The 54971-nt window shown below is 70.7% G+C and carries 49 protein-coding genes, 7 tRNA genes and 3 pseudogenes (1 of these 59 cut by a window edge); 32 read left to right on the top strand and 27 right to left on the bottom strand.

Annotation, left to right across the window (positions count from 1 at the left end):
• The 4 genes from cobT to ACGFSA_RS06570 all read left to right on the top strand — a co-directional run.
• Positions 1-1825, top strand: the 3' portion of a protein-coding gene (gene cobT, locus ACGFSA_RS06555; protein ID WP_393300547.1) for a nicotinate-nucleotide--dimethylbenzimidazole phosphoribosyltransferase. It extends 1493 nt beyond the left edge of the window; 1825 of the gene's 3318 nt are visible here — the last part of the coding sequence; its start codon lies off the left edge, out of view; it ends in the stop codon at positions 1823-1825.
• A 238-nt stretch (positions 1826-2063) separates the two neighbouring features.
• Positions 2064-3320 carry a uroporphyrinogen-III C-methyltransferase gene (gene cobA / locus ACGFSA_RS06560; RefSeq protein ID WP_393300549.1) on the top strand — a complete coding sequence of 419 codons (1257 nt, stop codon included), beginning with the start codon at positions 2064-2066 and terminating at the stop codon, positions 3318-3320.
• Positions 3321-3384: 64 nt separating this feature from the next.
• Positions 3385-4281 carry a TrmH family RNA methyltransferase gene (locus ACGFSA_RS06565; protein ID WP_393300551.1) on the top strand — a complete coding sequence of 299 codons (897 nt, stop codon included), beginning with the start codon at positions 3385-3387 and terminating at the stop codon, positions 4279-4281.
• A 73-nt stretch (positions 4282-4354) separates the two neighbouring features.
• A complete protein-coding gene (locus ACGFSA_RS06570) occupies positions 4355-4543 on the top strand; it encodes a TrmH family RNA methyltransferase (RefSeq protein WP_393300554.1) in 189 nt (62 codons plus the stop codon).
• An 18-nt stretch (positions 4544-4561) separates the two neighbouring features.
• Here the strand turns inward: ACGFSA_RS06570 and ACGFSA_RS06575 are convergent, their stop codons facing one another.
• Entirely contained in the window at positions 4562-5890 is a 1329-nt protein-coding gene (locus ACGFSA_RS06575; protein ID WP_393300557.1) for a serine/threonine-protein kinase, read from the bottom strand.
• Between the two features lie 206 nt (positions 5891-6096).
• Here ACGFSA_RS06575 and ACGFSA_RS06580 point away from each other — a divergent pair, with 206 nt between their 5' ends.
• The 4 genes from ACGFSA_RS06580 (at position 6097) to ACGFSA_RS06595 (ending at position 8300) form a co-directional block, all read left to right on the top strand.
• Positions 6097-6354, top strand: coding sequence for a hypothetical protein (locus ACGFSA_RS06580; protein WP_393300560.1), 258 nt, complete (start codon positions 6097-6099; stop codon positions 6352-6354).
• A 190-nt stretch (positions 6355-6544) separates the two neighbouring features.
• Positions 6545-6754 (top strand): hypothetical protein, encoded by a 210-nt coding sequence (locus tag ACGFSA_RS06585; protein ID WP_366132935.1) that lies wholly within the window; start codon positions 6545-6547, stop codon positions 6752-6754.
• 245 nt (positions 6755-6999) lie between these two features.
• A complete protein-coding gene (locus tag ACGFSA_RS06590; RefSeq protein WP_393300564.1) occupies positions 7000-7959 on the top strand; it encodes a phosphotransferase family protein in 960 nt (319 codons plus the stop codon).
• A gap of 68 nt (positions 7960-8027) precedes the next feature.
• The gene (locus ACGFSA_RS06595) at positions 8028-8300 is read left to right on the top strand and encodes a zf-TFIIB domain-containing protein (RefSeq protein ID WP_393300567.1); all 273 of its coding nucleotides are present in this window, start codon (positions 8028-8030) and stop codon (positions 8298-8300) included.
• Positions 8301-8695: 395 nt separating this feature from the next.
• On the opposite strand, the gene ACGFSA_RS06600 is transcribed toward ACGFSA_RS06595, so the two are convergent.
• The 5 genes from ACGFSA_RS06600 to ACGFSA_RS06620 form a co-directional block, all read right to left on the bottom strand.
• A tRNA-Val gene (locus ACGFSA_RS06600) sits at positions 8696-8770 on the bottom strand.
• Positions 8771-8793: 23 nt separating this feature from the next.
• Positions 8794-8865, bottom strand: a tRNA-Val gene (locus ACGFSA_RS06605).
• A 21-nt stretch (positions 8866-8886) separates the two neighbouring features.
• A tRNA-Val gene (locus ACGFSA_RS06610) sits at positions 8887-8958 on the bottom strand.
• Between the two features lies 1 nt (position 8959).
• Positions 8960-9033: transfer RNA gene (locus ACGFSA_RS06615), tRNA-Cys, on the bottom strand.
• A gap of 37 nt (positions 9034-9070) precedes the next feature.
• Positions 9071-9143, bottom strand: a tRNA-Gly gene (locus ACGFSA_RS06620).
• A gap of 163 nt (positions 9144-9306) precedes the next feature.
• Here ACGFSA_RS06620 and ACGFSA_RS06625 point away from each other — a divergent pair.
• From ACGFSA_RS06625 to ACGFSA_RS06635, 3 genes are all read left to right on the top strand, one after another.
• Positions 9307-10335 (top strand): chorismate-binding protein, encoded by a 1029-nt coding sequence (locus ACGFSA_RS06625; protein ID WP_393300921.1) that lies wholly within the window; start codon positions 9307-9309, stop codon positions 10333-10335.
• 99 nt (positions 10336-10434) lie between these two features.
• The gene (locus ACGFSA_RS06630; protein WP_393300924.1) at positions 10435-11256 is read left to right on the top strand and encodes an aminotransferase class IV; all 822 of its coding nucleotides are present in this window, start codon (positions 10435-10437) and stop codon (positions 11254-11256) included.
• A 127-nt stretch (positions 11257-11383) separates the two neighbouring features.
• A complete protein-coding gene (locus ACGFSA_RS06635) occupies positions 11384-12223 on the top strand; it encodes a GNAT family N-acetyltransferase (protein WP_393300570.1) in 840 nt (279 codons plus the stop codon).
• 31 nt (positions 12224-12254) lie between these two features.
• On the opposite strand, the gene ACGFSA_RS06640 is transcribed toward ACGFSA_RS06635, so the two are convergent.
• The gene (locus ACGFSA_RS06640; RefSeq protein WP_393300573.1) at positions 12255-12770 is read right to left on the bottom strand and encodes a DsbA family protein; all 516 of its coding nucleotides are present in this window, start codon (positions 12768-12770) and stop codon (positions 12255-12257) included.
• Positions 12771-12985: 215 nt separating this feature from the next.
• On the opposite strand from ACGFSA_RS06640, the gene ACGFSA_RS06645 reads away from it, so the two are divergent.
• From ACGFSA_RS06645 to ACGFSA_RS06660, 4 genes are all read left to right on the top strand, one after another.
• Positions 12986-13441 (top strand): hypothetical protein, encoded by a 456-nt coding sequence (locus ACGFSA_RS06645; protein ID WP_393300576.1) that lies wholly within the window; start codon positions 12986-12988, stop codon positions 13439-13441.
• A gap of 202 nt (positions 13442-13643) precedes the next feature.
• Positions 13644-13775 (top strand): acetylxylan esterase, encoded by a 132-nt coding sequence (locus ACGFSA_RS06650; RefSeq protein ID WP_393300579.1) that lies wholly within the window; start codon positions 13644-13646, stop codon positions 13773-13775.
• A gap of 11 nt (positions 13776-13786) precedes the next feature.
• Complete coding sequence (locus ACGFSA_RS06655) at positions 13787-14092, top strand: hypothetical protein (protein WP_393300927.1); 306 nt, start codon at positions 13787-13789, stop codon at positions 14090-14092.
• A 39-nt stretch (positions 14093-14131) separates the two neighbouring features.
• A complete protein-coding gene (locus tag ACGFSA_RS06660; RefSeq protein ID WP_266987865.1) occupies positions 14132-14287 on the top strand; it encodes a hypothetical protein in 156 nt (51 codons plus the stop codon).
• A gap of 27 nt (positions 14288-14314) precedes the next feature.
• Here the strand turns inward: ACGFSA_RS06660 and ACGFSA_RS06665 are convergent, their stop codons facing one another.
• Complete coding sequence (locus ACGFSA_RS06665) at positions 14315-14887, bottom strand: CGNR zinc finger domain-containing protein (RefSeq protein WP_393300582.1); 573 nt, start codon at positions 14885-14887, stop codon at positions 14315-14317.
• A gap of 362 nt (positions 14888-15249) precedes the next feature.
• Entirely contained in the window at positions 15250-15663 is a 414-nt protein-coding gene (locus ACGFSA_RS06670) for an SsgA family sporulation/cell division regulator (protein WP_003959770.1), read from the bottom strand.
• 189 nt (positions 15664-15852) lie between these two features.
• Here ACGFSA_RS06670 and ACGFSA_RS06675 point away from each other — a divergent pair, with 189 nt between their 5' ends.
• From ACGFSA_RS06675 to ACGFSA_RS06685, 3 genes are all read left to right on the top strand, one after another.
• Positions 15853-16344, top strand: a complete 492-nt coding sequence (locus ACGFSA_RS06675) for a TIGR02611 family protein (protein ID WP_393300585.1) — start codon at positions 15853-15855, stop codon at positions 16342-16344.
• A 54-nt stretch (positions 16345-16398) separates the two neighbouring features.
• A tRNA-Val gene (locus ACGFSA_RS06680) sits at positions 16399-16470 on the top strand.
• Between the two features lie 485 nt (positions 16471-16955).
• Positions 16956-17312, top strand: coding sequence for an extracellular solute-binding protein (locus ACGFSA_RS06685; RefSeq protein ID WP_393300930.1), 357 nt, complete (start codon positions 16956-16958; stop codon positions 17310-17312).
• 46 nt (positions 17313-17358) lie between these two features.
• On the opposite strand, the gene ACGFSA_RS06690 is transcribed toward ACGFSA_RS06685, so the two are convergent.
• Positions 17359-19866, bottom strand: a complete 2508-nt coding sequence (locus ACGFSA_RS06690) for an SCO7613 C-terminal domain-containing membrane protein (protein ID WP_393300588.1) — start codon at positions 19864-19866, stop codon at positions 17359-17361.
• An 84-nt stretch (positions 19867-19950) separates the two neighbouring features.
• On the opposite strand from ACGFSA_RS06690, the gene ACGFSA_RS06695 reads away from it, so the two are divergent.
• On the top strand, positions 19951-20397 hold the full coding sequence (locus ACGFSA_RS06695; protein WP_393300591.1) for an SRPBCC family protein: 447 nt from the start codon (positions 19951-19953) through the stop codon (positions 20395-20397).
• 39 nt (positions 20398-20436) lie between these two features.
• Positions 20437-20508: transfer RNA gene (locus ACGFSA_RS06700), tRNA-Val, on the top strand.
• A 79-nt stretch (positions 20509-20587) separates the two neighbouring features.
• Here ACGFSA_RS06700 and ACGFSA_RS06705 read toward each other — a convergent pair.
• A complete protein-coding gene (locus ACGFSA_RS06705; protein ID WP_393300594.1) occupies positions 20588-21313 on the bottom strand; it encodes a 3'-5' exonuclease in 726 nt (241 codons plus the stop codon).
• 194 nt (positions 21314-21507) lie between these two features.
• Here ACGFSA_RS06705 and ACGFSA_RS06710 point away from each other — a divergent pair, with 194 nt between their 5' ends.
• From ACGFSA_RS06710 to thrS, 3 genes are all read left to right on the top strand, one after another.
• Entirely contained in the window at positions 21508-22074 is a 567-nt protein-coding gene (locus ACGFSA_RS06710) for a DUF4365 domain-containing protein (protein WP_266987877.1), read from the top strand.
• Positions 22074-23354, top strand: a complete 1281-nt coding sequence (locus ACGFSA_RS06715; protein ID WP_393300597.1) for a hypothetical protein — start codon at positions 22074-22076, stop codon at positions 23352-23354. Before ACGFSA_RS06710 ends, ACGFSA_RS06715 begins: the two co-directional genes overlap by 1 nt.
• Before the next feature lie 138 nt (positions 23355-23492).
• Positions 23493-25469, top strand: coding sequence for a threonine--tRNA ligase (thrS, locus tag ACGFSA_RS06720; RefSeq protein WP_393300600.1), 1977 nt, complete (start codon positions 23493-23495; stop codon positions 25467-25469).
• 99 nt (positions 25470-25568) lie between these two features.
• On the opposite strand, the gene ACGFSA_RS06725 is transcribed toward thrS, so the two are convergent.
• Entirely contained in the window at positions 25569-26249 is a 681-nt protein-coding gene (locus tag ACGFSA_RS06725; protein ID WP_393300603.1) for a potassium channel family protein, read from the bottom strand.
• Between the two features lie 66 nt (positions 26250-26315).
• On the opposite strand from ACGFSA_RS06725, the gene ACGFSA_RS06730 reads away from it, so the two are divergent.
• Complete coding sequence (locus ACGFSA_RS06730; RefSeq protein ID WP_393300606.1) at positions 26316-26876, top strand: HIT family protein; 561 nt, start codon at positions 26316-26318, stop codon at positions 26874-26876.
• Between the two features lie 223 nt (positions 26877-27099).
• On the opposite strand, the gene ACGFSA_RS06735 is transcribed toward ACGFSA_RS06730, so the two are convergent.
• Together ACGFSA_RS06735 and ACGFSA_RS06740 are read right to left on the bottom strand one after the other, a co-directional pair.
• A complete protein-coding gene (locus tag ACGFSA_RS06735; RefSeq protein WP_393300609.1) occupies positions 27100-28770 on the bottom strand; it encodes a hypothetical protein in 1671 nt (556 codons plus the stop codon).
• A 147-nt stretch (positions 28771-28917) separates the two neighbouring features.
• Positions 28918-31143, bottom strand: a complete 2226-nt coding sequence (locus ACGFSA_RS06740; protein WP_393300612.1) for an elongation factor G-like protein EF-G2 — start codon at positions 31141-31143, stop codon at positions 28918-28920.
• A gap of 268 nt (positions 31144-31411) precedes the next feature.
• Here ACGFSA_RS06740 and pgsA point away from each other — a divergent pair, with 268 nt between their 5' ends.
• From pgsA to ACGFSA_RS06760, 4 genes are all read left to right on the top strand, one after another.
• A complete protein-coding gene (gene pgsA / locus ACGFSA_RS06745; protein ID WP_393300614.1) occupies positions 31412-32080 on the top strand; it encodes a phosphatidylinositol phosphate synthase in 669 nt (222 codons plus the stop codon).
• Positions 32077-33012 carry a phosphatidylinositol mannoside acyltransferase gene (locus ACGFSA_RS06750; protein ID WP_393300617.1) on the top strand — a complete coding sequence of 312 codons (936 nt, stop codon included), beginning with the start codon at positions 32077-32079 and terminating at the stop codon, positions 33010-33012. Before pgsA ends, ACGFSA_RS06750 begins: the two co-directional genes overlap by 4 nt.
• The gene (locus ACGFSA_RS06755; RefSeq protein WP_393300620.1) at positions 33009-34217 is read left to right on the top strand and encodes a glycosyltransferase family 4 protein; all 1209 of its coding nucleotides are present in this window, start codon (positions 33009-33011) and stop codon (positions 34215-34217) included. The genes ACGFSA_RS06750 and ACGFSA_RS06755 overlap by 4 nt, the downstream gene beginning before the upstream one ends.
• Positions 34218-34748: 531 nt before the next feature.
• The gene (locus ACGFSA_RS06760; RefSeq protein ID WP_393300623.1) at positions 34749-35420 is read left to right on the top strand and encodes a FadR/GntR family transcriptional regulator; all 672 of its coding nucleotides are present in this window, start codon (positions 34749-34751) and stop codon (positions 35418-35420) included.
• A gap of 57 nt (positions 35421-35477) precedes the next feature.
• On the opposite strand, the gene ACGFSA_RS06765 is transcribed toward ACGFSA_RS06760, so the two are convergent.
• The 5 genes and pseudogenes from ACGFSA_RS06765 to ACGFSA_RS06785 form a co-directional block, all read right to left on the bottom strand.
• Positions 35478-36530 (bottom strand): ABC transporter permease, encoded by a 1053-nt coding sequence (locus ACGFSA_RS06765; protein ID WP_393300626.1) that lies wholly within the window; start codon positions 36528-36530, stop codon positions 35478-35480.
• Positions 36527-37018, bottom strand: a pseudogene (locus tag ACGFSA_RS06770) (ATP-binding cassette domain-containing protein); the annotation flags it as partial. The gene ACGFSA_RS06765 and the pseudogene ACGFSA_RS06770, both read right to left, overlap by 4 nt.
• Positions 36967-37440: pseudogene (locus ACGFSA_RS06775) on the bottom strand (SDR family NAD(P)-dependent oxidoreductase); the annotation flags it as partial. The pseudogenes ACGFSA_RS06775 and ACGFSA_RS06770, both read right to left, overlap by 52 nt.
• Before the next feature lie 166 nt (positions 37441-37606).
• A pseudogene (locus tag ACGFSA_RS06780) lies at positions 37607-37747 on the bottom strand (SDR family NAD(P)-dependent oxidoreductase); the annotation flags it as partial.
• Positions 37747-39090 (bottom strand): L-fuconate dehydratase, encoded by a 1344-nt coding sequence (locus ACGFSA_RS06785; RefSeq protein WP_393300629.1) that lies wholly within the window; start codon positions 39088-39090, stop codon positions 37747-37749. The gene ACGFSA_RS06785 and the pseudogene ACGFSA_RS06780, both read right to left, overlap by 1 nt.
• A 419-nt stretch (positions 39091-39509) precedes the next feature.
• Between ACGFSA_RS06785 and ACGFSA_RS06790 the strand changes: the two genes are divergently transcribed.
• Entirely contained in the window at positions 39510-40559 is a 1050-nt protein-coding gene (locus ACGFSA_RS06790; protein WP_393300632.1) for a PAC2 family protein, read from the top strand.
• 58 nt (positions 40560-40617) lie between these two features.
• Here ACGFSA_RS06790 and ACGFSA_RS06795 read toward each other — a convergent pair whose 3' ends face one another.
• From ACGFSA_RS06795 to ACGFSA_RS06815, 5 genes are all read right to left on the bottom strand, one after another.
• A complete protein-coding gene (locus ACGFSA_RS06795; RefSeq protein ID WP_393300635.1) occupies positions 40618-43662 on the bottom strand; it encodes an NPCBM/NEW2 domain-containing protein in 3045 nt (1014 codons plus the stop codon).
• 105 nt (positions 43663-43767) lie between these two features.
• Complete coding sequence (mshC, locus tag ACGFSA_RS06800; protein ID WP_393300638.1) at positions 43768-44997, bottom strand: cysteine--1-D-myo-inosityl 2-amino-2-deoxy-alpha-D-glucopyranoside ligase; 1230 nt, start codon at positions 44995-44997, stop codon at positions 43768-43770.
• A gap of 299 nt (positions 44998-45296) precedes the next feature.
• Positions 45297-46142, bottom strand: coding sequence for an SCO1664 family protein (locus ACGFSA_RS06805; protein WP_393300641.1), 846 nt, complete (start codon positions 46140-46142; stop codon positions 45297-45299).
• Positions 46106-46696, bottom strand: a complete 591-nt coding sequence (locus tag ACGFSA_RS06810; RefSeq protein ID WP_030918365.1) for a DUF3090 domain-containing protein — start codon at positions 46694-46696, stop codon at positions 46106-46108. Before ACGFSA_RS06810 ends, ACGFSA_RS06805 begins: the two co-directional genes overlap by 37 nt.
• A 106-nt stretch (positions 46697-46802) precedes the next feature.
• Positions 46803-47513, bottom strand: a complete 711-nt coding sequence (locus ACGFSA_RS06815) for a histidine phosphatase family protein (protein ID WP_393300644.1) — start codon at positions 47511-47513, stop codon at positions 46803-46805.
• A 59-nt stretch (positions 47514-47572) separates the two neighbouring features.
• On the opposite strand from ACGFSA_RS06815, the gene corA reads away from it, so the two are divergent.
• The gene (gene corA / locus ACGFSA_RS06820) at positions 47573-48568 is read left to right on the top strand and encodes a magnesium/cobalt transporter CorA (protein WP_393300647.1); all 996 of its coding nucleotides are present in this window, start codon (positions 47573-47575) and stop codon (positions 48566-48568) included.
• A gap of 193 nt (positions 48569-48761) precedes the next feature.
• Here the strand turns inward: corA and ACGFSA_RS06825 are convergent, their stop codons facing one another.
• On the bottom strand, positions 48762-49550 hold the full coding sequence (locus ACGFSA_RS06825; RefSeq protein WP_393300650.1) for a ferritin-like domain-containing protein: 789 nt from the start codon (positions 49548-49550) through the stop codon (positions 48762-48764).
• 204 nt (positions 49551-49754) lie between these two features.
• Positions 49755-50804, bottom strand: a complete 1050-nt coding sequence (locus ACGFSA_RS06830) for an LLM class F420-dependent oxidoreductase (RefSeq protein ID WP_393300652.1) — start codon at positions 50802-50804, stop codon at positions 49755-49757.
• Between the two features lie 140 nt (positions 50805-50944).
• Between ACGFSA_RS06830 and ACGFSA_RS06835 the strand changes: the two genes are divergently transcribed.
• Together ACGFSA_RS06835 and ACGFSA_RS06840 are read left to right on the top strand one after the other, a co-directional pair.
• On the top strand, positions 50945-51928 hold the full coding sequence (locus tag ACGFSA_RS06835; protein ID WP_393300655.1) for an aldo/keto reductase: 984 nt from the start codon (positions 50945-50947) through the stop codon (positions 51926-51928).
• Positions 51925-54171 carry an ATP-dependent RecD-like DNA helicase gene (locus ACGFSA_RS06840; protein WP_393300658.1) on the top strand — a complete coding sequence of 749 codons (2247 nt, stop codon included), beginning with the start codon at positions 51925-51927 and terminating at the stop codon, positions 54169-54171. The genes ACGFSA_RS06835 and ACGFSA_RS06840 overlap by 4 nt, the downstream gene beginning before the upstream one ends.
• Positions 54172-54267: 96 nt before the next feature.
• On the opposite strand, the gene ACGFSA_RS06845 is transcribed toward ACGFSA_RS06840, so the two are convergent.
• The gene (locus tag ACGFSA_RS06845; RefSeq protein WP_393300661.1) at positions 54268-54927 is read right to left on the bottom strand and encodes a hypothetical protein; all 660 of its coding nucleotides are present in this window, start codon (positions 54925-54927) and stop codon (positions 54268-54270) included.
• Positions 54928-54971: the final 44 nt, after the last annotated feature.

A 54971-nucleotide genomic window follows, 5' to 3' on the forward strand; every position in this document is an offset into this window, starting at 1 on the left:
TGCGGACGAGCAGCCCGTCGAACCGGTCCAGGCCACTGCCGCGGAGGAGACCGAGGCCGCGGAGGCCGCGGCGGAGACCGAGGCTCCCGCCTCCGCACCCGCCCCCGGCTACGACGACGCCGAGCGCGAAGCCGTGCTCCGGGTGATGCGCGAACGCCGCGACATCCGCAACGGCTTCCGCAGCGACCCCATCCCGCACGAGGTCCTGCTCCGCGTCCTCGAAGCCGCGCACACGGCGCCCAGCGTCGGCCACTCGCAGCCCTGGGACTTCGTCGTCATCCGCTCGGCGGAGACCCGCCGCTCCATGCACGAACTGGCGCAGCGTCAGCGCGACGCCTACGCGAAGTCGCTGCCCAAGGGCCGGGCCAAGCAGTTCAAGGAACTGAAGATCGAGGCCATCCTCGAGACCCCGGTCAACATCGTCGTCACCGCCGACCCCACCCGCGGCGGCCGCCACACGCTCGGCCGGCACACCCAGCCGCAGATGGCCCCGTACTCCTCGGCGCTCGCCGTCGAGAACCTGTGGCTCGCCGCTCGCGCGGAGGGCCTCGGCGTCGGCTGGGTCAGCTTCTTCGACGAGCGTGAGATGGTCCGCGCCCTGGGCCTGCCCGAACACCTCGAAGTCGTCGCATACCTCTGTGTCGGTTACGTCGACGAGTTCCCCGAGGAGCCCGAACTGATGCAGGCGGGCTGGTCCAAGCGCCGCCCGCTGTCCTGGGTCGTCCACGAGGAGACGTACGGCCGCCGCGCCCTGCCCGGCGCGGAACCGCACGACCTGCTGCAGGAGACCATCTCCAACATTCGCCCGCTGGACGCCAAGGCACTCGGCGAGGCGTGGGAACGCCAGAAGCGGATGACCAAGCCGGCCGGTGCGCTCGGCATGCTGGAGATCATCTCCGCACAGCTCTCGGGCCTTTCCCGGATGTGCCCGCCCCCCATCCCGGAGCCCGCGGCCGTCGCGATCTTCGCCGGGGACCACGGGGTGCACGCCCAGGGCGTCACCGCGTGGCCGCAGGAGGTCACCGGCCAGATGGTCGCCAACTTCCTCGGCGGCGGCGCGGTCTGCAACGCGTTCGCGTCCCAGGTCGGTGCCGAGGTGTGCGTGGTCGACGTCGGCGTCGCCACGGAGCTGCCCGCGACACCCGGCCTGCTGCCCCGCAAGGTGCGCGCCGGCACGGCCGACTTCACCACCGGCCCCGCCCTCACCCGCGAGGAGGTCCTCTCGGCCATCGAGGTCGGCATCGAGACCGCCCGCGACCTGGTCGCGGCGGGCAACAAGGGCCTGCTCACCGGTGAGATGGGCATCGCCAACACCACGGCGTCCGCCGCACTGATCTGCGTGTACACCGGCATGGACCCGGCCGAGGTGACCGGTCGCGGCACCGGCATCAACGACGAGATGCACGCCCGCAAGGTCGACGTGGTCCGCCGGGCCCTCGAACTGCACCAGCCCGACCCTGCCGACCCGATCGGTGTACTCGCCGCGGTCGGCGGCCTGGAGCACGCCGCGATGGCAGGCTTCCTGCTCGGCGGCGCCTCGCTCCGTACGCCCGTCATCCTGGACGGCGTCAGTGCGGGCGCCGCGGCCCTGGTCGCCCGGGCGATCGCTCCCGAGGCCCTCGCCGCATGCATCGCCGGCCACCGCAGCGCCGAGCCCGGCCACGTAGCCGCGCTCAACAAGCTGGGTCTGCGCCCGCTGGTCGACCTCGACCTCCGCCTCGGCGAAGGAACGGGCGCGCTGCTGGCGCTCCCGATCGTGCAGAGCGCGGCGCGGGCGATGCACGAGGTGGCGACGTTCGACTCGGCAGGCGTCACCGAGAAGTAGCGCTCGGCCGTGCTCGGCCCGGCCGGCGCCCGAGGCGCTCGGCCGGGCCGAGCCAAGGTTTCGGGCAGGGACGGGCAAGGGACAGCTCCGTGCAGCGGTCCTCCAGCCGCCCCACCGGCCCGCCCCGCGCCCCGACGCACCCCGTATCGTGGACCCACGCCCCACAAAACCGCACGTCACAGCCGCTCCACCGCCGCAGCGGCCCGCACCCCGCATTGCCCGAGGAGCCCGCACCGCCATGGCCGAGCACGCCGATCACCCCGCGTACCCCGTCGGACTGCGCCTGAGCGGGCGCCGCGTCGTCGTCGTCGGCGGCGGCCAGGTCGCGCAGCGCCGCCTCCCCGCACTCATCGCGGCGGGTGCCGACATCACCCTCGTATCGCCGTCCGCGACTCCGTCGGTCGAGGCGATGGCCGACGCCGGTGAGATCCGCTGGGAGCGCCGCCGGTACGAGGACGGGGACCTGACCGACACCTGGTACGCACTCATCGCCTCCGACGACGCCGCCGCGAACGACGCCGCGTCCGCCGAGGCCGAGCGCACCCGCACCTGGTGCGTGCGCAGCGACAACGCCGACGTGGCCACCGCCTGGACCCCGGCCACCGGTCGCAGCGAGGGCGTGACCGTCGCCGTCCTCTCCACCGACGCCCAGGGCCGCGACCCGCGCCACTCCGCCGCCGTCCGCGACGCCATCGTCGAGGGCCTGCGCGACGGCACGCTCGCCGCCCCGCACCACCGCACCCGCCCCGCCCCCGGTGTCTCCCTGGTCGGCGGCGGCCCCGGCGACCCCGACCTGATCACCGTGCGCGGCCGTCGCCTCCTCGCCGAGGCCGATGTCGTCATCGCCGACCGGCTCGGCCCGCGCGACCTGCTCGACGAACTGCCGCCGCACGTCGAGGTGATCGACGCGGCGAAGATCCCGTACGGCCGTTTCATGGCGCAGGAGGCGATCAACCAGGCGCTGATCGAGCACGCCAGGGCGGGCAAGGCCGTCGTCCGGCTCAAGGGCGGCGACCCGTTCGTCTTCGGTCGGGGCATGGAGGAGGCGCAGGCGCTCGCCGCCGAAGGCATCCCGTGCACCGTCGTCCCCGGCATCTCCAGCTCGATCTCCGTACCCGGAGCAGCCGGGATCCCCGTCACCCACCGCGGGGTGGCGCACGAGTTCACCGTTGTCAGCGGTCATGTCGCCCCCGACGACGAGCGTTCGCTGGTCGACTGGGCGGCGCTCGCGCAGCTGCGCGGCACCCTCGTGCTGCTGATGGCCGTCGACAAGATCGGCGTCATCGCGAAGGCCCTCATCGCCCACGGCAAGTCCCCGGACACCCCGGTCGCCCTGGTCCAGGAGGGCACCACGGCATCCCAGCGCCGCGTCGACGCGACCCTCGCGACCGCCGGTGAACGGGCCGTCGCCGAAGAGGTGCGGCCCCCGGCCGTGATCGTCATCGGCGATGTCGTCGCGGTCGGTACGGACACCGCCCCGCACCCCGCCGAGTAACCAGCGGTAACGGATCTTTTTCCAAGCCGTTGGCACCACACACCGGACAAGGCAGTATCAACCTGTGGCAGATCTCATCACCGTCGACGACCCCGACGATCCTCGCCTGCGCGACTACACGGGCCTGACCGACGTCGAACTCCGGCGCAGGCGGGAGCCGGCCGAAGGACTCTTCATCGCCGAGGGCGAGAAGGTGATCAGACGCGCCCGGCACGCCGGGTACGAGATGCGCTCGATGCTGCTCTCCGCGAAGTGGGTCGATGTGATGCGCGACGTCATCGACGAGGTTCCGGCCCCGGTGTACGCGGTCAGCCCGGAGCTCGCCGAACGCGTCACCGGCTACCACGTGCACCGCGGCGCGCTCGCCTCCATGCAGCGCAAACCGCTGCCGACGGCCGACGAACTGCTGACGAAGACCCGCCGGGTCGTCGTCATGGAGTCGGTCAACGACCACACCAACATCGGCACGATGTTCGCTTCAGATCTACAAAAGACTACAAGTCAGCGCATTGCGGTGTTCGAAGATATCGTCGATCACGCCAATCTCGGGGCCGCCTTCCGTAGCGCGGCAGCCCTCGGAGTCGACGCAATCCTCCTCACTCCGCGATGCGCAGATCCCCTGTACAGGCGGGCCGTGAAGGTCTCGATGGGGGCAGTCTTCCAGGTCCCGTGGACCCGGCTGGAGTCGTGGCCGAAAGATGTTGCGCTCCTCCGGGAGGCTGGCTACATAACGGCCGCGTTCTGCCTCAGCGAGCAGTCGATCACCCTCGACGAGCTCGCCTCGCGGGACTACGAGAAGCTGGCGCTCATCTTCGGGACCGAAGGGGATGGGCTGACCACCGAAGCGCTCCTTTCTGCAGACGAACACGTCCGCATCCCGATGGAAGCCGGAGTCGACTCGTTGAACGTCGCGGCGGCCTCAGCGGTGGCCTTCTACGCCACACGGCCGAGGTCTGCCTGACCTCGGAAAGATCGCGGGGTGTTCGTGTGCCGACCCGCCCCGCGAGACCCTGAGCATGGCACGGGGGAGCCGGATGCCGGGGGTATCTCGCGAGGGTGGGGGATCAGGGAACGCCGAGGGCGACGGACTGTCCACGCAGGCCCTGGTCGCTGCCGACGAATGGGTACGCATCCCGATGGCGCACGGCGTCGACTCGCTGAACGTGGGCGCGGCCGCCGCAGTCGCGTTCTATGCGGTGGCGACGGGCCGCCCGCAGGACTGACCGGCTGCTTGCCGGCGTCTACTGCAGGGTCAGCAGGCGCTGCCCCTGGTGCTGTTCCTGCACTTCGTGCTGTTCCTGCTGTCCCGGGGCCTGTGTGGCGCCCAGCCCACGGGCCGGTCCCTGGCAACCCTGCGCCGCCGCGATCCCCAGCGCCACCAGCAGCGTCACCACGACGAAGACGACCAGACGCTGCCGCAGCAGCCGCGGGTTGGCCGGACGCCGGCCCGTCGATGTCGTACGGGTCCCGGGCCGGGTCCCCGGACGCCCCTTCGTGCCGTTCGTCCCGTTGGTGGCCTGGGGGCGCTTGCCGGAGCGCGTGGTGTTGCGCGGCGGCTGCGGCCGCGAGCCCCCCGTACGGGGCGACGTCGTGCGCGAGGGCGCCGTCTGCCGGGTCTGCGGACGGGGCGGCGGCGGGCCCGCCGCACGCCGGGTCTGCTGTTCGGTGTACGGGCCGTCGAGCCGGCCGGTCGGCCGGTCCAGCTCCTGCGCCGAGCGCTGGGCGGCCGGCCGGCTCTCATGCAGGCCCTGTGCCTCACGGGCCGCGATCTCCTTGAGGCGCATGGAGAGTTGAAGCGTGCTCGGCCGCTCCTCCGGATCCTTCGCCAGACAGGCGCTCACCAGTGGCGCCAGCGCGTCGTGCACGTCGTACAACTGCGGTTCCTCGTGCACCACGCGGTAGAGCATCACCTCGGAACTGCCGTGCCCGAAAGGCGAGTCGGCCATCGCCGCGTACGCCAGTGTGGCACCGAGCGAGAAGACGTCCGTCGCCGGTGTCACCGCCGCGCCCCGCACCTGCTCGGGCGCAAGGAATCCCGGTGAGCCCACCGCCGTGCCGACATGCGTGAGCGTGCTCGCCCCGGTCGCCCAGGCGATCCCGAAGTCGATGATCCGGGGTCCCTTGGGGGAGAGGAGGATGTTCGACGGCTTCAGGTCGCGATGGACGACACCCGCCTCGTGCACCGCCACGAGCCCCTCGGAGAGCGCCGCCCCGATCGACGCCACCTCGGCCGCCGACAGCGGACCTTCCTCGGCCACCTTGTCGTGCAGCGAGGGCCCGGGGACGTACTGTGTCGCGAACCACGGGCGGTCCGCCTCCAGATCGGCGGCCACCAGACGCGCCGTACAGCCGCCGCGGATCCGCCGCGCCGCCGACACCTCGCGCGCGAAACGCGAACGGAACTCCTGGTCCTCGGCGAGATCCGGGCGGATCACCTTGAGCGCCACCCGCTGGCCGCGCCGGTCCGAACCGAGATAGACGACACCCATGCCGCCCGCCCCGAGTCGCCGGTGCAGCCTGAACGAGCCGACGACACGCGGGTCCTCGCGCCGGAGCCGCATCATCGCCATCGTCTGCCCATCCCCGCTGCCTGGTCCGCCTGACGTGGCACAGCTTACGTACCCGTGGCCCGGCGCGCTCAGAGGCCGCGCCCTCGCCCGCCGATCGATTGTCAGTGCCGGGTGGGAAACTTGAGGAGTGGTCAGGGAGCCGCGGATCCACGCTCCCGGGCCCGTGCGAGATCTCAAAGGTCCGTCGCAGAAGGGGGATTGGATCAGTGAAGGGCGATCGTGTGGAGATAGTCGTGGACGCGGGAGACACGACGCGTACGTACGAGGTGGTGGCCACCGGAGCAGGCCGCCGGGTGGAGACAGCTGTCCGCCGAGGGGTGGTCGAAGTGAGTGAAGTCACTCGCAGCGGCACCGTCGTCCGTACCGCCCGCTTCATGGCGACCAGGGTGCTCGCCCTGGTCGAACAACCGGTCCCGAGGCAGGACGCGTCCGAGCGTCCCCTCCGGGATGACCCCAAGGCGTAGCGCAGGATCTCCACCCAGGGGAGTACACCGACCACCCACGGCTCATCCTCCGGGAGGCCCGGCATTCGGTACGCGGGCATGACGACCCAGCCTCCTCGCGTCCCTAGTGTTGAACTCAAGCGGCGGGCGTTGCACTCGTCCCCCGAGGTCAAACGCCCGCTGCTCCAACAATCAGGTCAGGAGAGGAACCATGGCGGACACGGCGACGCGGACGATGATCCGCACGCAGGGACGCAGGGCTCATGCCGCGTTCGGCGGCCGCCCGTCGTCCGGTACGCGCCACCCGCTGGTGGCGACGGCCATGGTTCTTCCTCTGGCGGCCCTGCTCGTAGTCGTCTTCGGCGGCTGGGACGCGGTGGTCACACAGGCGTCGTCCGTGGGCGTGATGCTGGGGCGCTGAGCGGCGCCCCGGGTCCGGAAGAGCGGTCCGGACCGGGACATCCGGCCAACAACCCCGTGGGGACGGGGGTGCGGCGGACGGCAGCGTTTGTCCGGTCAGCTGGGGAGCTGACCGGACATCGCGCTGTCCGGGGGCGATGCGCGGCGGCGCACCACACCGTCGCCACGCGGCTGGCGCGGCAGCGCGTACGCTCGTCGGCGTGCCCGGGGCGGACCGGGCCGCACCTGTTGCCACCGGGGGAGACCGTGACCACCGCAGTTGTCCGCGCGCTGGGCGCCCTCGCCCACGACACGGCCCACCCGCACCCGCGCACCGAGGCCCCTTGTCCTTCCTGCCCGGCACCGGCGGTGCTCGCGGACCGCGCCGACGGTACGGTCGTCCGCTCCGGCTCCGTGGTCGCGAAGGCCCACGCCCCGGACACCGACACCGCCGCCCTGGCCGCCCGCACGGCCCTGGCCTCGGCCCTCAGCGGCATCCTCCTGCCACCGGTACCCCAGCCTGCTGTCCCCGTGGTCGACGGCCGTCCGGTGACCCTGTGGCCCCACGGTGAGCCGGTCGACCCCGCGGACCCCGACGCCGCGCCCTGGGAAGAGGCCGGCGTCCTCCTGGCCCGGCTCCACCGCACCGCGCCCCCGCCCGCCCTTCCTCCCATGCGCGGACCCGCAAAAGCCGCTCTCGCCGTGGCCCGGATGTGCGCCGCCCGGCCCGGTGACCCGGCCACCGCCCCCGTACGCGAAGCATGGCGGCGCCTGCCGGCCTGGGCCCGTGACGAAGCCCCCGCACCCCCGCACCGCTCGGACTTCATCTGCCACGGCGATCTCCACCTCGGCCAGCTCGTCCGCCACCCCGCGGCGCACGGCCGCTGGCTGCTGATCGACGTCGACGACGTGGGGCTCGGTGACCCCGCGTGGGACCTCGCCCGCCCCGCCGCCTGGTACGCCGCAGGACTGCTGCCCCCCGAGGTCTGGCTGCGCTTCCTGGACGCCTACCGGGCAGCGGGCGGGCCCGCTGTGCGGGCCGACGGCGATCCCTGGCCCGAACTCGACGTCCCGGCCCGCGCCCTGACGGTTCAGGCCGCGGCACTGGCGTTCGCCAAGTCCGCGGCGGAGGGGCGAAGTCCGGATGAGGTGGAACAGACGATGATCGATGCCTGTGCCCGAATTGCGTCCCTCCTGGTCGAGTTGGCGACCGAGCACTCGTCGTAGGGTGAACCGATCGTCTCCGGGCATGCATTCCGGCGACGGCGAACCGACGGCGAGGAGCTGAGCCGACCATGCAGTGTCCCAAGTGCCACGCACAGATGCAGACCTACAACCGCAATGGCATCCAGATCGAGCAGTGCAGCGGCTGCCACGGGATATTCCTCGACTACGGCGAGCTGGAGACCCTGACCCGCATCGAGGCACAGTGGACCCAGCAGGCCCCGCCCGCGCCGCCGGCCCCCCAGGCCTACCCCGCCGCGCCGGCCCCCGTGTGGGGCGCCCCGCAGCACCACGGCGGTCACTACCGGCACAAGAGCTTCGGCCACATGCTTTTCTCGTCCTGACCCGGCCGACACCACGCCGCGGGCCCGGACGCACTGCGTCCGGGCCCGCGGCGCGTCCGGTGCACGCGCTCCATACGGTCCGGGCCCGCACGAAGTAGCCCTGCTCCGGAATGCATACCGTCGGCAACTTCCGTCAGTCGTTGAGGCGGCGGCATGGTTGGTCCTTGAAGTTCCGGCCCCTGACGTTCCTCGTCAGCCGGAAGGAAAGCCCGTGCACACCAGCGGTCGTAGGACACTCGCCGCCGTGGTCAGGCTCCGGGGCGCCGTGCCGTTCGCCCACGGCCTGTACGAACTGATCCGCAAGGCCACGCAGCTCTTCACCGGCTGACCCGGGCGGACTCGATCCGCACCGCAACCACGACAAAGCCCCGGTCGTCGAGACGACCGGGGCCTGCTGGTGCGCGATACTGGGATTGAACCAGTGACCTCTTCCGTGTCAGGGAAGCGCTCTCCCGCTGAGCTAATCGCGCAGGGTGAACCTGCGTGTACTGCGTGCGCGATACTGGGATTGAACCAGTGACCTCTTCCGTGTCAGGGAAGCGCTCTCCCGCTGAGCTAATCGCGCGGGGGGATCCTTGCGGACCAGTGGACGATACTGGGATTGAACCAGTGACCTCTTCCGTGTCAGGGAAGCGCTCTCCCGCTGAGCTAATCGTCCTTGGAGGTGGAGACGGGATTTGAACCCGTGTAGACGGCTTTGCAGGCCGTTGCCTCGCCTCTCGGCCACTCCACCAGGAGTGCAGGGGTTCGGGAAAAGATCCCCCACTTCGAGCGGACGACGAGATTCGAACTCGCGACCCTCACCTTGGCAAGGTGATGCTCTACCAACTGAGCCACGTCCGCTTGTCGTTTCCGTTTCACTTGCGTGTCCCGGCGACGTGTTGAACTCTAGCGGATTCCTGGGCCAGTACAAAAACGCGTTTGTGCAGCGTGCTGAGGTGCGCTCGCCCCGGCGCAGGTCGCCGTGCGCCGTCCTAGACTCACCCACGTGCTCGACCTCGCTCCAATGGCCCGCTTCGGCGGCCTCGTCGCGTCCGATCTGCGGGATGTGACCAGTGACCCCTCAGCCCTCGACTCGTCCGGCTTCTGGGCGGTATGCGCCGATTTCGAGGGCCGTCTCGTCTGCGCCCGCTTCGGAACCGTACGGACCGAACCGGTGCCCGCACCCGTCCCCGGAGCCTGGCGTGGGCCCGGAGTCGGCGACTGGGTCTCGTCCCTGGACCGTGCCGCGTACACCGCGGGCGTACGCCGGATCCGCGAGCACATCGCGGCGGGCGAGGTCTACCAGGCCAACCTCTGCCGGGTGGTGACCGCGGAGCTGCCGGACCCGGCCGCCGCCGACGTCGACGCCCTCACCGCGTTGCTCGCACGCGGCAACCCCGCCCCGTACGCAGGAACGATTCGGCTGCCCGCGCACGGCGTGGAGATCGCCACCGCGTCCCCCGAACTCTTCCTGAGCCGGGACGGACGGACCATCGAGTCCGGACCGATCAAGGGCACCGGCCGCACCGAGGCGGATCTGCTGGAGAAGGACCACGCCGAGAACGTGATGATCGTCGACCTGGTCCGCAACGACCTGGGCCGGGTCTGCGCCACCGGATCGGTCACCGTCCCCGACCTCTGCGTGGTGGAGAAGCACCCCGGGCTCGTCCACCTCGTCTCCACCGTGCGCGGCCGCCTCGCCGACGGCGCCGGCTGGCCCGAGCTGCTCGCCGCCGCGTTCCCGCCCGGCTCCGTCACCGGTGCACCCAAATCCAGCGCACTCCGCATCATCGAGTCCCTGGAGACCGCACCCCGGGGTCCGTACTGCGGCGGCATCGGCTGGGTCGACGCCGACCGGGCCACCGCCGGTCTCGCCGTCGGCATACGGACTTTCTGGATCGACCGGACCGGAGTGGCCCCGGTCCTCAGGTTCGGCACCGGCGCCGGGATCACCTGGGGCTCCGATCCGGAGCGCGAATGGGACGAGACCGAGCTCAAGGCCGCCCGGCTGCTCGCTGTAGCGTCGGGCGCCCACCAAGAAACTGGCCGGTGACGCCTTGTGACTGGGTCATGCCGCTGTGGCGGCATCCCTGGGTGTCCCGATCTTACGAATGACCGCGATCAACCCACGAAGAAAGGTATGGACCGCATGATGTGGATGTGGGTCAACGGCGAACTGTGTGACGCCGCCGACGCCCGGGTGTCCGTACTCGACCACGGACTGACCGTCGGGGACGGGATCTTCGAGACCGTCAGGACCACCGAGGGCCGCCCCTTCGCCCTCACCAGGCACCTCGACCGGCTGACCCGATCGGCCCACGGGCTCGGGTTGCCCGACCCCGACCTCGACGAGGTGCGCCGGGCCTGCGCCGCCGTCATCGAGGCCAACCCGATGGAACTCGGCCGGCTCCGCATCACGTACACCGGCGGCCTCTCCCCGCTCGGCTCCGACCGCGGCAACGACGGGCCGAGCCTGGTCGTCGCGCTCGGGGAGGTCGAGCGCCGCCCCGACACCACCGCCGTGATCACCGTCCCGTGGACCCGCAACGAACGCGGCGCACTGGCCGGGCTCAAGACCACCTCGTACGCCGAGAACGTCGTCGCCCTCGCCCGCGCCCATGAGCAGGGCGCATCCGAGGCGCTCTTCGCCAACACCGTCGGACAGCTCTGCGAAGGCACCGGGTCGAATGTCTTCGTCGTCCTCGACGGACAGCTCCACACCCCGCCGGTCGCCTCCGGCTGCCTCGCCGGGATTACCCGCGCTCTGGCCGTCGAATGGTCCGGGGCGCTGGAGACCGAGCTGCCCCTGGACGTCCTGGAGCATGCCGAGGAGATCTTCCTGACCTCCACCCTCCGGGACGTCCAGGCCGTCCACCGGGTCGACGGTCGCGAGCTGCCCGGCGGACCCGGGCCGGTGACGGCCAAGGCCATGCGGGTCTTCGAGGAGCGTGCCGCGAACGACCTCGACCCGTGAGCCGGCCCCATGACCCGGCCCGGGCCGTACAACGGTCCCGAGCCGCGGACACCGTCCCGGGCCGTGGAACGGAACAGGTCCGCAAAACCGGGTGACGGGCGGCGGCGCAGCGGATAGAACACCGGTGATGACCACGACCCTCCGGCCGACCGGGCCGATCCAGCAAGGCGCCGACGGCGCGAGGAAGCGCGCGTACGACGTGTGCGACAACGGGCGGCCCGTCGGGGCCGTCGAGATCGGCACCGAGCCCGGGTCCGGGGGGACGACAGGGACCGTCCGCGGCCTGCGGATCGACGAACCGAACCGCAGGCGCGGCCGCGGCACCATCGCCGGGCTCGCCGCCGAGGAAGTGCTGCGCGGCTGGGGCTGTTCCCGGCTGACTGTGGAGGTCGAGCCGGACAACACGGCCGGACTGCGCCTGGCTGCTGCGCTCGGCTACACCGAGCGCAGCAGGAACATGGTCAAGGACCTGCCGCGGACCCCGCTCGTCCTGCCGGACGGGGTCGCCGGACGTCCGATGACCGAGGACGAGTTCGCGCGGTGGGAGAGCACGGCCGTCGCCGGGTACGCGGAAACCTTTGTCGCGCGCGGCGTTCCGGCGGACGAGGCTCTGCGCACAGCCGAGACCTCCCACCGGACACATCTGCCGGACGGTCTCGCCACGGAGGGCACGTACATTCATGTCCTCGTCGATGGCGACGGCCGGACCGTGGGGCATGTCTGGGTGGCACGGTACGAGATGCACCCGGGAACGGTGGTCGGGTACGTCTTCGACGTCGAGGTGCTCGAAGAGTTCCGCGGCCGGGGGTACGGTCGCGCGCTGATGCTGGAGGCCGAACGCATCGCCCTGGCCGCCGGCGACGAACGGATGGGGCTGCACGTCCTCTCGGACAACACCCCGGCGGCCCGGCTCTACGAGTCGCTCGGCTACGAAACGACTCGGCACAACCTCGTCAAGCCGTTGTGACGGGCGTAGGGGCGAGCCGGGTACGCCGCGGTCAGCCCTGCGCCGCGAGGAGCCGGTCGGCGATCTCCTCGATCCGCTCGCGCAGCCCGTCCTGACTCCTGCCGCCGTCCAGCCGCTCGCCGCCGATCACATAGGTGGGGGTGCCGGTCACACCGATGGCCTTCCCCTCCGCCTGGTCGGCGTCGACGATCAGCATGTGCCGGCCGTCGATCAGAGCGGTGTCGAATTCCTCTGCATCCAGGCCGAGTTCACGCGCCACCTCGATCAGAAGCGGCTCACCGGTGCGGCCGAGCTCGTCGGTCCTGGCGAGCACGGCCTCGATGTACGGCCAGTCCTTGCCCTGCTCCGCGGCCTCCTCGGCGGCCTGGGCCGCGGCGTACGCGTGCTTGTGTTTCTCCAGCGGGAAATGCCGCAGCCGCACCTCGAGCCGGTCGCCGTACCGGGCCCGCAGGGCGTGCACATCGGTGAGGGCCCGGTGGCAGTCGGGGCACTGGAGCTCGCACCAGACGTCGAGGACGACCGGGGCTGCAGGGGTGGATTCGTTCATGGAACCAGTCTCTCAGGGCCCACGCGCGCATCCCAGTCGGCACCGGCACGGGACCCGCGCACCGCAGACCCGGTTCCGCTCGGCATCGTTCGGATCGGCACCTGGGGAGGACCCGGGCCCTGAAATGTCCCTGATGTGGACGGGGATCATGGCCGCCGCCCCGGTGGGCGGTGCAGGATGGAAGGGACGTTTCCCCGTTGCGCCTGGAGGCCCCGATGCTTGCCGAGACCATTTGCTCCGCGGTGTCCGCGGCAGGCTTGGGCATTGCCGCCGTGACCGCCTACCGGAAGCGTTTCCTCACCGCGACCCGGATTGCCGCCTACTCGCTGGTCCCGATCGGGCTGGTGCTGACCGGTGTCGTCGAGTGGGTCTCCAATATCGCCTTCAAGCCGAGCGTCTGGCTCGGCTTCGGGGTGCTCGGGGTGGCCTGGCTGCTCTTCATGATCACGCGTGCGGTCGAACACCGCGGCGTCGGCACCCGCAAGGAACGCAGGGCCGCCGCGCGGGCGGCGCACTCCGATGCCGTCGCGCCGGCGGCGTCGGTGCCCTCCCTGGGAGCCGGCGCACCGGCGGTTCAGCCACGTGCGAAGGCGAAGCCCGCTCAGCGGGCCGCCGCCCCGGGCGATGACTTCAGTGACATCGAGGCCATCCTGAAGAAGCACGGAATCTGAAACCGGACCGTCGGCAGCCATCGGCGATGAATCGATTCATGCCTGATTCTTGACGCTGTACCGGGATGGGGCCGACGTCCCGATCGGATTGAAACAATTCAGTCCACGGTGGGTGATCCATGGCGGGCGCCCCGCGCCGCGGCCCGGCACACGAGGATGTTCGGCCCGGGACCACGGAGTGCCTCGCGACGCCGTCCGTACGATGGGGCGACTTCGCGACTATCGCCCGGAGTCCGGTGAACCCGCCGACTTCGACGCCTTCCGGAAGCGCACCCTCGACGAGTCGGCCGCATACTCGCTCGACCTTCAACTCCCGTCGTACGACGCCGCTTGAGCGCCGTCGAGGTGGCCCGCGCCCACCCGTCCGTCGACCCCGACCGGATCGTCGTGCACGGCGGCAGCCAGGGCGGCGGCATTTCTCCCTCGCTCACGAGGGAGAGCACATCAGCCCTGGAACGGTCACGAGGGCGGCTCTTCGGTCCACCGGGCCGCCCAGCTGCGGATGTTGCGCGATCTCGGCTGATCCGGCCGGGGCGGGGGAGGCGCTGGAGAACCGGCCGTGAGCCCGAATATGTGACAGCGGACCGGACGCCGGAGCGAATCCCTCCGGCCCCGACGGGAGTGAACTCCCGTCACAAAGAGGCGTGTTGATCGCCAACGGGGTCCGGTCTGCGTCATGATCGTCCCGAGATGGTGGACACCTCCCCGGGCGATGCCCCCGCACCCCCTGCCGAAGAGCCGCGTGGCTGCCTCTTCGCGCTGTCCCAGCCCCCTTTGATGATCTTCCTCACGGTGGTCGGCGGCCTGCTGCTGATGGCCGCGTTGCACGATCTCTTCCTCCTGTGAGCGGGCGATGAAACGGGCGGCGAGCGGTCAGCCGGCCGCTTCCCTGCGGCGTGCCCGGTACGCGGCGACATGCAGCCGATTGCCGCAGGTGCGGCTGGAGCAGTACCTGCGGGAGCGGTTGCGGGACAGGTCCACGAACGCGTCCCGGCAGTCCGGTGCCTCGCAGCGCCGCAGTCGTTCCTGTTCGCCCGCCACCACGATGAAGGCGAGCGCCATGCCGCAGTCGGCCGCGAGGTGGTCGGCGATCGATGCGTCCGGCGCGAAGTAGTGCACATGCCACTCGTAGCCGTCGTGGTTGCTCAGCTGCGGCGTGGTGCCCGCTGAGGCCACGAGGTTGTTGACGAGACCGGCGGCGGTCTCGGCGTCCGGCGCCGCGAAGATCTCGGCGAACCGGCTCCGTACGTCGTGTACGGCCCGAAGATCCTTTTCGCCGAGTTCGGCCACGCCGCTGATGCGGTGGCGCCGGGCGAATCGGTAAAGCGCTTCGATGCCGGCGAGACCGTCGCTCGGTCCGCCGTCCGGCTGATCGGTCGCCGGTGCGGTGTTCACCAGCTCGACCACGATGTCGAGGGCGATCCGGGTGTCGTGGGGGATCAGCACGCTTTCGCTCCCTGGCCTCCGGCGGGCGGGCGCCCGCCGATGCCGGCTGACTCTACTGGCTCGGCGAGGACGCACAGTGGCCCGAGAGGGCCCCTGGGGCGGGCGAGGAGCGCATACCGGCCGACCAGGGGCCAGAGGGGGCACTCGGGGGCACTGAGGGCGCACAGGGCCCGCCCAGCGCATACGGGAGGGCTGGGGGCGCGCCCGTCATGCCCCCGGTGAAACACGCGCCGACTGAAACACGCGCCGACGCCGTCACCACAGTGGATTCCGTGATGACGGCGCTGGTGTCTGCCCTATGTGGTTGTCCGCGCGGCGCCGTCGCCCCGAGTCGGACGGCGCCGTGCAGCTCTCGACCTGGCTCAGCTCTCGGCCAGGATGTGTGAGAGCTCCGTATCGAGGTCGAAGTGGCGATGCTCGGTGCCGGGTGGAACCGCGGCGTCGGTCCGCTTCAGGAACGACTCCAGGGCCCTGGCCGGGGCCTCGAGCAGGGCTTCGCCCTCTGGGGAGCTCAGTGCGATGCAGACGACGCCCTGGCCGTGACTACGGGATGGCCAGACGCGGACGTCTCCGGTGCCGGTGGGCCTGTGCAGCCCCTCGGCAAGGAGGTCGCGGGCGAATACCCATTCGACCGTCTCCTCCGCTCCGGTGTGGAAGGTGGCGTGCACGGCATACGGATCGGCCGTGTCATACCGCAGGCCCGCGGGTACAGGCAGTGAGGACTCGCTCGACACAACGAGGCGCAGGTGCAGCTCGCAGCTGACCGTGGTGTTCATAAGCGCCAGGGCCTTTCGCTCAGTGTGCGCTCGGGGATTCGCACGTCGGCGAAATCGACATGCCACCTACGGTGGCGTTGTAAACCCCTCTGACCCTTTTGTGGTCCTTCGGGTCGCTCGCGCGGCGGTGTGTAACTTTGGGTTATGCGGCCATTCCGGTGACAAAGCCCGTTCCGGTAGGTTGGGCCCATGAATGCGGAGAGTGACGCGCGGGACGGGATCGGCGGAGCGGTGGCCCCGGCGCCCGCCGCGAGGGACATGGCGGGGAACGTGGCGCCGGACGTCACCGAGGGGGTGGTCAAGGAGAAGCGGGCGCTCGGCTCCCGGGCGCCCGGGTTCGTCAAGGCGTCCAGGACTCTGCATCTGAGCTGGCAGGTCGGCGTCTTCGTGGTCGGCCTCGCCGTGGTCGTGGGGGGCATCATCATGCTGCCCCTGCCCGGGCCCGGCTGGCTGGTGATCTTCGGCGGCATGGCGATCTGGGCGACCGAGTTCGTCTGGGCGCAGCTGGTGCTGCACTGGACGCGCCGGAAGGTCACCGAGGCCGCCCAGAAGGCGCTCGATCCGAAGGTTCGGCGGCGGAACATCATCCTCACCGTGATCGGACTCGTGATCATCGCCGTGCTGGGCGGGATCTATGTCTGGAAGTTCGGAATCACGATGCCGTGGAAGATCCACGAGTGACCCGGGGGTGGTCGGAGAGCGCCGCTGACATGGGGTAATGTTTGCGATGTGCCCGGGCGATTAGCTCAGTGGGAGAGCGCTTCGTTCACACCGAAGAGGTCACTGGTTCGAAACCAGTATCGCCCACCGGGACAGAGGGCCCGTGAGACTGCAGAGTCTCACGGGCCCTCTGCGTATCCCGCACCGACCGGGCGCCCTCCCGCCGGATTCCGCGGCGTTACGAGGCCCGTCCGTACGCCCTCGCCGGCCCACCCACCGCGGGCCCTCTGCCCCGCGACGTGAGGTTTGAGCGCTTCGACGGATTCCGTCCCAACCGTTGACGTTGCCCCTTCGATGCCTGTCCAGCAAGCGCTTTCTCAAACGATTCGATCGACCGTGGCGGCGGGTGCTGTCTGCCCGGGAGGGGTGTGTCATGAGGACTTGGCGGGGTGTCCAGGGGCTGCGTGCGGCCGGCGTCGGTGTGGCGGTTCCGGGGCTGATGGCCTCCGGCTGCGGCGGGGACGGCGGGGGAGCGGGAGCTGACGGAAAGGTCAAGATCCGCTACTTGTGGTGGGGCGGTCGGGAGCGGGCCACGCTGATCGACAAGACGATCGCGCTGTTCGACAAGAAGCATCCGAACATCAAAGGTCAAGACGGACTTCCAGGACTATGGGAATTTCTGGAAGAAGTTCAACGCCCAGGCCTCCGCGGGCAATGTGCCCGATGTCTTCCAGAACTCCGTCGCATTCCTGCGCACGTACGACGACAAGCGGGTTCTGCTCGCTCTCGATTCCCAGGCGAAGGCCGGAAATCTCAGAATGGAGAACTTCCGGGCCGGACTGGAGAAGGCGGGTGACGTCAACGGGAAACTGCTCGGTGTCCCGGTCGGCGGCAACACCTTCGCCCTTGTCCACACCAACGACACCGCGCTGTACGGACTCGCCGCCATCGAGAACCTGGCACTCGTCGGCGACCGGATGCCGGCCTGAGGCAGGTGAAGCACGCCCCGGGCCGGCCCGCCGATCATGTGTTCCCTCAGCGCATCCGGCCCAGGGCGTCCTTCAGCCGCCGCGCATCCCGCAGCCGCTGCTCGTACGTCGCCCCGACCACCAGCAGCAGCACACCCGCGAGCGCAGGCGGCAGCCAGCGCGGCAGCGCACCGACCACCTGAACCACATAGGGCGCCAGTTCGTGCAGGGCGTCCAACGCCAGCACCGCGCCGCCTAGCAGCAGCAGCGCCTGCAACCGCAGCCGGGCCCCGGCGAGCGTGAGCACCAGCGCCACCACGCCGAGCAGCAGCGGCCGCACCCACGACGGGTCGGTCCAGGCCGCGACGAGACTCGGCACCAGCGTCGCCGCAAGACCCGCCCCGTACGCCGTCCACGAGGACGCCGCCGGATCGCGGCGCCGCCGCATCACACCGGCCACCAGCGCGGGCACCGTCACCGGCAGGGAGTACGCCTCCGGAACCGACACCCCGGAAGCCGACAACCGCACCCACGTCGCCAGGACGAACAGGACCGCCGCCACGTACCCGGCCGCCGGCCGCCGCTCCGCACGCACGGCCGTACCCGCCGCCAGCACCCCGCACAGCGCGAGCACCAGCGCCAGGTACGGCCTGTCCGGCGCGGCCATCCCGACCGCCACCGCACCCGCCACGGCGCCGGTCAGCTCGACCGGCAGCGCCGACGGGCCGCCCCGCAGCCGCGCCCCGAGCAGCACCGTCAGCGTGGGGACGACCAACATGATCGGCGCGGCCCGGTACGTCGTGAGCTCCAGCGACACCCCTACGGCTCCGGCGAGCACCATCCCGCACACCACCGCCGCACACGCCAGAACTCCCTGCACCCCCCGGGCCGTCGGTGACGCCTCGGCACGCGTCCCCGCCGCGGCCGCTGCGAACAGCACCAGCAGCGTGCCGAAGACCGCATAGGTGGCGGGCTCCGCGGCCAGTGACAGCGCTCCCGCGCTCACCGCCCCGACCGCACCACACACCAGCGCCGCCGGCGCGACCGGGCCCGCCCCACGACGCAACACCCGTACCGCCCCGGCGAGAAGCGCCGCGATCAGCACCAACTGCACCACCACCGCGGCCGCGTACGGAGCGTCCAGCGCAACCGGCACCAACAGCAGCCCCGCCCACCCGGTCACCAGCGCACCGGCCCCCGCCGCACCCCGCCACGATTCGCCCGGGGAGATCACCGCACCGGCCACCCGCACCCACTGGGGCCACCAGTGGCGCGCCGCCCCCAGCAGACCGGCCACCACCAGCAGAATCACCGGCGCCGTGTACAGCTGCGACCACTGGGCGCCCTCCAGCCCCAGCGCACCGCGCGCACTGCCGTCCGGCGCACCCGACCACACCGGGGCCCGCCGCGATACCGGACCAGCCAGCGTCATGGCGGCCGCCGGCGCAGCCGTCAGCACCGCGCCCGAGACCACCGCGGCCGACGCCCACAGCACGCCCTGCCCGGCCGGACGGGGCAGCGGAGCCCGTACCGCCGCACACAGCACCAGACCGCACAGCAGATACACCGGAACCGACCAGTCCTCGGCGACCCCCGCGCGCAGCACACCACCCACAGCCGCGACCGCCGTCAGCCCGGCCACCACTCCACCGGCCACCGCGATCTCCTTCGGCGCCCGCCACACCGCGAACAGCGCGACCGCCGCCCCAGCCAGCAACAGTGCCCCCGGGGCAACGGCGGAGAGGGGCGAACCAGCCGTCACCGACTGCGCCAGCGCCACCAGCGCCCCGTAGAGCCCCGTCACGCATCCGCAGACGGACGCGGTCACCCGGACCCCAACGCCCTTGCCCCACCGGGCGATCGCAGAGTCCAGCATCGCCGTCAGCACCAGCGCCCAACCGAAGACCGAGGCCGACGCATCCGCCGACCACGCCCACAGCACCAACGTGAACTGCGCACTCACCACGGCCACCGGCAGCGGCAGACGAAGCTTGCCGAGTGCCAGACCGTACGTCGTCCACACCACGGCGAGCACTGCCGACGCGACCGCGGTGAACCCGAGACCGTCCGTGTCCGGCGCCGCCACCGCGTGCAGCGCGTACGCATCCAGCATCATCAGCACCAGAGCCAGCGCACCGAGCGACTCGGCCGTCGACGACAGACCGCGGCGCAGCAGCAGGGCGGGCGCGGCCGACGCCGCGACCGTCACCAGGGCGAGCACCGCCGAGCGGCCGCCAATCCCCAGATGACCCCAGCTGACCAGGGTGAACGCGATCGCCGCGATCGTCAGCAGCAGTCCGCCGAGACTCAGCAGCACATTCTGGGCGTTGCGTGGCGGGACCGGCGCACCGGGAGAGCCGAACGGGGCCGCGGGCCACTGCGGATACGGCTGCGCCGGTCCGGAAGGTGCCGCGGACGCCGGTCCCGGAGAAGCGGCGGGCGGCGTGGCCGCCGGCTGCAGCACACTCACCAGCCAGGCACGACGGGTCAGCAGTTGCGTCCGGCGGGCGTCCAGCCGGACCAGTTCGCGGTCGAGGAGCGCCAATTCCTCGGCGGGCGGCGGCACATGTTCCATAGCCGGGAGTGTGGCGCGGCCCACAGATCCGGACATGCGCTCGGCTACTCAGGTACGGGACTGAGTACGCGCAGACTGGAACCCATGGACTGGAGCCGCTACCGCTTTGTGAGCATCTGGGACGTATCCGCCCCGCCCGATGCCGTGTACGGAATCCTGGAACGCGCCGAGGAGTACCCGCAGTGGTGGCCGCAGGTTCGCGAGGTCACCTCGGTCGACGACACCACCGGAACCATGCGCATCCGTTCCGCCCTTCCGTACGACCTGGTCATGACCGTCCGCGCGAGCCGCCACGACCCGGCGGCCGGGATCCTCGAAGTGACCCTCGACGGCGACCTCGACGGCTGGGCCCGCTGGACCGTCACCGCGCACGGCACCGGCAGCCGTGCCACGTACGAGCAGGAGGTCGAGGTGCGGCGGCGGATCATGCGGCTGCTCGCGGTGCCCGGACGTGCGGTGTTCCGGGCGAACCACGCCCTGATGATGCGGGCGGGACGCCGCGGACTGGCGGCCCGACTCGAAGCAGTTTGAACCACCCCCACCGAGACCTGTATGGTTCAGTCCGTTCCCGGGCGATTAGCTCAGCGGGAGAGCGCTTCGTTCACACCGAAGAGGTCACTGGTTCGAAACCAGTATCGCCCACCCCGGGAGAGGCCGGTCCGTCAGCACCATCGACGGACCGGCCTCTGCGCGTCCGGAACCACTCCGGGGGCGTCCGGGATCACGCGGCGGCGGGCAGCTCAGGACACAGCGGCCAGGCCGGATCCACCGCCTCCGGCGTCCCGCTCTTCGCGAACCACGCCTGCAGACCGCGCGCCTGCGCCGCATGCCACACCGCCTGCAGCGCGTGCAGCTCCGCCGGGGACAGCCGCTCCAGCCGCGACGAAAAGCGCCGCCCCACCGCTCGTACCAGCTCCAGCGACGCCGCCGCATCGGCCGCCGCGTCATGAGCGCCGTCCAGCACCACCTCGTACAGCGCACAGAGATCGGTGAGCGTGCGCCGCCCCTTGCGGTAGCGGTCCAGGTGCTTGTCCAGAACCCGGGGATCCAGCACGCACAGCGGCGTGTTCCCCAGATAGCCGGCCAGTGACGACGCCCGGTGCCGTTTCAGCTCCCGGTCGAGCAGCGTCAGATCGAACGGTGCGTTCATCACGACGAGCGGGCGTCCCGCCGCACACTGCTCGGCCAGTGCCCGGGCTATCTCCTCCACCACGGGCGCGGGCCACCGGCCGTTGCGCTGCAGATGGTCATCGGTCAGACCGTGGATCTCGGTCGCCCCCACGGGCACCGGAACCCCCGGATTCACCAGCCAGCGGGTGACGCGCATGCGCCCGCCCGCCGCGTCCTGGACGACCAGGGCGGCCGAAACGATCCGGTCCTCCTCGACGTCCACTCCCGTTGTCTCGGTGTCAAAAGCGGCCAGCGGCCCCTCGTACCAGTGAGTCATCCCCGAACTCCTCGTGCCTGACCGGCAGATGGCGTGATTCCCCTGCCCGATTCGGTGATACCCGCGCCCTTTGCCTGATACGCCGTTTGCGGACCGCTCGCTGCGGTGACAACACAGAGGACAGGCACGGAAGTTGCCTGAGGACGCACCGACCGAACCAACCGATCGGCACAGCCCGGAAGGCATACGGAGCCATGGCGCTCGCGCAGCCCGACCCGAGCGGGCTGTTGCCCCAGCGGATCGCTCCGCTGCGCGGCACACTCGCCACCACCGCCTGCATGGAGACCCTTCAGGTGGGCTACCTGCACGCGGTCGCGGCCGCGGCGGGGTGCTCCCTGTCGCAGCCCTTTCCCGACAACGGCATCGACTGGCATGTCAGCCACGGCGCCCCCGGTCACACCGTCGACGACGAGGTGACCATCAAGGTGCAGCTCAAATGCACCTACCAGATACCGCCGCACCCACCCGGACCGACGTTCGCCTTCACGCTGGACAACGCCCACCTCGTGAAACTCGCCCGGACGCCCGTGTCGGTGCACAAGATCCTGGTCGTGATGCTCGTGCCGCGCAGCCAGGACGACTGGCTGCGCGCCGGGCACGAACGGCTCGACCTGCGGCACTGCTGCTACTGGACCAACCTGGCCGGCCACGCGGTGACAGGCCGGCACAGGACCACTGTGCGGATCCCGACCACGCGCATATTCGACGACCGCGCGCTCTGCGAGATCATGACGCGGGTCGGGGCGGGAGGGAGACCCTGATGCACCGGCCGATGGACGAGCCCGCCGACAGCACGATCCCGTCGGGCACGCGACCACACCCCAGTGAGACCGTGACCCACTGGCCCACCGCCCTGCCGCCCTCCGGGGACATCCCCGACCCCGCCCGCGTCGACCCCGCGGTCCTCGGCGCCCTGCTCGACCGGCACGGCTGGCACCGCCGCGGCGGTGCGGCCGGACGGTACAGCCGGTGGACCCCACCGGCGGCCGCGGCGCCCTCCGGCGGCACGAGCCTCCTCGTACCCGACACCACCGCTTTCCCCGACAGCGAGGACCTGCTCGGCGAAGCACTCACGGCGCTCGCCCGCAGCGCCGCTCCTTCCGCCCGCGACGTGCTGGTCTCCCTCGCCGTGCCCAGCGACGAGATCCGCTGGTGGCGCGATGTCCCCGACGGCGCCGCCGGTCCCGCGGGCGTCGCCGGAGCGGCCGGCTGGACCGCCGCGGAGCAGTTGCGCGCCGCGGCTCGGCAGATCCTGCTCGCCGGAGCGCTCGCCGTACGGGCCCGTACCGGGTTCCACGGCGCACGCCACCGCCGAAGGGCCCTTGCCGCGCTCGAAGGCATCCTCGTCGGACCCGCGCCGGGCGGCCGAGACCTCACCGCCTGTCTCCCCGTCGAAACCGGCCGGGCCGTCGCCGTACGGCTCTGCCACGCCCTGCACGCCACCCGCGAAGCCATCGACTTCCAGCGCGCCACCGGAGGCATGGAAGCCTTCGACAGCGCCGTCGAGGCGGGCGTCAGCCGGGAGCTGACCGAGGCCGTGATCGCGCTGGTCCGCGGCTCGGAGGGAACCAGGATCTCTCTCGCCTGGGCACCCGCCGCGGGAACCCCCGAAGGCTGCCCCGCCCGGCCCGAACCGGTGGAGTTCTCGCCGGGCGACCTGCCTGCCCTGCGCCGGGCGGGAGCCCGCTACCAGCAGGACGAACCCGCCGTCGCGGTCCGGATCACCGGTGCGGTCGTCCGGCTGCGCCGCTCGGGACCGCGCGGCGCGGGAATCGTGCGGCTGCGGGTGCTGGCGGGCGCCGAGGTGCCGCACGTGCGGCTGGAGCTCGACGAGGAGGCGTACCGGATCGCGGGCCACGCCCACCTCGTCGGACTGCCCATCCGGGTGGAGGGGCGACTGGAGAGCCGGGGCGGCTTCCGGCGGCTGACCCGGGCCTCGCAGGTGGTGCCCGTACAGGTCGACGAGGCGGAACGGGACCGGCTGATGAAATCGCTCCAGGAGAACGTCGACTACTTCGAGGAGGCCTGCACGGGCGAATAGCCGGAGAGAGGGGCCCGGCACGGTGACCGCAGACTGCCGGAACGAACCCTTTCGCGAAGGGGGCCGTCGGCTCGGTACGATTCTTCTTGCGTGCGCAGTGGAATATGGCGCGCACCCCCCTTCAGTCAGGAGAGACCGGTGTCAGACGTCCGTGTGATCATCCAACGCGATTCCGAGCGGGAAGAGCGCGTGGTGACGACGGGCACTACGGCTGCCGAGCTCTTCCCCGGCGAGCGCACCGTCGTCGCCGCCCGGGTTGCCGGTGAGCTGAAGGACCTCGCGTACGTCGTCGCCGACGGCGAGGTCGTCGAGCCCGTCGAGATCTCCTCCGAGGACGGCCTGAACATCCTCCGGCACTCCACCGCGCACGTCATGGCGCAGGCGGTGCAGGAGCTCTTCCCGGAGGCCAAGCTCGGCATCGGCCCGCCGGTCAAGGACGGCTTCTACTACGACTTCGACGTCGAGAAGCCGTTCACGCCCGAGGACCTCAAGGCCATCGAGAAGAAGATGCAGGAGATCCAGAAGCGGGGGCAGCGGTTCTCCCGCCGGGTCGTCACCGACGAGGCCGCCCGCGAGGAGCTGGCCGACGAGCCGTACAAGCTGGAGCTCATCGGTATCAAGGGCTCGGCCTCCTCGGAGGACGGCGCGGATGTCGAGGTGGGCGGCGGCGAGCTGACCATCTACGACAACCTCGACCCGAAGACCGGCGACCTGTGCTGGAAGGACCTCTGCCGCGGTCCGCACCTGCCGACCACCCGGAACATCCCGGCGTTCAAGCTGATGCGGAACGCCGCGGCGTACTGGCGGGGCAGCGAGAAGAACCCGATGCTCCAGCGCATCTACGGCACCGCGTGGCCCACCAAGGACGAGCTCAAGGCGCACCTGGAGTTCCTGGAGGAGGCCGCCAAGCGGGACCACCGCAAGCTAGGCAACGAGCTGGACCTCTTCTCCTTCCCCGACGAGATCGGCCCCGGCCTCGCGGTCTTCCACCCCAAGGGCGGCATCATCCGCCGGGCCATGGAGGACTACTCGCGCAGGCGGCACGAGGAGGAGGGCTACGAGTTCGTCTACTCCCCGCACGCCACCAAGGGCAAGCTCTTCGAGAAGTCCGGTCACCTGGACTGGTACGCCGAGGGCATGTACCCGCCCATGCAGCTCGACGACGGGGTGGACTACTACCTCAAGCCGATGAACTGCCCGATGCACAACCTGATCTTCGACGCGCGCGGCCGTTCGTATCGTGAACTGCCGCTGCGTCTCTTCGAGTTCGGCACGGTGTACCGGTACGAGAAGTCGGGTGTGGTGCACGGCCTGACCCGCTCGCGCGGCTTCACGCAGGACGACGCGCACATCTACTGCACCAAGGAGCAGATGGCGGAGGAGCTGGACAGGACGCTCACCTTCGTCCTGAACCTGCTGCGCGACTACGGTCTGACCGACTTCTACCTGGAGCTGTCCACCAAGGACCCGGAGAAGTTCGTCGGATCCGACGAGATCTGGGAAGAAGCGACCGAGACGCTGCGCCAGGTCGCCGAGAAGCAGGGACTGCCCCTGGTCCCGGACCCGGGTGGCGCCGCCTTCTACGGCCCGAAGATCTCGGTTCAGTGCCGGGATGCGATCGGCCGTACCTGGCAGATGTCGACCGTGCAGCTCGACTTCAACCTGCCCGAGCGCTTCGACCTGGAGTACACCGGTCCGGACGGCACCAAGCAGCGCCCGGTCATGATCCACCGCGCCCTGTTCGGTTCCATCGAGCGCTTCTTCGCGGTGCTGCTGGAGCACTACGCGGGTGCGTTCCCGGTCTGGCTGGCCCCGGTCCAGGCGGTCGGCATCCCGATCGGCGACGCGCACATCCCGTACCTGCAGGAGTTTGCGGCCGAGGCGCGGAAGAAGGGCCTGCGGGTCGAGGTGGACGCCTCCTCGGACCGGATGCAGAAGAAGATCCGCAATGCTCAGAAGGCGAAGACGCCGTTCATGCTCATTGTCGGTGACGAGGACATGAGTGCCGGAACGGTCTCGTTCCGCTACCGCGACGGGTCGCAGGAGAACGGCGTGCCGCGTGACCAGGCGCTGGCCAAGCTCGTTGATGTGGTGGAGCGTCGCGTCCAGGCGTGAGGTGTTCCCCGCCGATGCGGGGGCGATCCGGACGCGATCGGTCGGACATGGCACATGTCGACCTGCTCCCCGCGCATGCGGGGCCCGGCCCCCGGAGCACTAACCGCGCTCCGGGGGCCTCTTCTCGTCCTCCCGGGTGAACACCTGCACCAGCCACGACGAGAACGAACCCGTCACGGCCCCCAGCAGCGCCAGACCGCAGACCATCAGCCCCACCGCGACGGTCCTGCCGCCCGGCGTGACCGGCGCGACGTCCCCGTATCCGACCGTGGTGAGCGTCGCGCACGCCCACCACGCCGCGTCGCCGAACGTCCGGATCGTGGCGCCCGGAGCCACGCGCTCCTGGTCGTACACGGCGAGCGCGGCCGAGAATCCGAGCAGCAGGGCGGTCATACCGGCGTAGCTGATCACCCGGGCGTACAGGCTCAGCCGCGGCTGCTCCCGCTGCCGCTGGACCGCTGTGTAGACCCGGATCAGACGCAACGGCCTCAGCAGCGGGAGCACCAGCACCACCGTGTCCAGCCAGTGGGTACGCAGGAAGCGGAGACCCTGGCCGCTGAGCCGGATCCGTACGGCGTAGTCCGCCGCGAAGAGGAGCCAGGTGGCGACGACCAGGGGCGTGCCGAGGTCACGCCACGGCTGGGTGCGGTCGGGAACGAGGATGCGGACCGCGTACCCGAGGAGGAAGAACAGCGACGCGACGAAGAGCGGCACCTCCGTGCGCTGCTCCCAGCGCCTGAACCGGGGAGGGGTGGAGGGGTCCGAGGGCTGGTCGCTCATGGCCTCAGGATCGTCGCCCGGCGTTGGGGGCGGCCCCGGCGACACGCTCCGCAGGAGTGAAGCAATATGCTGATCTGCATGACGACTGAGCCGGAGCAGCAGATCGGAGTGGGAACGCCCGATGCGTTCCAGCGCCTGTGGACGCCCCACCGGATGGCGTACATCCAGGGTGAGAACAAGCCGACCGGCCCCGAGGCCGGCGACGGCTGTCCGTTCTGTGCGATCCCGGCGAAGTCGGACGAGGACGGGCTCGTCGTGGCGCGCGGCCAGAAAGTCTATGCCGTGCTGAACCTGTATCCGTACAACGGCGGACATCTGATGGTGGTGCCGTACCGGCATGTCGCCGACTACACGGAGCTGGACGGTCAGGAGACGCTGGAGCTGGCCGACTTCACCAAGCGGGCGATGACGGCGCTGCGGGCGGCCTCGGGGGCGCACGGTTTCAATATCGGGATGAATCAGGGAACGGTGGCGGGCGCCGGCATTGCCGCGCATCTGCATCAGCACCTGGTGCCGCGCTGGGGCGGTGACACCAACTTCATGCCGGTCGTCGGCCACACGAAGGTGCTGCCGCAGTTGCTCGCCGATACCCGGAAGATGCTGGCCGACGCCTGGCCCGCGGTCTGAGAGCCTGTCGGGTGACCTTCGATCGGAAAGCGGACGCGGTCTGGTGCGTGCGATTCCAAGGCGCTGGAAGGTCCTCGTAGCGGAGCTACTAGGGCATTTCGGCAACGCGGGAAGCGTGCGTGCCAGGGCGTGGCCGCCCGATCAGAGGTCACCCGACAGGCTCTGAGCCGAGCGGTACGAGCACGAGGCGCCCGGGATGTCCCGGGCGCCTCTTCCGTCTGCCCTACGCGTCGTACAGGTCGGCCTTCTTGGGGATCGGGTCCTGCACCAGTCCGCTGAGGATCATGGACCGGTTGTCGAAGCGCTCCGTGTCGACACCGTTCTCGTCCAGGACACGCATGGCCGCGCTGTGCACGGCACGCAGGACGGGGGTGGCGGCGCGCATCGCGTCGTCCGCCATGAAGCGGTGGCGCCACGGCTTCTCCGCCCAGGCGTGGCGCAGGCCGAACGGCTCCGGGAGGGTGATCTTGCCGCCCAGGTAGTCGAGGAGCGGCGGGTACCAGGTGAAGGGGGCGCGCAGGGCCAGGCGGACGACCTCCTTGGACTCCACCAGCGGGAGAGTGATCTTGCGGGTCTCCCAGAATCTGACGGTCTTGTTGACCGTCTTCGTCTTGGCCTCGGGCTTGCTCGTGAAGAGCGAGTGGACGGGGCCGAGGGCGTGTCCGGTGACCTCGATCCGGAGCGTCTCGTGGAGCACCGTGACGGTGATCATCATGGTGATGACCAGCTGGCCGTCCCAGAGGGTGAACTGGACACCCAGGTAGTGGCGGTCGCCGCTGCCGAACTGCTGGTGGTTGCAGATGCGCTGTATCTCGTGCGGCTTGATCTGGAAGGTGGAGACGTCCTCGCCCTCCGGACGGGAGACCGAGTCGGCGTTCTCACCGACGGGCGAGACGATCCAGTGGGTGACCGAGGGCGTGGTGAATCCGCCGGTGTGCAGCGGTCCGCGTTCCAGCTGCTTGAGCTGGTCGTGGATGACGCGTATCAGGTCCCAGCTGCGGAACTGGTGGAACTCCTTGCCGGGTTCCTTGGAGACGAGCTCCTCGGCGAGCTGCCAGCTGCCCCAGCGGGTGCCCATGCCGAGGATGCCCTTGGGGCCGGCATAGAAGACGGAGTTGGACTGCTGTTCGGCGGACAGCTTCTCCAGGCCCTGGCGCAGCGCCTCGCGGGCGGTCTCGTTGGGATTCTTCGGTACGGCCTCGGGGATCTTGGCGATGACCCCGCCGCCGGAGAGCAGCCCCTCCCAGCGGGCGCGCATGTCCTTGGCGGAGGTCTCGGCGATCCGTTTGGCGATCAGCCAGCCGATGACGGGGGCGACGATCATCGCGCGCAGGTACAGCGCGAGGAGACCGCCGACCGGCAGTTTGATCAGGAAGATCAGGGCCACGATGCCGATGACGGGGAGCAGGGCGATGCCGAGGGCGCCGAGGGCCTTGTCCTTGGTGGAGCCCAGGCCGTCGCGGAGGCGGAACGCGAGGACCCACAGGAGCAGTCCGGGCAGGAAGAGGAAGCCGAAGAGCGTGGTCACCAGGGTCAGTTTGGTGTCCCGTGCCTTGCGGAGCCGGGTCGCGGACAGGCAGTGCTCGACGACGGTCTGCGGATCGGTGCCGAAGGACTGGATGAGGGCCTTGCGGGCGCCGCCCAGCATGCGCTCCTGGACGGCGCGTGAGTATGCCTCGCCGAGATTGGGAGTGAAGTACTTGCTCTTGAAGAGCTTGGACCGGCCCTCCTCGACCTTGGACTTGTGCCACTCGCTGTCGGCCTTGAGGATTTCTTCCACCGGGCTGTCGCGGTATGCGGCGGAGGCGAGGGCGTTCGTCGCCACCGCCTGTCCGGATGCCCCCTGGAGCGGGATCTGCGCTCCGGGAGAGAAATCGAATCCGTTGTTGGCCACTGTCGCCCCCACTTGCCGCCAAGGAACCGCTCCTGCGGCTGTTTCCCAACTGCCGTGCCCGGCACACCTTCTGAGCTGGGACCACAGCGTATCGTCCGGATCGGAGCCCTGCCCGCCCTTGTGGACAAGGACGGGCAGAGCCCCCGACTACGCACTGTTTGTGGTGTTTTCCTGCTGTTCGCGGAGGCGATCGGCGAGCTGCGGGGGCATCGGTTCGTGCCGGGCGTACGACCGGTCGAATCGGCCGGTACCGTGCGACAGGGAGCGCAGGTCGATCGCGTACCGGCCGATCTCCAGCTCAGGCACCTCGGCCCGCACGAGCGTGCGCCCCGCCCCTGACTGCTCGGTGCCGACCACCCGGCCGCGCCGCCCCGACAGATCGCTCATGACCGGTCCCACGTAGTCGTCGGGGACGAGGACCTGGACCTCGGAGACAGGTTCGAGGAGCTGGATCCGGGTCTCCGCGGCCGCTTCCCGAAGGGCCAGCGCGCCCGCCGCCTGGAACGCCGCGTCGGACGAGTCCACGGAGTGGGCCTTTCCGTCCCGCAGGGTGATCCTCACGTCGACGAGGGGGTGGCCGGCCGCCACTCCGCGGGCGGCCTGGGCGCGTATCCCCTTCTCCACGGACGGGATGAACTGGCGGGGTACGGCTCCGCCGACCACCTTGTCGACGAATTCGATGCCCGAACCGGGTGGCAGCGGCTCCACCTCGATCTCGCAGATGGCGTACTGGCCGTGGCCGCCGGACTGTTTGACGTGCCGTCCGCGGCCGCTCGACGGGCCGGCGAACGTCTCGCGCAGGGAGACCTTGTGGGAGACGGCGTCGACCTGTACCCCGTACCGGTTACGCAGCCGGTCCAGTGCCACGTCCTGATGGGCCTCGCCGAGGCACCACAGAACCACCTGATGGGTGTCCTGGTTCTGTTCGAGGCGCATCGTCGGGTCCTCGGCGACGAGCCGCGCGAGCCCCTGCGAGAGCTTGTCCTCGTCCGCTTTGCTGTGGGCCTCGATGGCGAGCGGCAGCAGCGGGTCGGGCATGGACCACGGCTCCACCAGCAGTGGATCCTCCGGAGCCGAGAGGGTGTCCCCGGTCTCGGCGCCGCCCAGTTTGGCGACGCAGGCCAGGTCCCCGGCGATGCAGCTGGTCAGGGCGCGCTGCTGCTTGCCGAACGGGGCGGACAGCGCGCCGACGCGGACCTCTGCCTCGTGGAAGGGGCGGGGGTCGTGGCCGGGGTCGGTGAGTCCGTGGCCGAGGACGTGGACCGTTTCGTCGGGCCGCAGCGTGCCGGAGAAGACGCGGACCAGGGAGACACGGCCGACGTACGGGTCGGAGGCCGTCTTGACGACTTCGGCGACCAGCGGTCCGTCGGGGTCGCAGGTCGGGGCGGGGCGGAGGCCGCCGCTCGGCGTGGTGACAGCGGGAAGCGGGCGCTCCAGCGGGGTCGGGAAGCCCCCGGTGATCAGATCCAGGAGTTCGACCGTACCGATGCCCTGGCGGGCGTCCTCGCCGGCGGGCGCCGCCGTGAGGACGGGGTGGAAGGCGTCGCGGGCGACGGCGCGCTCCAGGTCGTCGATCAGGGTCTTGATGTCGATGTCCTCGCCGCCGAGGTACCGGTCCATCAGGGTCTCGTCCTCGCTTTCGGCGATGATCCCTTCGATCAGCCGGTTACGGGCGTCCTGGAGCGGTGCGTGCTGGTCGCCGGCGGGCGGGGTCTCTTTCCGTTCGCCGGAGGAGTAGTCGAAGACGCGCTGCGTGAGCAGTCCGGTGAGCCCGGTCAGCGGGGCGTGCCCGTCCGGGCCCTCGGGGCCGAGCACGGGCAGGTAGAGCGGCAGTACGGCGTCGGGGTCGTCACCCCCGAAGATCTCGCCGCAGACACGGGTCATCTCGTCGAAGGACGTGCGGGCGGTGTCGAGGTGGGTGACGACGATGGCGCGCGGCATGCCGACGGCGGCGCACTCCTCCCACACGGCGCGGGTGGTGCCCGCCACGGCGTCGGCTTCCTGGGCCGCCGAGACAACGAAAAGGGCCGCGTCCGCTGCCCGCAGACCGGCCCTGAGCTCCCCGACGAAGTCGGCGTATCCGGGGGTGTCCAACAGATTGATCTTGTACCCGCCCCATTCGACGGGGACCAGGGAGAGTTGTACGGAGCGTTGCTGGCGGTGTTCGATCTCGTCGTAGTCGGAGACCGTGCCGCCATCCTCGACCCGGCCGGCCCGGTTGACCGCTCCGGCGGTCTGCGCGAGGGCTTCGACGAGGGTGGTCTTGCCCGATCCGCTGTGGCCGACCAGCACCACGTTCCGTATGGAGGAGGGCCGGTCGGCCGTTGCTGCTCTGCCGGCGGCCCCGGTGTGTGCGTGTGCCTTGTCGCCCATGATGTGCCTCCCGGTGGGGTGCGCTGTGCGGGGAGATTGGCTGGCGCGGTGAGGGAAGAAGGAGGGCGCGGGCACGAAGAGCCGCCGCGGCGGCTGCGACGACGCCCGCGGTAATTCGAGCTTTCCACTCCGGTCGGGCTGCGTCCATACGTCGGACGCCGACGCACGAGCACGGACGCCCGGACAGTGGACGTGTCCGACTGGTGACTACGATGGGCCAGCCGGTGGCCGTAGGGGCCGCGCGGCCCACCGACCCCTCGGGAAGGCCATGCTGAACAAGTACGCGCGTGCATTTTTTACGCGTGTCCTCACACCGTTCGCCGCGCTGCTGCTCCGTCTCGGCGTGAGCCCTGACGCGGTCACGCTCATCGGTACGGCCGGAGTGATGGCAGGTGCGTTGGTCTTCTTCCCCAGGGGGGAGTTCTTCTGGGGCACGATCGTCATCACGATCTTCGTTTTCTCCGACCTCGTCGACGGCAACATGGCCCGGCAGGCCGGCATCTCGAGCCGCTGGGGCGCCTTCCTGGACTCGACCCTGGACCGGGTCGCCGACGGAGCGATCTTCGGCGGGTTCGCACTCTGGTACGCGGGCAACGGCGACGACAACGTGATGTGCGCGGTGGCGATCTTCTGCCTGGCCAGCGGCCAGGTGGTCTCCTACACGAAGGCGCGGGGCGAGTCGATCGGGCTGCCGGTCGCGGTCAACGGTCTGGTGGAGCGGGCGGAGCGGCTGGTCATCTCGCTGGTGGCGGCCGGGCTCGCCGGGCTCCACACGTTCGGTGTGCCGGGGATCGACATCCTGCTGCCGATCGCGCTGTGGATCGTCGCCGTGGGCAGCCTGGTGACGCTGGTGCAACGGGTGGTGACCGTACGCCGCGAGTCCGCGGAGGCCGACGCGGCAGCCGCGGCGGACCGGGGGAGCGAGGCGACGCAGTGAGCGGCGCCGAGCGGGAACCGAGGACCGGGCTGAAGGACCGGCTGACCGACGGGCTGTACGGGCTCGGCTGGGGCGCGGTCAAGAAGCTCCCGGAGCCGGCCGCTCAGGCGCTCTTCCGTACCCTCGCCGACCAGGCCTGGAAGCGGCGCGGCAAGAGCGTGCTGCGGCTGGAGTCGAACCTGGCCAGGGTGGTGCCGGACGCGAGCCCGGCCCGGCTCGCCGCACTGTCCAAGGCCGGGATGCGCTCGTACATGCGCTACTGGATGGAGTCGTTCCGGCTGCCCACCTGGAGCCCGGAGCGGATCAAGGCCGGCATAGACGTCGCGGACGTTCACCGGCTGACCGGGGGCCTGGACGCCGGGCACGGTGTGATCCTCGCGCTGCCGCACCTGGGGAACTGGGACCTGGCGGGAGCCTGGGTCACCACCGATCTGAAGGTGCCGTTCACCACGGTCGCCGAGCGGCTGAAGCCCGAGTCGCTGTACGACCGGTTCGTCGCCTACCGCGAGGGGCTCGGCATGGAGGTCCTGCCGCACACCGGCGGGTCGGCCTTCGGCACCCTGGCACGACGGCTGCGGGACGGCGGACTGGTCTGCCTGGTCGCCGACCGCGACCTCTCCGCCTCCGGCGTCGAGGTGCAGTTCTTCGGTGACACGGCACGGATGCCCGCCGGACCCGCGCTGCTGGCCCAGCAGACCGGTGCGCTGCTGCTGCCCGTGACGCTCCGGTACGACGCGACCCCCGTGATGAAGGCCCGGATCCACCCGGCCGTCGAGGTGCCCGAGTCAGGTACGCGCACGGAGAAGACGTCTGCGATGACGCAGGCGCTGGCCGATGCCTTCGCCGCCGGAATCGCCGAGCACCCGGAGGACTGGCACATGCTGCAGCGGCTCTGGCTCGCCGACCTCGAACCCCGTGGAGAGCAGCCATGAAGATCGGCATCGTCTGCCCGTACTCCTGGGACGTACCGGGCGGCGTCCAGTTCCACATCCGTGACCTGGCCGAACACCTGATCCGCCTGGGCCACCAGGTGTCGGTGCTGGCCCCCGCCGACGACGAGACGCCGCTGCCGCCGTACGTGGTGTCGGCGGGCCGGGCCGTGCCCGTCCCGTACAACGGCTCCGTCGCCCGGCTGAATTTCGGCTTCCTGTCCGCGGCGCGGGTGCGCCGCTGGCTGCACGACGGCACCTTCGACGTGATCCACATCCATGAGCCGACCTCGCCGTCACTCGGCCTGCTCACCTGCTGGGCCGCGCAGGGACCGATCGTCGCCACGTTCCACACCTCCAATCCGCGGTCCCGCGCGATGATCGCCGCGTACCCGATCCTGCAGCCCGCGCTGGAGAAGATCAGTGCGCGCATCGCGGTGAGCGAGTACGCGCGCCGGACCCTGGTCGAGCACCTCGGCGGCGACGCGGTCGTCATCCCGAACGGGGTCGATGTCGGCTTCTTCGACAAGGCCGAGCCCAAGGTCGAGTGGCAATCAGAGGGGGCACGAAGCTCGGTTGAGGGCGGTGGCGGGAGACGGGAGGGCGGGACGATCGGCTTCGTCGGGCGTATCGATGAGCCCCGCAAGGGCCTGCCCGTCCTGATGCGGGCGCTGCCCGCCATCCTCGCCGCACGCCCGGAGACCAGGCTGCTCGTGGCGGGGCGCGGCGACGAGGAGGAGGCGGTCGCCTCACTGCCCGAGGCGATGCGCGAGCGCGTCGAATTCCTCGGCATGGTGAGCGACGAGGACAAGGCGCGGCTGCTGCGCAGTGTCGATGTGTACGTCGCGCCGAATACGGGTGGCGAGAGCTTCGGGATCATCCTGGTCGAGGCGATGTCGGCGGGCGCGCCGGTCCTCGCCAGCGATCTGGACGCGTTCGCCCAGGTACTGGACCTGGGCGCGGCGGGCGAACTGTTCGCCAACGAGGACGCGGAGGCACTGGCGTCGGCGGCGATCCGGTTGCTCGGCGACCCGGAGCGGCGCGCGGAGCTGAGTGACCGTGGCCGGGCGCATGTGCGACGGTTCGACTGGTCGACGGTGGGGGCGGACATCCTCGCGGTGTACGAGACGGTGACGGACGGGGCCGCCTCGGTGGCGACGGACGAACGTACGGGGCTGCGGGCCCGGTTCGGGCTGGCCCGGGACTGAGAGCCTGTCGGGTGACCTTCGATCGGAAAGCGGACGCGGTCTGGTGCGTGCGATTCCAAGGCGCTGGAAGGTCCTCGGATGGGGTCTCCCCTGCTCGAACGAAGCTGAGAGCTTGGGGAAGGAGCTACTAGGGCATTTCGGCAACGCGGGAAGCGTGCGTGCCAGGGCGTGGCCGCCCGATCAGAGGTCACCCGACAGGCTCTGAGGCACGCACGGGCGGGGGCGGTTCCCACGGGGGGAGCCGCCCCCGCCCGCGTACCCGCTGTGACCCGGGGCGGCCGATGGGCAGGCCCTACCGGACCGAGCGGGTTCGGGCCGAGCCACCCCGAACAGATCGAGACGTCGCAGCGCTTCGCGGAGGAAGTCGCTCCGGTGGTACGGCGCGAGGCTCCCTCGACGCCCAGGAGGTGAGCGATCGATCAGCTCCTCCGGCAGACGGGGTTCTTCCGTCTGCTCCGACCCCCATAATGAAGGGATACATCGGATGTCTTGCGCCGGGGTCTGATCCCGTCCGAATCCAGGAGGACCGTCATGGCTGTCACCGACGAGGCGATCGAGAAGATCAAGGGAATGATCGTCTCGGGTGCGCTGCGGCCAGGCGACCGGCTGCCCAAGGAGAGCGAACTCGCGGCGGAGCTCGGGCTCTCCCGCAACTCACTGCGGGAGGCCGTCCGCGCCCTGTCGCTGATCCGCATCCTCGACGTCCGGCAGGGCGACGGCACGTACGTCACCAGTCTCGACCCGCAGCTGCTGCTGGAGGCGCTGAGCTTCGTCGTGGACTTCCACCGCGACGACACGGTGCTGGAGTTCCTGGCGGTCCGCCGGATCCTGGAGCCCGCCGCGACGGCGATGGCGGCGGCGCGGATCAGCGAGGCGCAGCTGGATGTGCTGAGCTCCCAGCTGGACGCGCTGGGCGCGCAGCCGTCGGTGGAGGAGCTGGTCGCCTGCGACCTGGAGTTCCACCGCGGCATCGTGCAGTCGTCCGGTAATTCGGTGCTCTGCTCGCTGCTCGACGGTCTCTCCGGGCCGACGACGCGGGCCCGTGTCTGGCGCGGACTGACGCAGGAGGACGCGGTCAGCCGGACGCTGCACGAGCACCGGGCGATCGTGTCGGCGCTGCGGGACCGGGATGCGGAGGCTGCGCGGGCCTGGGCGACGGTGCATGTGGCGAGCGTGGAGCAGTGGCTGAGGTCGACGCTGTGACATGCGTACGGGCCGGTGCGCGGAGGGTTCCGCGCACCGGCCCGTACGGACCACGGTTCAGTCCTGCTTCTCGCCGCTCGCGAAGCGCGAGATGACCAGGGCGACGATGATGATCGCGCCGTTGAGGAACTGGTTCCACAGCGCCGGGACGCCGCCGAGGGTCATCACATTGACCACCAGCTGCAGCGTCAGTACGCCGGTCAGCGCACCGAACAGCGTGCCACGACCGCCCTTGAGGCTGATGCCGCCGATGACCGCCGCGGCGAACACCTGGAAGATCCAGCCGTTGCCCTGCGTCGCGGCGACCGCCCCGTAGTGGCCGGTGTAGAGGATGCCCGCGAAGGCCGCCAGCAGACCGCCGATGGCAAGCACGATCCAGGTGACCCGGTCGACCCGGATGCCCGCTGCCCGCGCCGCTTCCGGGTTGCCTCCGATCGCATACAGCGAACGCCCGTGGCGCAGCCAGGCCAGCGCCGCGCCGCCCATCGCGAAGAGCACCAGGCAGATCCAGACCGCGGCCGGTGCGCCGAGCCACTCGCTCTTGCCGAGGTAGCGGAACGACTCAGGGACGTCGGTGATGGACTTGCCCTCGGTGATGCCGATGTGGAGTCCGCGCAGCATGGTGAGCATGCCGAGGGTGGCGATGAAGCCGTTGACCCGCAGCTTCAGCATCAGGAAGCCGTTGATCGCGCCGATCGCGAGCCCCACCAGCAGGCAGAGCGGGATCGCCGACCAGGTGGGCAGCAGGCCGAGGCCGGCGAAGCGGCCGCCCTCGGTGGGCAGCACCAGCCACATGGCGACGACGGGCGCGATGCCGATCGTCGACTCCAGCGAGAGGTCCATCCGTCCGCAGATGAGGATCAGGGCCTGGCCGAGGACCAGCAGGCTGAGTTCGGAGGACTGCTGGACGACGCTGATCAGGTTGTCGGAGGTGAGGAAGACCGGCGAGACGATGAAGCCGATCACCATCAGCACCAGGATCACCGGCACCAGGGAGAAGTCGCTCCACCGGATCAACTTGAGTCGGCTCAGCGGGCTGTCGTCGCCGAACCCGCCCCCCAGTCCCCCGTTGACGTCGTCGGCCGTCGTCGGCCGTATCGTGCCGGTCATTCCCTTTCCCCCACACCTTCCATGGCGGCGACGAGTTCCCCGTCGGTCCACCCGCTTGCGAACGTTGCGACCACGCGCCCGTGGAACAGGGCGAGCACCCGGTCGCAGACCCGCAGATCGTCCAGCTCGTCCGAGACGACGACTGCGGCATTGCCCTCGTCGGCGACCCGCCGGACGACGCCGAGCAGCGAGTCCTTGGATTTGACGTCCACACCCGCGGTGGGCCGGACCGCGACCAGCACGCTCGGCTTGCGGGCCAGTGCGCGGGCGACCACCACCTTCTGCTGGTTGCCGCCCGACAGCCCGGCGACGGGCTGTTCGGGTCCCTGTGTCTTGATGTCCAGCGACTCGATCATCGACCGTGCGAACTCCCTGGTGCGGGAGGGCAGTACGGTCCCCCACGGGCCGAGCTGGTCGGTGACGGTGAGGGTGGCGTTCTCGGCGACGCTGCGTCCCAGGACGAGGCCCTGGTCGTGCCGGTCCTCGGGGTGTCCGCGGTGCCGGGGTTGACGCAGTTGACGCGGACACCTTCGCGGACGTGATCGGCGGCCATGGCGAGGGTCAGCGAGAGCACCGCGCCCTTGCTGGCGCTGTACAGGGCGCGCTGCGGCAGTCCGGCGGTCGCCGCGATGGAACAGGTGTGGGTGATCGAGACGGCGCCGGGCCGGTCGGCCGCCGCACGCCGCAGATGGGGCAGGGCGTGCCGGGCGGTGCGGACCATGCCGAGGACATTGATGTCCAGGACCCGGGTCCACTCCTCGTCGGCGTTGTCCTCGACGGTGCCGATCGATCCGATGCCCGCGTTGGACACGACGGTGTGCAGCGAGCCGAGTTCGGCGGCTGCCCGGTCCACCGCCTCGCGCACGGCGTCGTCCTCGGTGACGTCCGCCTTCACGGCGAGGGTGCCCTCAGAGCCTGTCGGGTGACCTCTGATCGGGCGGCCACGCCCTGGCACGCACGCTTCCCGCGTTGCCGAAATGCCCTAGTAGCTCCGCTACGAGGACCTTCCAGCGCCTTGGAATCGCACGCACCAGACCGCGTCCGCTTTCCGATCGAAGGTCACCCGACAGGCTCTCAGGGGCGCCCGCGGTCTCCCGGTCGAGCACGGCCACGCGCGCGCCGCGTTCCAGCAGCAGCGTCGCGACGGCGGCCCCGATACCGGAGGCACCGCCCGTCACCAGGGCGGACATCCCCTCGAAGTCGCTTGCGCCGGCCATCAGTTGGCCTCCTCGGGCGTGCGGCGGGCCTGCCATACGGGGCCCTCCGGGTAACGGTGTGCGGCGATCGAGTCGGGGAGCATCCGGGCGGAGAAGCCCGGGGAGCTCGGGGCGACGTAGCGGCCCCCTTCGATCACGGTGGGGTCGGCGAAGTGTTCGTGGAGGTGGTCGACGTACTCGATCACGCGGTTCTCCCAGCTGCCGGAGACCGCCACGTAGTCGAACATCGACAGATGCTGCACCAGCTCGCACAGTCCGACGCCGCCCGCGTGCGGGCAGACCGGTACGCCGAACTTGGCGGCGAGCAGCAGGATCGCCAGGTTCTCGTTGACGCCCGCGACGCGCGCCGCGTCGATCTGGACGAAGTCGACGGCGCCGGCCTGGAGCAGCTGCTTGAACACGACGCGGTTGGCGACGTGTTCACCGGTGGCGACCTTGACCGGCTGCCCGGCCCGGACTGCGGCGTGCCCGAGGATGTCGTCGGGGCTGGTCGGCTCCTCGATCCAGTGCGGGTCGAACGGCGCGAGCGCGGTCAGCCACTCCACCGCGTCGGCGACGTCCCACCGCTGGTTGGCGTCGACGGCGATCCTGATGTCCGGTCCGACGGCCTCGCGGGCCAGGGAGAGTCGGCGGACGTCGTCGCCGAGGTCTCCGCCGACCTTCAGCTTGATCTGGGTGAAGCCGTCCGCGACGGCCTCCTTCGCCAGTCTGACCAGCTTGTCGTCGGCGTAGCCGAGCCAGCCGGGCGACGTGGTGTACGCGGGGTAGCCCTCGGCACGCAGCCGTTCGGTTCGCCCGGCGCGGCCCGGTTCGGCCGTCCGGAGGATCTCGAGGGCCTCGTCCGGGGTGAGGACATCGGTGAGATAGCGGAAATCGACGAGGGAGACGAGCTCCTCCGGAGTCATTTCGGCGAGGAACTGCCAGACGGGTCTGCCCGCCTGCTTCGCGGCCAGGTCCCATGCGGCGTTGACGACCGCGCCCGCCGCCATGTGCATCACGCCCTTCTCCGGGCCGAGCCAGCGCAGTTGCGAGTCATGGGTGAGCTCGCGGTACAGCGCGCCGAGATCGGCGGCGGTACGGGGCGCCGGGCGGCCGGCCACGTACGGGCGCAGCGCGTCGATCGCGGCGGCCATCACCTCGTTGCCGCGCCCGATGGTGAAGCAGAAGCCATGACCCTCGATACCGGCTCCGTCGTCGTCCGAGCCGTCCGGGGCATCCGTACGCAGTACGACATAGGCGGCGGAGTAGTCGGGATCGGGGTTCATGGCGTCCGAGCCGTCCAGTTGCTCCGAGGTCGGGAAACGGATGTCGTGGACCTCGAAGTCCGTGACGGTCTGACTCATGTGCGCCCCCAGGGGAATAACATCGGACCTCTGTTCTGGTCATCCGATGTATAGCGCCACGAATGCGCCAGCGTCCAGAGTTGAGGCGAAATTGACCGGACACAGCTCGGATGAATTCGGAGGCCGGTGCCCTGGTTGGGCCGGTGATGCACCCCCTGGGGCCAGGTTCACCCGGCCATGGACAGGGGCTGCGGCGATGGCGCCCCGACGCCGCAACGGCCTCCCCCACGACAGGGAGTGGATCAGCGAGCGGCGTCGTGCGGCTTCGATGGCAAGGCGGAGGAGGGAGTCGACGCGGAGCGTCGGTGACTGACGACAACGCCGCAAGTGAAGCCGCCGGGCGTCGGGAGCCCACTCCCTACCGCGGGGGAGGCCGTAAGGTTGGTTCGTACGCAAGGGAACTTCGGAAGGAGGCCTGGGTGATCGAGCTCGCGGGGGTTCCCGAGCTGATCGACCCGGTCATGGTGGCCGCGTTCGAGGGGTGGAACGACGCAGGTGACGCCGCCTCCACAGCGGTCGCGCACCTGGACCGGGAGTGGAAGGGCGAGGTGTTCGCGGCGCTCGACGCCGAGGACTACTACGACTTCCAGGTCAACCGGCCGACGGTCTGGCTGGACGGCGGGGTACGCAAGATCACCTGGCCCACCACGCGGCTCTCCGTGGTCCGTATCGGCGGGGACAAGCCCCGCGATCTCGTCCTGGTCCGCGGTATCGAGCCGTCGATGCGCTGGCGCTCGTTCTGCAACGAGATCCTGGGCTTCGCTCATGAGCTGGGCGTCGAGATGGTGGTGGTGCTGGGCGCGCTGCTCGGCGACACCCCGCACACCCGCCCGGTGCCGGTCAGCGGAGTCACCTCCGACCCGGATCTGGCACGGACTCTGGATCTGGAGGAGACCCGGTACGAGGGACCGACGGGCATCGTCGGCATCCTTCAGGAGGCGTGCACGCATGCGGGTGTGCCTGCGGTGAGCCTCTGGGCGGCCGTGCCGCACTATGTGTCGCAGCCGCCCAACCCGAAGGCCACCATGGCGCTGCTGAACCGCCTGGAGGACCTGCTCGGACTGCGCATCCCGCTGGGCGAACTGCCCGAGGACGCGCGGGCCTGGCAGCTCGGGGTCGATCAACTGGCCGCCGAGGACAGCGAAGTGGCGGAGTACGTACAGACGCTGGAGGAGGCCCGGGACACCGCGGAGCTTCCCGAGGCGACGGGCGAAGCCATCGCCCGGGAGTTCGAGCGGTATCTGCGGCGCCGGGACATCGGCCCGGGCTCCGGACCGGGTCAGGCGCCGGGCGGGCATGCGACGGAGGGCGGCGACGCCTCGTATCTGCGCGACCCGTCGAGCGGCCGCACCAGGCCGCCGAAGCCGTCGCGGCCGGAGACGGGGACACCGCCGGGAACCTCTGGTGAGCCCACTCAGGAGCAACCCTCCGACGACGACAACGACTCCGAGGGTTCATCGGAGGACTGACGGCGGTGCGCCGGGCGGGCACTCGCCCCGCCCGGCGCACCACTGCCCAGCCGGCTTCTCAGGAGCAGCTGAAGCGCGCCGCGGCCCAGTCCCCGTGGTCACCGGTCTTGGATCCGTTGGTGTCGGTGACCTTCAGATGCACATGGCGCGCACCGGTGACGTCGACATCTACCGGCACGGTGGCCGATGCCCCGGTCACCTTCGGCGAGGTCCACAGCACCTTGCCGTCCGCCTCGACGGAGAACGCCACTTCGCCGTAGCCGTTGATCTCGTCGTCGATCCCGGCGTCCGCGGTGAACGTGGTGCAGCGTCCGCCGAGATAGACCTCGATGTCGGAGTCGGCGTGGGTGCCGATCCCCTTCGCGTAGACCTTCCCGGCGAGGGTGAGGGTGTGTCCGTCGGTCGCGCCCGACTCGCCGTTGCTGCGGTCGCGTTCGGCCGGCCCGTAGCCGTTGGTCGACTTGAGCCACACCATGTCGCTCGCCCAGGTGTCGGAGGTCGGCGGCTCGGGCATCACCGCGGCCGCGAACCGCTGGACGCTGGTACGGGATTCGCCCGCCGCCCGGTAACGGGCGAGCGCGGTGATCCGGGCCTCGCCCGTGGCGTCCTTCGCCGGCGTGACCGCCACCTCGACCCGCCGGGTGGTGCCCGCCGGGATCCGGTCCACGGTGTTCGCCGGGGTGACCTGCCAGCCCTCGGGGACGTCCAGGCTGACCGCGGCGTCCGTCACATCGGCGCTGCCCGCGGTGACATCGACGGCCACCGTGCCCGCGACGCCCGCCCCGACCTCCTGCCCGTCCGGCGCGGAGACGACGGCCGTGGCGGCCGCGTTCTTCCCGCCGACGGCGCTGGTGTCCTCCAGCTTCACGCTGAACTTCTTGCCGGTGGAAAGCGGTGCGGTCTTGATCTTCACCACTCCGCCGCGGTCGTCCCGGTCGTACCACCAGCCCTGCTTTGCGGTCTTGTACGCGGCCGCGGAACCCAGCCGGGGCAGCTTGCCATCGAGCTTCACCGCGCTCGGCGCGGACCCGGTGTGCACGCTGAACTCGTACGGCCGCCTGCTCTGCTTTCCGGTGAAGTCCCCCTTGCTCTCAACGATGTTCACAGTGATGTCGCCCGCGCCCCGGACGGGTGCGTCGACGTCCGCCCGCTGGGTGGCGTACCTGCCGTCGCGGTGCTGCCGGGTGACACCGTCGTCCTCGTACAGCGTGAAGGACGACTTGCCCTGCGGGTAGATGTCCCAGGCCAGCGAGGAGTCGGCGGTCCGGTCCTGGTACGAGCGGATGCCCGGCCACATCGGCACACTGGCTCCGGCCTTCACGAAGAGCGGCAGGGTGTCGAGCGGGGCGCTGTAGTTGTCGACGGTGGTGGGCCCCTGGTAGGTACGGCCGCTCCAGTAGTCGATCCAGGTGCCCTTCGGCAGATAGATCCCGTCGCGGTGGGTGCTGTCCTGGTAGACGGGTGCGACCAGGAAGTCCTCGCCGGACATGAACTCGTACTTCGCCGCGTCCGTCGCGGCCTTCGGGTCGTCCGGGTATTCGAGGACGAGCGGGCGGACCATGCCGACGCCGGTCTTGGTCGCCTCGTGCGCGTACGAGTACTGGTACGGCAGCAGCGACTCCTTGAGCTTGAGGTAGTCGCGGTTGATGGAGGTGTAGGGCTCGCCGTAACGGAAGGGCTGCTTGTCGCTGGCCGCCCAGCCGTCCATCGTCATCGTGGTGCCCAGGAACATCTTCCACTGGAGATCACGGGTGTACGTCTTGGCGCTGCCGCCGAAGATGCCGTCGACGTCGCCCGTCGTGTAGGCGAGTCCGGACATCGTGGCACCCGCGTAGGTCGGGATCTGCCAGCGGATGTAGTCCCAGGTGCCGGACTGGTCACCGGACCACTGGACGCCGCAGCGCTGCGCGCCCGCCCAGCTCTCCGGGGCGTAGGTGAAGCCGCGGGCGTCGCTGTTGTTCTCGATGCCCTTGTACGCGTCCTTGCAGCCGTCCAGCGCGAACTTGTAGCCCGCGCCGACCCAGGCGACGTCCAACTTGGCGACCCGCTGGCCCGCCTTGACCTGGTCGGCGATCTTGTCGATGCCGTCCTCGGTCCACAGGCCGAGCTGCATGCCGCGGTCCTGGAGACCCTTGGTGGTCTCGGCGAGGTCCTCGTGGCCGCAGCCGTAGCCGTCGTTGACGAGCATCCAGCCGTTCGGCATGTCGTGCTCGACGTAACCGTCGGCGACCTTCAGGGCATCCAGGGTGTGGCGCTCACCGCGGTTGGCATTGTGCAGGTAGCAGTCGGAGTCGCCGATCTCCATCCCGTACACGGGTGGCAAGAAGGGCTTGCCGGTGAGCTTCGTGTACTGCCCGATGACGTCCTTGGCGTCGTCGCCGGCGAAGTAGTAGGCGTCGAAACGCTGTTCCTTGGCGCTGGTGGTCACCGGGTCGGTGAACGCGTAGGTGTTGGGCGCGTAGGTGTTGCGGAAGACGCCGTACCCGGCGGAGGAGAGGTAGAACGGCACGGAGTTGGGGTGACCGCCGTCGTTCCAGTTGTAGTCGACGCCGACCTCGACGGTCTTGTCGCGGTGCGAGGTGTTGCCACGCCCGTTCTGCATGCCGGCGCCGTAGAACTGCTCGTCGGCGCCGCGGTCCAGCGTCTGGGTGGTGCGCTTCCCGTCCCAGCTCAGCCCCTTGGCCTCGGACCAGACGAGGCTGCCGTCGGCCCGGTGGAGCTCGAAGCGCAGCGGCGACTTGTAGGCGCGCAGCGTGACGCTGTCGGTGGACAGCTCGTATCGGTCGCTCTTCTCCTTCCACCGGGTGTGCGGCGGGGCGCCCTGCGGCAGGACGATGTCGTCGCCGGCCGGGTCGGAGAACGTACCGTCCGGGGCGAGTTCGATACGGAAGGTCTCGTCGGTGACGAAGCTGACCCGGGCCTCGGCGGAGCCGGCTCTGAGGTGGTAGACGGACCCGTCGGCGGAGAAACCGCTCAGATCACCGACCGTCGTGGCCTCGGGCGCGGCAGGTTCGGCCTGTGCGCTGCCGGGTCCCGCAAACACGGCGGCCAGTCCCAGCAGCGCTGCAACTGCCACCATTCTGATGCGCGTTGATGATTGCATAGAGAGCTTTTAGCGCAACCGCGAGCATTTGACCATGGACAAAACAGGACCGGCCCCGAACTTCGTGGAGAAGTCCGAGGCCGGCCGACAGGCGGAGACGGGTTGTTACAGCGCGACGCCCAGCAGCGCGTCGACGGTGCGCGAGACGAGGCCCGGTGCACCCTCGTCCGTACCGCCCTCGGCGTTCTGGCGCTCGGCCCAGCGGTCCACGGCGGCCAGCGCGGCCGGTGCGTCCAGGTCGTCGGCGAGGGCCTCACGGACCTCTTCGACGAGGGCGTCGGCGGACAGTCCGTCGGGCCGGGAGACGGCGGAACGCCACCGTGCGAGCCGCTCGACGGCGTCGGCGAGCACCTGGTCGGTCCACTCCCAGTCCGACCGGTAGTGGTGCGAGAGCAGCGCCAGCCTGATCGCGGCCGGATCCACGCCGTCGCGGCGCAGCGTCGACACGAAGACCAGGTTGCCCCGGGACTTGGACATCTTCTCGCCGTCCAGAGCGACCATGCCGGCGTGCACGTACGCCTGGGCGAACGGATGCTCGCCGGTCAGCACCTGGGCATGCGAGGCGCCCATCTCGTGGTGCGGGAAGGCGAGGTCGGACCCGCCTCCCTGGACGTCGAAGCCCATGCCGAGGTGGTCCAGGGCGATGGCCACGCACTCGATGTGCCAGCCGGGCCGGCCGGCACCGAGCGAGGCACCGTCCCAGCTCGGCTCACCCTCGCGGGCGGCCATCCAGAGCATCGGGTCGAGCGGGTTCTTCTTCCCCGGACGCTCCGGGTCGCCCCCGCGCTCTGCGGAGAGCAGCCGCATCGCCTCGGCGTCCAGGTTGGACACCTCGCCGAAGTGCGGGTCGGTCTCGACGGAGAAGTACACGTCCCCGTCGAGCTCGTAGGCGGCACCGGCGTCCCGGAGCCGTTCGACGAGCGGGACGATGCCGGGTATCGCCTCCACCGCGCCGATGTAGTGCTTCGGCGGAAGCATGCGCAGGGCGGTCATGTCCTCGCGGAACAGGGCCGTCTCGCGCTCGGCGAGCTCGGTCCAGTCCTGACCGTCGCGCACGGCCCGCTCCAGCAGCGGATCGTCCACGTCGGTCACATTCTGGACATAGTGAACCTGCCGCTTGGTGTCGAGCCACACGCGCTGAACGAGGTCGAACGCGTTGTAGGTCGCCGCATGACCCATGTGGGTCGCGTCGTACGGCGTGATGCCGCAGACGTAGATGCGGGCGACGGGACCGGGGTCAAGGGTGATCCGTCCGCCGGTCGCGGTGTCGTGGATCCGAAGGTCGCGGCCCTTGCCAGGCAGGGCGGGGACCTCAGAAGCGGGCCAGGCATGCATGTCATGAGCGTAACCGGACGTTGCTTCCGGATACGAACCGGATACGGGATCCTGGCCGGAGAGGCCGTCTTGCGCTTCCGCGGTACCCGCTCCCCCACCCCGCCGCTTCCCGAAACCGTGGCCCTGCCCCGGCCCGCGGTCCCTCCGCCGCCGGACGGGCTGTGCGAGGCCCACAGGCCCCCTCCGGAGGCGTAACGGCCCCGAAAGCCAGCCCCCCTCCGGTGCTTGAGGAGCGGCGGTTCAGAGGCGGCGTCTCCTGGTCCCGGGAGGAACGGGCAGGGGAAACGGCTCCCGGCCCGTCACACCGGTGGCCAGGGGATCGCGGGCCACCCGCCACTCGGCCCCGGGTGCCGCCCCGTCACCCGCAGCGCCTCCACCCGCCCCCGCAACGCATCGATCTCCGCCGCAGTGATCAGCTCCGCCAGCCGGGTGACCAGCGCCGTCCCCGGGGCCAGCTCTTCCGCCAGCCGGTCCAGCACATCGACGGCCTCGGCCGTCAGCGGTTCCCCCGCCCAACCCCACAGCAGCGTCCGCAGCTTGTCGTCCGCATTGAACGTCACTCCGTGATCGATGCCGTACAGCCGGCCGTCCGGCGCCGGCAGCAGGTGCCCGCCCTTCCGGTCGGCGTTGTTGATCACCGCGTCGAGGACCGCCAGCCGCCGCAGCCGCGGATCGTCCGCGTGCACCAGCAGAGCCGTCCTCCCCTCGCCCACCTCGGCCTGGGCGACGGCCTTCCACCCGTCCCCCGGCTCCTCGTCCTCGACGAGCGCCAGCAGCGGAGGCTCACCGTCCGCGGATGCCTCCGAGGGCGCCTCGATCCACAGCTGGCACATCCCCTCCCCGTACGGCCCGTCCCGCAGCACGGTCGGCGGCACCAGCCCCCATCCCGTCACCTCGGAGATCTCGTACGCGGCGACCTCGCGCCCGGCGAGCGTGCCATCGGGGAAGTCCCACAGCGGCTGTTCCCCGGCGACGGGCTTGTATACGCAGGTGCGCTCCTCGCCCTCGTACGCGACCGTGCAGTAGAGCACCGCATTGGACGCGTCACGGATCTGACCGCGGACGGAGAGCTGTCCCTCGGTGAGCAGGGTGATCAGCCGGGTGTCCGTCAGGCTCCCCGTCGGTATCCGTTCTGGCGCGGGCATACGTGTCCTTCCGGGTCGAGCGGCAGGCTGCACAGCGGGCACGGCGGACGGCCGGCGTTCACGACGTCCAGGGCGCGCTTGGCGAACGCGCGCGCCTGCGCGCCGCTGAGCCGGACCCGGAGCATCGGCGGACCGTTCTCCTCGTCCTGCAGCATCCGTTCCTCGGCCTCCGCGAGATCGTCGTCGGAGTCCGCGTCCAGCTCGACCAGGGCCTGCGCCTCGACGATCATGCGCTGTTCCTCGCCGTCCCAGGCGAGAGCCATCGTCCCGACCCGGAACTCCTCCTCGACGGGCACGTCGAGCGGAGCGGTGTCGGTGACGTCCATCGGGGCCACCGCGGGCACCGGCGAGTTCCCGCCGGTCCTCCGCACGACCTCGTCGAGGAGTTCGTCGATCCGCTCGGCAAGCGCGGCGACCTGGGTCTTCTCCAGGGCCACGCTGGTGACACGTCCGCCTGAGGAAGCCTGCAGGAAGAACGTACGGCGTCCAGGCAGCCCGACCGTACCGGCCACGAAACGGTCCGGGGGGTCGTAGAGGAACACCTGACGGGACACGTCCTGTCTCCCTTGAGAATTGACGGTAAATGAGGGGCGGCCGGGTTCCGGGAGAGTCCCGGAAGGAAGGGCGCCCAGGGCGCGTCCACCCTACTGCGCGGAGCGATCACGGCGCCCCAGCGCCGCCGCCGACCACGGCATCCGTACCTGCTTCCGTATCCGTGGGTGCGCCGGCGCTCTCCTGGCGCGGCTCCAGCGACGCGAAGTCCCCGGTGTCGCCGAGCCGCAGCAGGAAGGGCCGCAGCCGCGTGTAGCGGATCGCGGTGACCGAGCAGGGTTCGGCCTGGATCCGCTGGAAGAGGTCGAGATGCATCCCGAGCGCGTCGGCGACGACGGACTTGATGATGTCGCCGTGCGAGCACATCACGTACACCGCGCCGTCACCGTGCTCGGCCTCGATCCGGGCGTTCCACTCCCGTACGGCCTCGACGGCGCGCGCCTGCATCGCCCGCATCGACTCACCGCCGGGAAAGGCCACGGCCGAGGGGTGCTGCTGCACGACGGACATCAGGGGCTCGTCGGTGAGTTCCGCGAGTTTGCGCCCCGCCCAGTCGCCGTAGTCGCATTCGCTGATCCGCTCCTCGGTGTGCAGCGGCAGCCCCGGCCGGGCGTCGAGCAGCGGCTGCAGAGTCTCCCGGCAGCGCTGCAGCGGGCTGCTGACTGCGGCGGCGAGGGGCAGGGAGGCGAGCCGCTCGACGAGCGCGGCGGCCTGCGCGACGCCGCGCTCGTCGAGCGCGACACCGGGGGTCCGGCCGGCGAGCACCCCGGCCGTGTTGGCGGTGGAGCGTCCGTGGCGTACGAGGATCAGGGTGGGCATACGGGCCAGCGTAGGCCGATGTCCCTCAGGAGATGCGTCGGGGACCGGAGCAGGGAAGAATGCGCGCCGTGATTGTGGATTGCGCGATTTATCGGGATGGGCGTCGTACCGACGGACCTGCCGACTTCTCCGATGCCCTCGACGAGGCACGGGCCACCGGCGACGCGTTTCTGTGGATCGGGCTGCACGAGCCCACGGAGAAGGAGTTCGACCTCGTCAACAGCGAGTTCGGGCTGCATCCACTGGCCGTGGAGGACGCGCTGAGCGCGCACCAGCGGCCGAAGCTGGAGGTGTACGACGACTCCCTCTTCGTGGTCATCAAGCCGGTGGTGTACGAACACGAGGACGACACCGTCACCACCGACGAGCTGATGATCTTCATAGGCGACTCGTTCGTCGTGACGGTCCGGCACGGGGAGGGCGCGCCGCTCGCCGAGGTACGCCGTCGGCTGGAGGCGGATCCCGAGGTGCTCAAGCACGGCCCCACCTCGGTCCTGTACGCGGTCAGCGACGCCGTCGTCGACCACTACATCGATGTGGCCGGGGAACTCCAGGTCGACCTGGAGGAACTGGAGACCGAGGTGTTCGCACCGAGCAGCACCATGGACACCAAGAACACCGCGTCGCGCATCTACACCTTCAAGCGGCAGGTGCTGGAGTTCCGCCGGGCCAGCGGCCCCCTGAACGCGCCCATGGCCCGGCTGGCAGGCGCCACTGTGCCGTTCGTCGACGAGCACTCGCAGCCGTTCTTCCGGGACGTGAGCGACCATCTGACGCGCGCCAACGAGCACGTGGAGGGGCTGGACCGGCTGCTCTCCGACATCCTCGCCGCACATCTGGCGCAGACGGGGCTGCGGCAGAACGACGACATGCGGAAGATCTCGGCGTGGGCGGCCATGGCGGCCGTACCGACGATGGTGGCGGGGATCTACGGCATGAACTTCGACCACATGCCGGAGCTGCGCTGGGTGTGGACCTACCCGACGGTGATCGGGCTGATGGGCTGCGCGGTCCTCGGCCTGTACCGCCTGTTCAAGCGCAACGGCTGGCTCTGACGACAGGCTGCCCGCCGAAGGTGCGGCTCAGAGCCTGTCGGGTGACCTTCGATCGGAAAGCGGACGCGGTCTGGTGCGTGCGATTCCAAGGCGCTGGAAGGTCCTCGTAGCGGAGCTACTAGGGCATTTCGGCAACGCGGGAAGCGTGCGTGCCAGGGCGTGGCCGCCCGATCAGAGGTCACCCGACAGGCTCTCAGGCGTACTCGGGCGCCGGTACCGCCGGGCCGCCCAGCGCGTCGCGCCGCTCGGGCGGTTCCAGGCTGACCATGCGCCGCCAGCCGACGAGCCGTTCGTACGCGTAGACGCCGTGGATCCCCGCGGCGAGCGTCGCCGCTCTGGCCCTGGACCAGCCCAGGATGCGGCCCATGTGGGCCATCACGGCGAGGCTGACATCGCGGTACACCCGGATCTCGGCAAGGGCGCACTCGCGCAGGATGCGCTGGATCGTCCGGCCGTGTCCGGCGCGGGCGAGGCGGAGCAGCTCTTCGTGGCAGTACGCCAGGTGGTTGTCCTCGTCGTTCGAGATCATCTTCACCGCACGGCCCACGTCGGGGTGGTCGGCGAAATACTTGTGGAGCGTTCTCATCTGTTCGGAGGCGCGCTGCTCGGTGACCCGGCTGTGCGCCAGATACGTGACGATGTCGAGCTCGGAGAGCGGCTCGTCACGTTTCAGCTGCTCGTGGGCGAGGCCGATGCCGTGCTTCTCCAGCAGCATCGTGTAGTCCGTCTCGTGCGGCACCTCGGCCGGCCACAGCCCGCGCTTCTTCAGCAGGGCGTGGAAGATCCGGCCATGCTTGTCCTCGTCGGCGCCGTGCCGGACGATCTTGGGAACGAGGGCGCGCTGGCTCTCGGGGGCCAGGGCCGCGATACGGCCGTTCTCCCAGCCGCCCTGACTCTCGTCACCTGCGGCGATCGAACAGAAGAGCCGGAACGACCCGTCGTTGTCGAGAATCTCCTGGAACAGGCTCTTTGCCGAGAGCATCGCTGGCGCCTCCGTACCGGTGTCCGCAGAAGGAAATTCAAATGCGGCACGGGAAGGCAGGCAACAGGAGGCACGTCGGGCAGGACCGAACGGGTGCCGCGTAACCGATGGGGGGCCGGGCGCGTTGTGCTGCGTAACGGCCGTGGCGGGGAGGACCCCCGAGCCCCCACCACGGCCGTAGTGCTGCCCGCGGCAGGGCAGGGCCTAGGCCAGGCCGGACCGCTCCAGCGCGTCCGTACCGGCGCGCAGCGCGGCGATCCGCTCCTCGCGGGTGAAGCCGGCCGGGGCGAGGGTCAGGGTCGTGACACCGGCGGCGGCGTAGGCCTGCATGCGCTCCGCGATGCGCTCGACCGAACCGAGCAGCGTGGTCTGGTCGATCAGCTGGTGCGGTACGGCGGCGGCGGCGCCGGTCTTGTCACCGGACAGGTACTTGTCCTGGATCTCGGCGGCTTCCTTCTCGTATCCCATGCGCTGGGCGAGCTGGTTGTAGAAGTTCTGCTTGCGGCTGCCCATGCCGCCGACGTACAGCGCGGTGTAGGGGCGGAACATGTCGGCGAGTCCGTTGATGTCGTCACCGATGGCGAGCGGCAGCGTCGGGCAGACGTCGAAGCCGTCCATGGTCTTCCCGGCCTTCTCGCGGCCCGCCCGCAGGTGCTTCACCGCGGTGTCCTCGAGATGGTCGGCGGACGGGAAGATCAGCAGCGCGCCGTCGGCGATCTCGCCGGTCTGCTCCAGGTTCTTCGGGCCGATCGCGGCGATGTAGAGCGGAATGTGCTCGCGCTGCGGGTGGACGGTGAGCTTGAGGGGCTTGCCGGGGCCGTCCGGCAGCGGAAGCGTCCAGTGCTCGCCCTCGTAGGAGAGCCGCTCGCGGGACATCGCCCGCCGGACGATCTCCACGTACTCCCGGGTGCGGGCCAGCGGCTTGTCGAACTTGACGCCGTACCAGCCCTCGGAGACCTGCGGTCCCGACACACCGAGGCCGAGACGGAACCGGCCGCCGGAGAGCGAGTCGAGGGTGGCGGCGGTCATCGCCGTCATGGCGGGCTGGCGGGCCGGGATCTGCATGATCGCGGAGCCGACGTCGATGGACTCGGTCCGGGCGGCGACCCAGGTGAGCACGGTCGGCGCGTCGGAGCCGTACGCCTCGGCCGCCCAGCAGACGTCGTAGCCGAGCCGGTCGGCCTCCTGGGCGACGGCGAGGTTGTCGCCGTCCATTCCCGCGCCCCAGTAGCCGAGATTGATGCCGAGCCGCATAGCCACTCCCCTTACTGATCAGTAACGTCCCTGTGGTCCGGACTCTAGCGCGCACCACCCGGATCCGGCAGGGGCGACCTGACTCCGGGTTGTCCACAGGCTTCCTCCCCGTGGGGCTCTGGCCAGTAATCTCAGCGCCCATGGAGCAGAGGCATCTCGGCCGCACCGGCCTTCGAGTGTCCCGGATCGGGCTCGGCACCCTCACCTGGGGCCGGGACACCGACGAGCACGACGCTGCCGAACAGCTGAAGGCCTTCTGGGAGGCGGGCGGCACGCTGGTCGACACGGCCGATGTGTACGGCGGCGGGACTGCCGAATATCTGCTGGGGCGGCTCGTCGAGGGCCTGGTGCCGCGGCGCGATCTGGTCATCGCGACGAAGGCGGGCAGCGTGGCCGACCCGCACCGCCGCTTCGACGGCTCGCGCGGTCATCTGCTGGCCGCACTGGACGCCTCGCTGGAACGGCTCGGTACGGACTACGTGGATCTGTGGCAGCTCCACGCCTTCGACCCGGCGACTCCGCTGGAGGAGACCCTTCAGACGCTGGAGCTGGCGGTGTCCACCGGGCGCGCACGGTACGCGGGGGTGTCGAACTTCTGCGGCTGGCAGCTCGCCAAGGCGGCGACCTGGCAGCTCGCCTCGCCCGGGGCGCGCACCCGGCTGGCCAGTACGCAGATGGAGTACTCGCTGCTGCAGCGGGGCGTGGAGCGCGAGGTGCTGCCCGCCGCACTCGATCTGGGCGTGGGGCTGCTGCCGTCGTCGCCCCTGGGCCGCGGGGTGCTGACCGGCAAGTACCGCACGGGCACCCCGGCCGACTCGCGCGGCGCCTCCGAACTGCTGGCGCCGTTCGTCGAGCCGTATCTCGACGACCCGGCGAGCCGCATCGTGGACGCGGTGGCGACGGCGGCCGACGGGCTGGCCACGACGGCGCTGCAGGTGGCTCTCGCCTGGGTGCGGGACCGTCCCGGAGTGGTGGCCCCGATCGTCGGCGCGCGCAACGCGCGGCAGCTCACGGAGGCATTGTCAGTGGAGGCGCTTAGTCTTCCTGACGAGATCTGCCAGGCGCTCGACGATGTGTCGGCGCCCGTGCACCGCTATCCCGACCAGGACTGGAGCACGCTGTGACTGCGCTTCCCCGGGGGGAATCCCCCGGCCCCTCGGCCGCCGACGACGACACCGACGTCGCCGGCTCCGCTTCCGCCGTACCCGCCCCGTCCGCCGAGGACGTGGCCGAGGACGTGGGGGCCGACGAGAGCGAGGCGGAGGAGACGGACGGGACAGCGGAGCCGGCTGCCCCGGAGGAAGCCGACAGGACGGATGCGGTCGGCGCGACGGACGCCGGCACGGCGCCCGTCGCCGCCGCGCTCTCGGAGGCCGAGGCCGAGCTGGCCGCCCAGCGGGAGCTGCGGGAGCGGATCGAGAAGCGCAAGGCCGAGAAGGAGGGCCCGATCGCTGCGGGCGCCAAGCTGAGCGGGCAGGCGGCCGATCTGCTGGCGGCGGTGCGTGCCGTGGAGAGCGGCGAGAAGCCCGGCGCCGCGTTCTTCGACTCGCCCGCACCGGCACCGCGCCGAGCCGCGCCCGCGCCGGTACGCCCCCGGGAACCCGAGCCGGTGTTCGCACCGCAGGGTGCCTCTCCGGAGGCCGTGGCCGCGGTGGCGGCAGTCCTGGCGGAGGGCGGGGCACCCGAAACCCTGGCCGTAGCGGCGGCGGAGACGCTCGGCGCGCAGGCGGCCGACGTGCTGCGCGCGGACCCGTGGCAGCTGCTGGCCGTACCCACCGTCCGGCCCGAGCAGGCGGACGGCTTCGCAAGGGCCCTGCTGGGCGCCGCGTGCGGTCCGGACGACGAGCGGCGGACGGCGGCGCTGGTCGGCTGGCTGCTGGAGCGCGCCGCACTGCAGGGCCACACCGCGCTGGACACGTCGGCGGTGCGTGCCGCGCTCGCCGAGCGTGCGGTGACCGACCCGGAGGCGGCCGTGCGGCACGCCGTCGCCGAGGGCGTCGTGCTGGTCTTCCAGGACGGTCCGGACGACCAGGAAGCGGACGGGGATGCAGAGCCCGACGGGGACGAGGCGGCGGACGGGGCCGGGCAGGAGCCGGTCCAGGTGCTGCTCGGTCTCGAGCGGTACGCGCTGGCCGAGGAGAGCCTCGCCGACGGCCTGGCCCGGCTGGTCAACGCCTGCGAGAAGGACGCCGACTGGTCGGAGGCGGCCGCGGCCGCCGGTTCCCCGTCGGCGGCCGAGCTGATCCGTGCGGTCGCGGCCGGTGGCCTGACCGCGCACACGGGCGGCGACGCGGCGCGGGCGGAACCCGCCGCGCTGATCGTCGCAGCCCGCGCCCTCGGATTGCGGGCCCTCGGCGCCACCCACAGCGTGGACGGCAGACAGCGGCTGGCCGAGGCGCTCGACGAGCCGTCGGCGGCCGTCACCCTCGCCGGGCTGCTCTCCGGCGCGGAGGGCCCCGGCCGGGACGCGGACGGGGCGGTCGCTGTCGATCTGCTGGTCGTGCTGGACGCCCCGCAGCTGGACGTGGAAACCGCCGCGATTCTGGTGGAGTCCCTCCGCGACGGCGCCCGGCTGGTGCTCAGCGGTGACCCGGGGGTGCTGGGCTCGGCGGGTGCGGGGCGGGTGTTCGCGGACGTCCTGGCCGCCCGCACCTGCCCGCAGGTCGTATCCCGTACGCCGGATCCCGGTCCGATCGGCGAGCTGGTCTCCGGTATCGGAATCGGTGAGCTGAACCAGGTGGCGACCCCCGGCAAGGAGGTGGTGATCGTCCCCGTGCAGGACGCCGGCGAGGCGGTGCACCGGACCGTGCAACTGGTCGCCGACTCGGTGCCGCGTGCGATCGGCGTCCCGTCGGCCGACACCCAGGTGATCACCGTCGGGCACGGCGGCTCGGCGGGCACCCGCGCACTGAACGCGGCACTCAAGCAGCGTCTCAACCCCGGTCCCGGCCGTTTCGGCGGCTTCGACCCGGGGGACCGGGTCGTACACGTCCCGACGCCCGGCAGGACCGTGCCCGGGACGGTTGTCTCGGCCGACGCCGAGGGACTGCATCTGGACTGTGCGGGCACGCCAGTCGTCGTACCGCAGGAGCGGGTGGAGTCGTCCGTGCGCCACGGCTGGGCCCTCAGCGCCCACCAGGCGGCCGGGATGCGTTGGCCCGCGGTCGTCGTCGTGCTGCCCGGTGACGCGGCTCGGGGGCTGAGCCGGGCCTGGGTGTACACCGCGTTCAGCCGTGGCGAGCGGCATCTCTCCGTGGTGCACGGGGTGGATCAGGCGCTGCCGCGCGCGGTGGCCCTGCCCCCCTCCCAGGACCGCACGACCCGGCTGCGCGCCCTGCTGGAGGCGCAGCAGACAGTCACCGACTGACGGCCTCGCCCGAAGGGCGGCCGCGCGGCCTCCGGTGCGTCGCCGGTGCCCTGGGCGGGGCACCCGCGACGGCTGTCTGTCACCGACAGCACACGGTCAGGAGCTGTCGGTCGCCAGGTCGTCCAGCTCCTCGTCGAGCTCGTCCTCGTCGAAGACGGAACTGACGTCGAAGCGGCACACCACCAGTTGAGGGTCTGCCTCGTCGAACGGGGCATTGAGCCACTCCCCCGGCTCGGGAAGCTCTTCCGCCGCGGCGACCCAGAGCGTGGAGTCGCCTTCCTCCAGGCCGAACTCCTGGTGCCGGGAGGCGATCTCGTCCGGTTCGTACTCACCGAAGAGCACGCCGAGCGCCGCATGGACACTGGCGCCGACCACGGCGCCGGTCCCGTTGGCGCGGCCGTCCGGGTCCGGGTTGGCGATCCGCTGTGCCTGGGCGAGCAGCCGGGGCGGCTCCACCACCGCGTAGTCGCGGCGGATCAGCACGCTGAGCGCCTTCGGCTCCTCGGGACCGCTGTACGGCGGCAGGGAGTCGTCGGCGCCGGGGATCTCGAAGGGGGTGACCTCGTCGTAGCGGTCGTAGAGGAGTTCGTCGTAGACCTCGGCCGCAGCGGCCAGTGCATTGAACGCCTCATAGACGGCGGGGTCGTCGTCCCCGGACCGGCGCTCGACCGCCGCGAGGTGATGGTCGAGCGCGGCTTTGACCGCATCGGCGGCGGCGCGTACCTCGGCAGCGGTGGGCTGCGCAGCATCAGACATAGTGCAGACGCTATCCGTACACAGCCTCTGCCCGCACAATAGAT

Origin of the sequence: Streptomyces sp. NPDC048496 (genome assembly GCF_043200055.1) — a bacterium.
Lineage (GTDB): Bacteria > Actinomycetota > Actinomycetes > Streptomycetales > Streptomycetaceae > Streptomyces.

Coding starts and splice junctions, on each gene's coding strand:
- cobA (WP_393300549.1), top strand. CDS start 2,064: ATGGCCGAGCACGCCGATCACCCCGCGTACCCCGTCGGACTGCGCCTG.
- ACGFSA_RS06570 (WP_393300554.1), top strand. CDS start 4,355: ATGCCGGGGGTATCTCGCGAGGGTGGGGGATCAGGGAACGCCGAGGGC.
- ACGFSA_RS06575 (WP_393300557.1), bottom strand. CDS start 5,890: ATGGCGATGATGCGGCTCCGGCGCGAGGACCCGCGTGTCGTCGGCTCG.
- ACGFSA_RS06585 (WP_366132935.1), top strand. CDS start 6,545: ATGGCGGACACGGCGACGCGGACGATGATCCGCACGCAGGGACGCAGG.
- ACGFSA_RS06595 (WP_393300567.1), top strand. CDS start 8,028: ATGCAGTGTCCCAAGTGCCACGCACAGATGCAGACCTACAACCGCAAT.
- ACGFSA_RS06625 (WP_393300921.1), top strand. CDS start 9,307: ATGGCCCGCTTCGGCGGCCTCGTCGCGTCCGATCTGCGGGATGTGACC.
- ACGFSA_RS06630 (WP_393300924.1), top strand. CDS start 10,435: ATGTGGATGTGGGTCAACGGCGAACTGTGTGACGCCGCCGACGCCCGG.
- ACGFSA_RS06635 (WP_393300570.1), top strand. CDS start 11,384: ATGACCACGACCCTCCGGCCGACCGGGCCGATCCAGCAAGGCGCCGAC.
- ACGFSA_RS06640 (WP_393300573.1), bottom strand. CDS start 12,770: ATGAACGAATCCACCCCTGCAGCCCCGGTCGTCCTCGACGTCTGGTGC.
- ACGFSA_RS06645 (WP_393300576.1), top strand. CDS start 12,986: ATGCTTGCCGAGACCATTTGCTCCGCGGTGTCCGCGGCAGGCTTGGGC.
- ACGFSA_RS06650 (WP_393300579.1), top strand. CDS start 13,644: ATGGGGCGACTTCGCGACTATCGCCCGGAGTCCGGTGAACCCGCCGAC.
- ACGFSA_RS06660 (WP_266987865.1), top strand. CDS start 14,132: ATGGTGGACACCTCCCCGGGCGATGCCCCCGCACCCCCTGCCGAAGAG.
- ACGFSA_RS06670 (WP_003959770.1), bottom strand. CDS start 15,663: ATGAACACCACGGTCAGCTGCGAGCTGCACCTGCGCCTCGTTGTGTCG.
- ACGFSA_RS06675 (WP_393300585.1), top strand. CDS start 15,853: ATGAATGCGGAGAGTGACGCGCGGGACGGGATCGGCGGAGCGGTGGCC.
- ACGFSA_RS06690 (WP_393300588.1), bottom strand. CDS start 19,866: ATGGAACATGTGCCGCCGCCCGCCGAGGAATTGGCGCTCCTCGACCGC.
- ACGFSA_RS06695 (WP_393300591.1), top strand. CDS start 19,951: ATGGACTGGAGCCGCTACCGCTTTGTGAGCATCTGGGACGTATCCGCC.
- ACGFSA_RS06705 (WP_393300594.1), bottom strand. CDS start 21,313: ATGACTCACTGGTACGAGGGGCCGCTGGCCGCTTTTGACACCGAGACA.
- ACGFSA_RS06710 (WP_266987877.1), top strand. CDS start 21,508: ATGGCGCTCGCGCAGCCCGACCCGAGCGGGCTGTTGCCCCAGCGGATC.
- ACGFSA_RS06715 (WP_393300597.1), top strand. CDS start 22,074: ATGCACCGGCCGATGGACGAGCCCGCCGACAGCACGATCCCGTCGGGC.
- ACGFSA_RS06725 (WP_393300603.1), bottom strand. CDS start 26,249: ATGAGCGACCAGCCCTCGGACCCCTCCACCCCTCCCCGGTTCAGGCGC.
- ACGFSA_RS06730 (WP_393300606.1), top strand. CDS start 26,316: ATGCTGATCTGCATGACGACTGAGCCGGAGCAGCAGATCGGAGTGGGA.
- ACGFSA_RS06740 (WP_393300612.1), bottom strand. CDS start 31,143: ATGGGCGACAAGGCACACGCACACACCGGGGCCGCCGGCAGAGCAGCA.
- pgsA (WP_393300614.1), top strand. CDS start 31,412: ATGCTGAACAAGTACGCGCGTGCATTTTTTACGCGTGTCCTCACACCG.
- ACGFSA_RS06755 (WP_393300620.1), top strand. CDS start 33,009: ATGAAGATCGGCATCGTCTGCCCGTACTCCTGGGACGTACCGGGCGGC.
- ACGFSA_RS06760 (WP_393300623.1), top strand. CDS start 34,749: ATGGCTGTCACCGACGAGGCGATCGAGAAGATCAAGGGAATGATCGTC.
- ACGFSA_RS06765 (WP_393300626.1), bottom strand. CDS start 36,530: ATGACCGGCACGATACGGCCGACGACGGCCGACGACGTCAACGGGGGA.
- ACGFSA_RS06785 (WP_393300629.1), bottom strand. CDS start 39,090: ATGAGTCAGACCGTCACGGACTTCGAGGTCCACGACATCCGTTTCCCG.
- ACGFSA_RS06795 (WP_393300635.1), bottom strand. CDS start 43,662: ATGCAATCATCAACGCGCATCAGAATGGTGGCAGTTGCAGCGCTGCTG.
- mshC (WP_393300638.1), bottom strand. CDS start 44,997: ATGCATGCCTGGCCCGCTTCTGAGGTCCCCGCCCTGCCTGGCAAGGGC.
- ACGFSA_RS06805 (WP_393300641.1), bottom strand. CDS start 46,142: ATGCCCGCGCCAGAACGGATACCGACGGGGAGCCTGACGGACACCCGG.
- ACGFSA_RS06815 (WP_393300644.1), bottom strand. CDS start 47,513: ATGCCCACCCTGATCCTCGTACGCCACGGACGCTCCACCGCCAACACG.
- corA (WP_393300647.1), top strand. CDS start 47,573: ATGCGCGCCGTGATTGTGGATTGCGCGATTTATCGGGATGGGCGTCGT.
- ACGFSA_RS06825 (WP_393300650.1), bottom strand. CDS start 49,550: ATGCTCTCGGCAAAGAGCCTGTTCCAGGAGATTCTCGACAACGACGGG.
- ACGFSA_RS06830 (WP_393300652.1), bottom strand. CDS start 50,804: ATGCGGCTCGGCATCAATCTCGGCTACTGGGGCGCGGGAATGGACGGC.
- ACGFSA_RS06835 (WP_393300655.1), top strand. CDS start 50,945: ATGGAGCAGAGGCATCTCGGCCGCACCGGCCTTCGAGTGTCCCGGATC.
- ACGFSA_RS06845 (WP_393300661.1), bottom strand. CDS start 54,927: ATGTCTGATGCTGCGCAGCCCACCGCTGCCGAGGTACGCGCCGCCGCC.